Annotated in this window: 51 protein-coding genes and 1 riboswitch (2 of these 52 only partly in view); of the genes, 26 read left to right on the top strand and 25 right to left on the bottom strand. The window is 27.5% G+C overall.

The genetic code is table 11. The annotated features are described in order from the left end of the window. From I1A51_RS08085 to I1A51_RS08075, 3 genes are all read left to right on the top strand, one after another. A protein-coding gene (locus tag I1A51_RS08085) for a T9SS type A sorting domain-containing protein (RefSeq protein ID WP_196892859.1) crosses the window boundary here: on the top strand, positions 1-1,578 show its end. 1,800 nt of this gene lie to the left of the window's left edge; only the last 1,578 of its 3,378 coding nucleotides appear in the window; its start codon lies off the left edge, out of view; it ends in the stop codon at positions 1,576-1,578. Between the two features lie 14 nt (positions 1,579-1,592). Then, positions 1,593-1,658: riboswitch (Fluoride riboswitch) on the top strand. Between the two features lie 35 nt (positions 1,659-1,693). Next, complete coding sequence (locus tag I1A51_RS08080; protein WP_196892857.1) at positions 1,694-2,971, top strand: voltage-gated chloride channel family protein; 1,278 nt, start codon at positions 1,694-1,696, stop codon at positions 2,969-2,971. 77 nt (positions 2,972-3,048) lie between these two features. After that, positions 3,049-4,323, top strand: a complete 1,275-nt coding sequence (locus I1A51_RS08075; protein WP_196892855.1) for a T9SS type A sorting domain-containing protein — start codon at positions 3,049-3,051, stop codon at positions 4,321-4,323. 35 nt (positions 4,324-4,358) lie between these two features. On the opposite strand, the gene I1A51_RS08070 is transcribed toward I1A51_RS08075, so the two are convergent. Next, entirely contained in the window at positions 4,359-5,432 is a 1,074-nt protein-coding gene (locus I1A51_RS08070) for a cytochrome-c peroxidase (RefSeq protein WP_196892854.1), read from the bottom strand. A gap of 152 nt (positions 5,433-5,584) precedes the next feature. Between I1A51_RS08070 and I1A51_RS08065 the strand changes: the two genes are divergently transcribed. Together I1A51_RS08065 and I1A51_RS08060 are read left to right on the top strand one after the other, a co-directional pair. Further along, complete coding sequence (locus I1A51_RS08065; protein ID WP_196892852.1) at positions 5,585-6,574, top strand: alpha/beta hydrolase; 990 nt, start codon at positions 5,585-5,587, stop codon at positions 6,572-6,574. 81 nt (positions 6,575-6,655) lie between these two features. Beyond that, positions 6,656-7,702 carry a PDDEXK nuclease domain-containing protein gene (locus I1A51_RS08060; RefSeq protein WP_196892850.1) on the top strand — a complete coding sequence of 349 codons (1,047 nt, stop codon included), beginning with the start codon at positions 6,656-6,658 and terminating at the stop codon, positions 7,700-7,702. 50 nt (positions 7,703-7,752) lie between these two features. Here the strand turns inward: I1A51_RS08060 and I1A51_RS08055 are convergent, their stop codons facing one another. Further along, positions 7,753-8,397 carry an outer membrane beta-barrel protein gene (locus I1A51_RS08055; RefSeq protein WP_196892848.1) on the bottom strand — a complete coding sequence of 215 codons (645 nt, stop codon included), beginning with the start codon at positions 8,395-8,397 and terminating at the stop codon, positions 7,753-7,755. Positions 8,398-8,542: 145 nt separating this feature from the next. On the opposite strand from I1A51_RS08055, the gene I1A51_RS08050 reads away from it, so the two are divergent. Continuing rightward, on the top strand, positions 8,543-11,305 hold the full coding sequence (locus I1A51_RS08050; protein ID WP_196892847.1) for a DEAD/DEAH box helicase: 2,763 nt from the start codon (positions 8,543-8,545) through the stop codon (positions 11,303-11,305). A 97-nt stretch (positions 11,306-11,402) separates the two neighbouring features. Further along, positions 11,403-13,049, top strand: a complete 1,647-nt coding sequence (locus I1A51_RS08045) for a hypothetical protein (protein ID WP_196892844.1) — start codon at positions 11,403-11,405, stop codon at positions 13,047-13,049. 29 nt (positions 13,050-13,078) lie between these two features. Here the strand turns inward: I1A51_RS08045 and I1A51_RS08040 are convergent, their stop codons facing one another. The 3 genes from I1A51_RS08040 to pepT all read right to left on the bottom strand — a co-directional run bounded on the left by I1A51_RS08040 (position 13,079) and on the right by pepT (position 16,527). Beyond that, entirely contained in the window at positions 13,079-13,975 is an 897-nt protein-coding gene (locus tag I1A51_RS08040) for an alpha/beta hydrolase (protein WP_196892841.1), read from the bottom strand. A 99-nt stretch (positions 13,976-14,074) separates the two neighbouring features. After that, positions 14,075-15,280, bottom strand: a complete 1,206-nt coding sequence (gene lysA, locus I1A51_RS08035; RefSeq protein WP_196892838.1) for a diaminopimelate decarboxylase — start codon at positions 15,278-15,280, stop codon at positions 14,075-14,077. Between the two features lie 11 nt (positions 15,281-15,291). Continuing rightward, positions 15,292-16,527, bottom strand: a complete 1,236-nt coding sequence (pepT, locus tag I1A51_RS08030; RefSeq protein WP_196892836.1) for a peptidase T — start codon at positions 16,525-16,527, stop codon at positions 15,292-15,294. 460 nt (positions 16,528-16,987) lie between these two features. On the opposite strand from pepT, the gene hisD reads away from it, so the two are divergent. The 6 genes from hisD to I1A51_RS08000 all read left to right on the top strand — a co-directional run bounded on the left by hisD (position 16,988) and on the right by I1A51_RS08000 (position 23,644). Then, positions 16,988-18,277 carry a histidinol dehydrogenase gene (gene hisD, locus I1A51_RS08025; RefSeq protein WP_196892833.1) on the top strand — a complete coding sequence of 430 codons (1,290 nt, stop codon included), beginning with the start codon at positions 16,988-16,990 and terminating at the stop codon, positions 18,275-18,277. Between the two features lie 74 nt (positions 18,278-18,351). Continuing rightward, a complete protein-coding gene (locus tag I1A51_RS08020; RefSeq protein WP_196892831.1) occupies positions 18,352-18,918 on the top strand; it encodes a YceI family protein in 567 nt (188 codons plus the stop codon). Positions 18,919-19,019: 101 nt separating this feature from the next. Then, a complete protein-coding gene (locus I1A51_RS08015; protein ID WP_196892828.1) occupies positions 19,020-20,120 on the top strand; it encodes a M14 family zinc carboxypeptidase in 1,101 nt (366 codons plus the stop codon). Positions 20,121-20,205: 85 nt separating this feature from the next. Beyond that, positions 20,206-20,685: an Lrp/AsnC family transcriptional regulator gene (locus tag I1A51_RS08010; protein ID WP_196892825.1), complete on the top strand. Its 480-nt coding sequence runs from the start codon at positions 20,206-20,208 to the stop codon at positions 20,683-20,685. A gap of 153 nt (positions 20,686-20,838) precedes the next feature. Beyond that, on the top strand, positions 20,839-22,827 hold the full coding sequence (locus tag I1A51_RS08005) for an alpha-ketoacid dehydrogenase subunit alpha/beta (protein WP_196892823.1): 1,989 nt from the start codon (positions 20,839-20,841) through the stop codon (positions 22,825-22,827). A gap of 259 nt (positions 22,828-23,086) precedes the next feature. Continuing rightward, a complete protein-coding gene (locus I1A51_RS08000; RefSeq protein ID WP_196892822.1) occupies positions 23,087-23,644 on the top strand; it encodes a Crp/Fnr family transcriptional regulator in 558 nt (185 codons plus the stop codon). A 54-nt stretch (positions 23,645-23,698) separates the two neighbouring features. On the opposite strand, the gene I1A51_RS07995 is transcribed toward I1A51_RS08000, so the two are convergent. Genes I1A51_RS07995 through I1A51_RS07970 form a run of 6 tightly spaced genes read right to left on the bottom strand, consistent with a single transcriptional unit; the run spans position 23,699 to position 27,351 of the window. Next, complete coding sequence (locus tag I1A51_RS07995; RefSeq protein ID WP_196892819.1) at positions 23,699-24,556, bottom strand: DUF5777 family beta-barrel protein; 858 nt, start codon at positions 24,554-24,556, stop codon at positions 23,699-23,701. 3 nt (positions 24,557-24,559) lie between these two features. Then, the gene (locus I1A51_RS07990) at positions 24,560-24,943 is read right to left on the bottom strand and encodes a hypothetical protein (RefSeq protein WP_196892816.1); all 384 of its coding nucleotides are present in this window, start codon (positions 24,941-24,943) and stop codon (positions 24,560-24,562) included. Next, on the bottom strand, positions 24,921-25,424 hold the full coding sequence (locus I1A51_RS07985; protein WP_231373990.1) for a YceI family protein: 504 nt from the start codon (positions 25,422-25,424) through the stop codon (positions 24,921-24,923). Before I1A51_RS07985 ends, I1A51_RS07990 begins: the two co-directional genes overlap by 23 nt. A 13-nt stretch (positions 25,425-25,437) precedes the next feature. After that, on the bottom strand, positions 25,438-25,800 hold the full coding sequence (locus I1A51_RS07980) for a hypothetical protein (RefSeq protein WP_196892815.1): 363 nt from the start codon (positions 25,798-25,800) through the stop codon (positions 25,438-25,440). Between the two features lie 7 nt (positions 25,801-25,807). Continuing rightward, entirely contained in the window at positions 25,808-26,980 is a 1,173-nt protein-coding gene (locus tag I1A51_RS07975; RefSeq protein ID WP_196892812.1) for a hypothetical protein, read from the bottom strand. After that, positions 26,941-27,351, bottom strand: coding sequence for a hypothetical protein (locus I1A51_RS07970; protein ID WP_196892809.1), 411 nt, complete (start codon positions 27,349-27,351; stop codon positions 26,941-26,943). The genes I1A51_RS07975 and I1A51_RS07970 overlap by 40 nt, the downstream gene beginning before the upstream one ends. 115 nt (positions 27,352-27,466) lie before the next feature. Here I1A51_RS07970 and I1A51_RS07965 point away from each other — a divergent pair, with 115 nt between their 5' ends. Both I1A51_RS07965 and I1A51_RS07960 read left to right on the top strand, forming a co-directional pair. Beyond that, positions 27,467-28,624: an aromatic ring-hydroxylating oxygenase subunit alpha gene (locus I1A51_RS07965; protein WP_196892806.1), complete on the top strand. Its 1,158-nt coding sequence runs from the start codon at positions 27,467-27,469 to the stop codon at positions 28,622-28,624. Between the two features lie 168 nt (positions 28,625-28,792). After that, entirely contained in the window at positions 28,793-29,167 is a 375-nt protein-coding gene (locus tag I1A51_RS07960; RefSeq protein WP_196892803.1) for a hypothetical protein, read from the top strand. Positions 29,168-29,184: 17 nt separating this feature from the next. On the opposite strand, the gene I1A51_RS07955 is transcribed toward I1A51_RS07960, so the two are convergent. After that, complete coding sequence (locus tag I1A51_RS07955) at positions 29,185-29,553, bottom strand: DUF983 domain-containing protein (protein ID WP_196892800.1); 369 nt, start codon at positions 29,551-29,553, stop codon at positions 29,185-29,187. A gap of 89 nt (positions 29,554-29,642) precedes the next feature. Between I1A51_RS07955 and I1A51_RS07950 the strand changes: the two genes are divergently transcribed. The 3 genes from I1A51_RS07950 (at position 29,643) to I1A51_RS07940 (ending at position 31,795) form a co-directional block, all read left to right on the top strand. After that, positions 29,643-30,515: an AraC family transcriptional regulator gene (locus I1A51_RS07950; RefSeq protein WP_196892798.1), complete on the top strand. Its 873-nt coding sequence runs from the start codon at positions 29,643-29,645 to the stop codon at positions 30,513-30,515. A gap of 95 nt (positions 30,516-30,610) precedes the next feature. Beyond that, a complete protein-coding gene (locus I1A51_RS07945) occupies positions 30,611-31,270 on the top strand; it encodes a hypothetical protein (RefSeq protein ID WP_196892797.1) in 660 nt (219 codons plus the stop codon). Positions 31,271-31,492: 222 nt separating this feature from the next. Further along, the gene (locus tag I1A51_RS07940; RefSeq protein ID WP_196892795.1) at positions 31,493-31,795 is read left to right on the top strand and encodes a DUF3817 domain-containing protein; all 303 of its coding nucleotides are present in this window, start codon (positions 31,493-31,495) and stop codon (positions 31,793-31,795) included. A 53-nt stretch (positions 31,796-31,848) separates the two neighbouring features. On the opposite strand, the gene I1A51_RS07935 is transcribed toward I1A51_RS07940, so the two are convergent. The 3 genes from I1A51_RS07935 to I1A51_RS07925 form a co-directional block, all read right to left on the bottom strand. Next, entirely contained in the window at positions 31,849-34,299 is a 2,451-nt protein-coding gene (locus I1A51_RS07935) for a M1 family aminopeptidase (RefSeq protein WP_196892793.1), read from the bottom strand. A gap of 109 nt (positions 34,300-34,408) precedes the next feature. Continuing rightward, the gene (locus I1A51_RS07930) at positions 34,409-35,119 is read right to left on the bottom strand and encodes an SDR family oxidoreductase (RefSeq protein ID WP_196892791.1); all 711 of its coding nucleotides are present in this window, start codon (positions 35,117-35,119) and stop codon (positions 34,409-34,411) included. Positions 35,120-35,131: 12 nt separating this feature from the next. Continuing rightward, entirely contained in the window at positions 35,132-36,553 is a 1,422-nt protein-coding gene (locus I1A51_RS07925; RefSeq protein WP_196892790.1) for a hypothetical protein, read from the bottom strand. 52 nt (positions 36,554-36,605) lie between these two features. Between I1A51_RS07925 and I1A51_RS07920 the strand changes: the two genes are divergently transcribed. Then, positions 36,606-37,685, top strand: coding sequence for a DUF3810 domain-containing protein (locus I1A51_RS07920; RefSeq protein ID WP_196892788.1), 1,080 nt, complete (start codon positions 36,606-36,608; stop codon positions 37,683-37,685). A gap of 86 nt (positions 37,686-37,771) precedes the next feature. Here I1A51_RS07920 and I1A51_RS17700 read toward each other — a convergent pair whose 3' ends face one another. The 6 genes from I1A51_RS17700 to sucD all read right to left on the bottom strand — a co-directional run bounded on the left by I1A51_RS17700 (position 37,772) and on the right by sucD (position 44,029). After that, positions 37,772-37,906, bottom strand: coding sequence for a hypothetical protein (locus I1A51_RS17700; RefSeq protein ID WP_262895824.1), 135 nt, complete (start codon positions 37,904-37,906; stop codon positions 37,772-37,774). Between the two features lie 274 nt (positions 37,907-38,180). Beyond that, a complete protein-coding gene (locus tag I1A51_RS07915; RefSeq protein WP_196892786.1) occupies positions 38,181-38,756 on the bottom strand; it encodes a hypothetical protein in 576 nt (191 codons plus the stop codon). Between the two features lie 81 nt (positions 38,757-38,837). Continuing rightward, positions 38,838-39,839, bottom strand: a complete 1,002-nt coding sequence (locus I1A51_RS07910; protein ID WP_196892784.1) for a DUF3644 domain-containing protein — start codon at positions 39,837-39,839, stop codon at positions 38,838-38,840. A gap of 73 nt (positions 39,840-39,912) precedes the next feature. Then, positions 39,913-40,845 carry a 5'-nucleotidase gene (locus I1A51_RS07905; RefSeq protein WP_196892782.1) on the bottom strand — a complete coding sequence of 311 codons (933 nt, stop codon included), beginning with the start codon at positions 40,843-40,845 and terminating at the stop codon, positions 39,913-39,915. Positions 40,846-41,584: 739 nt separating this feature from the next. Beyond that, positions 41,585-43,021 (bottom strand): aminopeptidase P family protein, encoded by a 1,437-nt coding sequence (locus tag I1A51_RS07900; RefSeq protein WP_196892780.1) that lies wholly within the window; start codon positions 43,019-43,021, stop codon positions 41,585-41,587. Between the two features lie 132 nt (positions 43,022-43,153). Continuing rightward, positions 43,154-44,029: a succinate--CoA ligase subunit alpha gene (sucD, locus tag I1A51_RS07895; RefSeq protein ID WP_196892778.1), complete on the bottom strand. Its 876-nt coding sequence runs from the start codon at positions 44,027-44,029 to the stop codon at positions 43,154-43,156. Positions 44,030-44,379: 350 nt separating this feature from the next. Between sucD and I1A51_RS07890 the strand changes: the two genes are divergently transcribed. The 6 genes from I1A51_RS07890 (at position 44,380) to I1A51_RS07865 (ending at position 52,118) form a co-directional block, all read left to right on the top strand. Beyond that, positions 44,380-45,126, top strand: coding sequence for a DUF4290 domain-containing protein (locus tag I1A51_RS07890; RefSeq protein WP_196892776.1), 747 nt, complete (start codon positions 44,380-44,382; stop codon positions 45,124-45,126). Between the two features lie 11 nt (positions 45,127-45,137). Then, the gene (gene murA / locus I1A51_RS07885; RefSeq protein WP_196892774.1) at positions 45,138-46,445 is read left to right on the top strand and encodes a UDP-N-acetylglucosamine 1-carboxyvinyltransferase; all 1,308 of its coding nucleotides are present in this window, start codon (positions 45,138-45,140) and stop codon (positions 46,443-46,445) included. A gap of 134 nt (positions 46,446-46,579) precedes the next feature. Beyond that, the gene (locus I1A51_RS07880) at positions 46,580-47,119 is read left to right on the top strand and encodes a nucleotide exchange factor GrpE (RefSeq protein ID WP_196892772.1); all 540 of its coding nucleotides are present in this window, start codon (positions 46,580-46,582) and stop codon (positions 47,117-47,119) included. Between the two features lie 16 nt (positions 47,120-47,135). After that, entirely contained in the window at positions 47,136-48,266 is a 1,131-nt protein-coding gene (dnaJ, locus tag I1A51_RS07875; RefSeq protein WP_196892770.1) for a molecular chaperone DnaJ, read from the top strand. A gap of 325 nt (positions 48,267-48,591) precedes the next feature. Beyond that, the gene (gene gcvT / locus I1A51_RS07870; protein ID WP_196892768.1) at positions 48,592-49,674 is read left to right on the top strand and encodes a glycine cleavage system aminomethyltransferase GcvT; all 1,083 of its coding nucleotides are present in this window, start codon (positions 48,592-48,594) and stop codon (positions 49,672-49,674) included. Positions 49,675-49,817: 143 nt separating this feature from the next. Continuing rightward, positions 49,818-52,118, top strand: a complete 2,301-nt coding sequence (locus tag I1A51_RS07865) for a T9SS type B sorting domain-containing protein (protein WP_196892766.1) — start codon at positions 49,818-49,820, stop codon at positions 52,116-52,118. A gap of 47 nt (positions 52,119-52,165) precedes the next feature. Here I1A51_RS07865 and I1A51_RS07860 read toward each other — a convergent pair whose 3' ends face one another. The 3 genes from I1A51_RS07860 to I1A51_RS07850 all read right to left on the bottom strand — a co-directional run bounded on the left by I1A51_RS07860 (position 52,166) and on the right by I1A51_RS07850 (position 55,240). After that, entirely contained in the window at positions 52,166-52,879 is a 714-nt protein-coding gene (locus I1A51_RS07860) for a DUF3307 domain-containing protein (RefSeq protein WP_196892765.1), read from the bottom strand. Further along, entirely contained in the window at positions 52,876-53,478 is a 603-nt protein-coding gene (locus I1A51_RS07855) for a SatD family protein (RefSeq protein ID WP_196892763.1), read from the bottom strand. The genes I1A51_RS07860 and I1A51_RS07855 overlap by 4 nt, the downstream gene beginning before the upstream one ends. A gap of 115 nt (positions 53,479-53,593) precedes the next feature. Then, positions 53,594-55,240 carry a hypothetical protein gene (locus tag I1A51_RS07850; protein ID WP_196892761.1) on the bottom strand — a complete coding sequence of 549 codons (1,647 nt, stop codon included), beginning with the start codon at positions 55,238-55,240 and terminating at the stop codon, positions 53,594-53,596. Between the two features lie 158 nt (positions 55,241-55,398). Here I1A51_RS07850 and rmuC point away from each other — a divergent pair, with 158 nt between their 5' ends. After that, the gene (gene rmuC, locus I1A51_RS07845) at positions 55,399-56,745 is read left to right on the top strand and encodes a DNA recombination protein RmuC (protein ID WP_196892760.1); all 1,347 of its coding nucleotides are present in this window, start codon (positions 55,399-55,401) and stop codon (positions 56,743-56,745) included. 86 nt (positions 56,746-56,831) lie between these two features. Here the strand turns inward: rmuC and I1A51_RS07840 are convergent, their stop codons facing one another. Beyond that, positions 56,832-57,671: the 3' portion of an NPP1 family protein gene (locus I1A51_RS07840; protein WP_196892758.1), read on the bottom strand. Its footprint extends 141 nt past the window's final position; only the last 840 of its 981 coding nucleotides appear in the window; its start codon lies beyond the right edge, outside the window — the gene reads right to left on this strand; it ends in the stop codon at positions 56,832-56,834.

Here is a 57,671-nt window from a genome sequence, read left to right as displayed (position 1 = left end):
AATTCTAATGTTATTTATTTTTCTAAAACTAATTTATATAAAATAGAAAATGCATTAAGTGAAAATCCCACTTATAATCAAATTACTAAACCAGAGAATGGAACTGTAAAAGATATAGAGATAAATCCAAATGATTCTAATCACCTCTGGATTGTAATTGGTAAGAAAATTTTTGAATCTAGAGATGGCGGAAATACTTGGGAAAATGTTACAGGAACTTTGCCAAATCTATCCATAAATACTGTCGTTTATGATCATCGTAGTACAAACGATGCTCTTTATATTGGTTTAGATGTTGGTGTGTATTATATGGACGCAGATATGAATGATTGGATTCCATATAATAATGGTTTACCAAATTTAGAGGTAACAGAATTAGAAATTTACTATGATCCAAATTGTGAAGGAAAAGATATGCTTAGAGCTGCAACATATGGTAGAGGTTTGTGGGAAACTCCTTTGAAAAATCCTGGAGATAAAGCACCTGTTGCTTGCTTTGAAGTTAGTAAAACCGAAGTCTGTAAAAATGAAAGTGTTCAATTAATTGATTTATCTGCTTATGGTTCTACAAATTGGGAATGGAATATTACGCCTAATTCTTATGAATTTCTAGATGATTTTAATGAAACAAGTAAAAGTCCTTATGTTAAGTTTATAAATGAAGGAACTTATAGAGTTTCTTTAAATGTTTCTAATCCATTAGGAAATGATAGTAGTTTAAATGAAATAGAAATTACTGTTTCTGGTGATGGATATTCACTTCCTTATATGGAAGATTTTGAATCTGGTGATTTATGTCAAGCACAAGCCAATTGCCAAATGAATAGCTGTATTTTACCAAATGATTGGGTAAACGTTACTGGTGAAGATAATACAGATTGGTTAATTAATTCTGGAGAAACTATTTCAGAAATGACTGGTCCTAACATTGATGCAACACATAATACAGTTGATGGTAAGTATCTTTATATTGAAGCTTCTAATTGTACAGCAATGGAAGCTAGATTAGTTTCACCTTGCTTAGATTTTAGCACTATGGAATATATTGAAATGAGTTTTTCATATCATATGTTTGGAATTAATATGGGTGAATTACATGTAGATATTTATCATGATGGAAGATGGATTACTGATATAACATCTCCTTTAATTGGAAATCAAGGTGAAGAATGGAAAGAGAAAAAGATTAATTTAAATAAATATGCAGGAGATATAGTAAAGATTCGCTTTAGAGGAATCACAGGAAGCGGATATACTTCTGATATTGCTATTGATGATATTCGTATTTATAAAGGCGAAAGAGACGATATAAACACTGAAGAATATGAGGAGGATGAGGTTTTAGATTTCATGATTTTTCCAAATCCTAGTTTAGGAATTCTTTATATTCAAAAATCAACAGCAATTGAAATAAATGATGATATTCAACTTTTTAATACACTCGGACAATTAGTTCATTTTGTAGAAAATAAAAATATAGATAATCAAGATATAGTAAAATTAAATATACAGCATTTAAATCAAGGAATGTATATTCTAAAAATTAACGGTAATTCTTATAAATTTTTTAAAAAATGACGTATATTTGCAGAAAATATATAGGCAATGATGTCTGCCTCGAACCGTCACTTTAAGTGTCTGATGACTTCTACTTAAACTAATTTTTAAATGAAATTAAATAGAAGAAGTATATATGAAAACTACAAAATTCAATAAAAAGACATCATTAGAAATTTTACCAACAATTTACTATGTCTTAAAATGGTTACTAATTTGTACCATCATTGGAATTTTAGCAGGCTCTGCATCCGCGATATTATTAATTTCACTTAACTGGGCAACAGATTGGCGAGAAAGTCACCTTTGGATTATTAGTTTGTTGCCTATTGGTGGAATTATCATTGGTCTCATGTATTATTATCTAGGAAAAGATGTGGTAAAAGGAAATAACCAGCTTTTAGAAGAACTTCATAGTCCAAAAAAAGTGATTCCTTTTCGAATGGCTCCACTTATTTTAATTGGAACTGTAATCACACATTTTTTTGGAGGTTCAGCTGGACGAGAGGGAACAGCTGTACAAATGGGAGGAGCAATTGCGGATCAGTTTTCAAAATACTTTCGCTTAAGACCAAGAGATAGAAAAATACTTTTATACGCAGGAATTAGCGCAGGATTTGCTTCTGTGTTTGGAACTCCTTTAGCTGGAGCTGTTTTCGCTTTGGAAGTTTTAATTATTGGTAGAATAAAATACGATGCAATTCTTCCAAGTTTTCTAGCTGCTGTTCTAGCAAATTATTTTTCTCATTTTTGGCATGTTGAACACACGCATTATGAAATTCCATTTACTCCAGACATTGATTTATTAGGAGTTATCATCGCAATTTTTGCAGGAATTTTATTTGGTTTTTCTGGTAGAATCTTTTCTAAATTAGTTCATTATTGGAGCAATTTATTCAACAAAATCAAATATCCACCTCTTCGTCCTTTTTACGGGGGTATTGTCATTGCTTTAGCTGTTTATCTTATCGGAACTACCAAATATATCGGACTTGGTGTTCCTACAATTGTTGCATCTTTTACAGAACAACAGGCTTTCTATGATTTCTTCATTAAAATTCTTTTTACAACTTTTACAATTGGAGCTGGATTTAAAGGTGGTGAAGTAACTCCTTTATTTTTTATTGGAGCAACTTTAGGTAGTTTTCTTTCTTCTTTTCTCCCTTTACCAATGGCTCTTTTAGCAGGAATGGGATTCGTGGCTGTGTTTTCAGGAGCTACAAATACACCAATTGCTTGTACATTAATGGGAATCGAACTTTTCGGAATTGAAGCTGGAGTTTTTATTGGAATTGCTTGTGTTAGTGCTTATCTTTTTTCTGGGCATACAGGAATTTATAGTGCTCAAAAAATTGGAACTCCAAAAAATAAATTATTAGGAAAAGATGAAAATAAATATTTAAAAGAGCTTTAAAATTCATATTAGCTTAAAATAACGGAATAGTTTTTGATAATTTTTTAACAAAAAACAACTTAAACATTTAAATTATTATGAAAAAAATTACATTAACCATTTTATTATTGGCTAATATTGCTTGTTTTGGACAACAATTAGAATTTGAGGAAGTTTCTTTACCTGTTGAAGGAACAAACATTTTACAACATTTAGGATATTCTTCTGCTTCTTTTGGAGATATCGATAATGATGGCGATCAAGATTTAATCATGACAGGAGTAAAACCTGATTTGAGTTTAGTGACAAAATTATATAAAAATGATGGTACTGGAACTTTTACAGAAATGGAAAATCCTGCTGTTCAAAAAAATAATATTGAAGTTATATCTTTTGTTGACATAGATAATGACAATGATTTAGACTTGTTTATGTCAGGAACTTCAGATTTAAAATTCTATAGAAATAATGGTTCAGGTATTTATTCCTTAGATTCTAATTCGCAATTTAACGGTGTAATAGCTAATCAAGGCTCTTTAGATTTTGCAGATATCGATAATGATGGTGATCAAGATTTATTTATATGTGGAGCAAATAATGAAGCAACTGAAAGCATTGCAATTCTATATGAAAACGACGGAACAGGTAACTTTACTAAAATTCAAAATACTCCTTTTACACCTGTAAGTGTTTCTTCTGTTGATTTTTCAGATGTTGATAATGACGGCGATCAAGATTTAATGATTACTGGTTTTGACGATTTATATAATAGAATTTCTAATTTATATTTAAATGACGGAACAGGTAACTTTTCTGAAAATGAAAATAATGATTTTTTAAAAATTGCTTTTGGTGAAGTTGTATTTGTTGATATTGATAATGACAATGATGAAGATTTAATTCAAACAGGATCTGCTTACGGAATGGATATTTCTACAATTTATATCAATGATGGTCTTGGAAATTTTACCGAATTAGAAAACAAACCTTTTATTGGAATGTATAATTCTACGACTACTTATGCAGATATTGATAATGATGGTAATAAAGATTTATTATTTATGGGACATTTTGGAAATCTAACACCAATTACAAAGCTTTATAGAAACATATCTCAAGGATTAGATACAGATGAATTTTCTGTTTCTAATAAATTTGAAGTTTATCCAAATCCTGCAAATAATACAATAGCTATTAAAAGTTCTGAGGAAATTACTAATCTATCTATTTTTGATATTACAGGTAAAACCATTTATAATCAAAAAGAAAATATTCCTAATACAATTGATATTTCTAAATTTTCTTCAGGAACCTATTTTGTAAAATTAGATTATCTAAATTCATCCGAAATCAAACAATTAATTATAGAATAAAATATATAAAAGCCAGTTTCGAGAACTGGCTTTTTTTATTCCTCAAATGGATTTGAATACTTTGGGTTTGTAATTAAATCATAATCTGTTAATATCTTTAAAAATGCTATTAAATCCTTTTTGTCTTGATCACTTAAAATTGATCCTAAATTAGATAAACTTAAAAGTGTTGCATTTACAGTGGAAGAAGGTTTAATTCCCGTATTATAATGTTCTATAACTTCTTCTAAAGTTTCAAAACGTCCATCATGCATATAAGGTGGCGTTAATTCTATATTTCGTAAAGATGTTACTTTAAATAATCCTTTATCAGAAGCTAATTCTGTTATTTTTCCTCTTCCTAAATCTGTCATTTCTACATCTATATCTAATCCATTATTCATATAACTATCATTTTCAAAATTGGCGCCTTCATGACAATGAACACAATTTCCAAAACTCTGATTAGGTTTTAAAGGATCATACGAACGAAAATATAAAATTCGTCCTCTTTCTTCTGAAGCAGTTAAAGTTGCTTTATTTTGCAGAAATTTATCATATTTACTATTATTAGAAACAATGGAATTCATAAATTGTTCTAATGCTAAAGAAATAGATAAAGACGTAATCTCTAAATGGAAAACTTTTTTAAATCTTTCAACATAATCAGGATTTTCTTTTAACTTTAAAACAACATTTTCTAAAGTCTCATTCATTTCTAAATGATCTTGTATTGGAAGTAAAGCTTGCTCTCTTAATAAATTTGCTCTTCCATCCCAAAAGAATTTATTTTCATTCCAAGCCATATTAAAAACTGCCATTGCTTGTCTTTTTCCTGATAAATTCTTTACACCAAGCGAAAATCTATTTATATCAGAAAAAGCGTTTTCCTGAGCATGACAAGAAGCACAAGAAATCGAATTATCTTGACTTAATACTTTATCATAAAATAATCTTCTTCCTAATTCTACGCCTTCTTTTGTTAGTTTATTATCTTCTGGAATTATCGGCTTTGGTAAACCTTTATATTCTAAAATATAAGTATCATTATTAATATTTTGTGTTTTATTATCATCTTTTACACAAGAAATTAAAAGGAACAAAACTCCTAAACTTGTAATAATTCTCATATGTATTTGATTTGTTTTTTCAAAAGTAAATGGCAGTTCAAAAATTAATTTTGACTTAAATCAAAAACAAATCAAGATTTTGTATAATTGCAATGAATTTTTCAATTAACTGACAATTATCATAGAGATAATACCAATATTTTAGAACTGTTATGAAATATTTTTATTTAGCTATTTTCACATTACTTACAATTCAAACATTTTCACAATCCCATTCTTTTTACAGTAAACCTGATACGCTTGAAATAAATTCGAAAGTTTTTAATTCTAAAAGAAAAATTACAATCAGTAAACCTTTAAATTATTCGAAAATAAAAGATTCTAAACAATGTATTATTTATACCGATGGAAACGATGAAGAAATTACCGGAACAATTTTACAATCGGTAAATAATCTCTATTTATATGATGAAATTCCACAAAGTGTTTTAATAGGAATTATACATGAGGATAGAAATAAAGAATTAACCGAAAAAGAAAATCTTTCTTCTTTTATAATCGATGAGGTTCTTCCTTTAATACAAAAAGAATTAAACTTGGAAAAAAAAGCAATTTTAGTCGGACATTCTTTTGGTGGATATTTTATGACGAATTTATTTTTAGAGCAAAATGACAAATTCCATTCTTGTATTGCAATTAGTCCAGCTTTTTGGCCAAACGATAATGATATTCAACAAAAACTAGAGAATATAAATTCATTAGAAGGAAACTTTTATATCGCAATTGGAAATCGCAGATGGGATGATATTTCTATTAAAAAATATTATGATGCTTTTGTAAATGAGATGAAATCGAAAAATTTTACAAACTTTCGATTTAAAGAACAACTTTTAAAAGGTTTTAGTCATAATTCTACACCAACTGTTGGAATTCCTTTAGGATTAAATTTTTGTTTTGATTCATGGGAATGGAATTATATCGTAGAAGAACAAAATCAACGAATTAATGGTTTTCCTGATTTTTGGAGACATTATAAATTAAAAGCAGAAGCTTTGGAAAAACTTCACAAAACAAAAGAAGCAATTCAGGTTTACATTCAAGCTTTAGAGAAACTAAAATTAGATAAAGAGCTTTCTTCTAAAGAGAAAAAACAAATTAAAAAAACGATAGAAAAGCAAATTAAAACACTGAAAAAACGATAGTTTTTAATTGAAATTAAGTATAAAAATACGCTTTTAAAACATGAAAATTAGCTAAATTGAAGATTAAAGCTAAAAGACAAAATGAGTAAAATTGCCTATAATTACGAAGAATATAAAACTTGGATTCAAACTTTAAAATCTAGAGTTCAGTTTGCAAAACAAAAAGTTGCTCTTTCCGTAAATCAACAATTAATTGAACTTTATTGGGAATTAGGAAAAGAGATTACTACAAAGATGGAAAATGCAAAATGGGGAAGCGGTGTTATTGAAAAAATTTCTACCGATTTAAGAATTGCTTTTCCAGATATGAAAGGATTTTCTCGAAGAAATATTTATGCAATTAAACAATGGTATACTTTCTATTCAGAGAAATTTGCTTTTGTGCCACAGAGCGTGGCACAAATTCCGTGGGGACATCATCGTTTGATTATTTCAAAGATAAAAGATATTGATGAAGCTTTGTTCTATGTAGAAGAAACTGGGAAAAATGGCTGGACGAGAGATACTTTAGAAATTCAAATTGAAAATAATTTTATCCTTCGAAAAGGAAGTAAATCGAATAATTTTCAGAATACACTTTCTGAGGCACATTCTAAAATTGTGTCACAAGCTTTAAAAGATCCTTATAATTTCGATTTTCTTAGTTTACAAGAAGAAGCTTTAGAAAGAGAGATAGAAAATCAATTGACACAAAATATTACAGATTTTCTTTTAGAACTTGGAAAAGGGTTTGCATTTGTAGGAAGACAATATAAACTAGAAGTAAGCGAAACAGATTATTTTATCGATTTACTTTTTTATCATATTCCATTAAAATGTTATGTTGTAATTGAATTAAAAGCAGGAAGATTTAAACCAGAATATGCAGGGAAATTAAATTTTTATCTTTCTGCTGTAGATGATTTATTAAAAACAGAAAATGAAAATCCAACCATTGGTTTGTTATTGTGTAAAAAGAAAGATAAAATAGAAGCAGAATATGCTCTACGAGATATTCACAAACCAATGGGAATTAGTGAATTTAAAATAACAGAAGCAATTCCGAAAGAGATGAAGACAAAGCTTCCTTCTATAGAAGAAATCGAAAAAGAATTTTCAGATAAAGTAACTTTTGAAAAAGAATTATAAATTAAAAACCCTCGAAATTATAACTTTTCGAGGGTTTTGTTTAAAGTCTATTAAAATTCAAATCTAAATAAGAATCCTAATGTATTCATTCCAATTATTTTCTGCTTTTGATCCGTTCCATATTTACTATTGATATCAAACTTTTTAAAATCTGATTGTCCTGCATATGTTAAACCAACGCTCATTTTTTCATTTGCTTTATAAATAAAATCAATTCCTAAATTTGTTCCAAAATTCCATCCTTCATAAACATCATCTAAAGTTGTAGTAGCATATTGATATTCATCTAAAATAATTGTTTGTGCATAAACTCCATATCTTGCCATTACTTCGAAAGATTTGTTAAGTTCTACAGTAAAACTTAAGTTTAAAGGAATTTTTAATAAGGATCTTTCATGATAAAAGTTTCCATTATCATCAAATCCATTTCCACTTAAAAAGTAAGTTCCAATTCCAGAAGAAACACCAATATTTTTCATAAAATTATAATTGAAAAGTATTTCTCCAACATTTGCATCTAAATTGTAATTTCTTCCATTATCTGGATTGATTGTAGCATAACCCAAACCTCCAGTCATTGTTATACTAAATTTTTTTCTTTTATATTCTGTATTGTCAATTGATTGTACATCTTGTGCTTGTAAAATAGTTGCACAAAATAAGGTAAGTACTAAAAATAAATTACTTAGTTTCATATATTTATAAATTAAGGTTTTCGTGAGTTTGCAATTGTTAATATTATATTTTTAAAGCAATTTTTTAGTTATCAATTTTATTTTCAACAAAGATAACGTTAATTAAGAAAATATATTATATTTCGTTAAACTTGAAATTGAATATATGCAGAAAGAAAAAGAACTTAAAAACCTGATTAAATATTATAGAAATTGTTATCAATCAGATAATAGAGATAAAGTAATTATTGATTTCTTAAATGCAAAAATTGAGAATAAATATTGTATTGAAACAAAAGAAGAATTAATTAATGGAATTTCGCCAATTATTCCAATTCCTGAAAGAAAAGCAAAAGCAATTTTAAAGAAACAAGAACTTTATGATAGAGAGAAAGAATTAATTTATGCTTCTTTCTTTGTTACAGGATATTTATATAAGAATGATAAGAAAGAGAAAGTTACAGCTCCTTTGTTTTATTATAAAGCAACTATAGAAGAGAGAGATGAATTACATTTTATTTCTTTAGATATGCAGAGTAGAAAGATTAATTATTCTTTTCTTCAAATGTTAGAGGAAGACGAAGAAATAGATTATGAAGCTTTTTATAATAAACTTCCTAAATCTTATATAACCTATGAAGAGATTGGAAAAATTATAAAGCAATTAAATAAATACTTTCCTATTATTAATTGTGATGAGGTTTATTTATATCCAGAGAATTTAAAAGCTACTAAACTTAAAACTTATTTAAAAGGAATAGAACACACAAATGAAACAGATTTGTCTTTACTTCCTGCAAGTTTTTTAGGATTAATTCAAAAATCAACTTCTGCGCGTGGAATTTTAAACGAATTAGAATTAATAGCAAACTCAGAAGATTATTCAAAACCGATTCAATCTTTATTTTTAGAAGAAGAATACAAAACTTCAACATATAGAACTTTTAATAAACTGGAAATTCCTTTTGGATTAAGTAAAGCGCAAGAATCTATTATAGAAGCAGCAAAGAATTTTCCTTTTAATGTCATTTATGGCCCTCCAGGAACAGGAAAAACATATACAATAGGTGCATTGGCTTTAGAACATATGCAAAACGGAGAAAGTGTTTTAATTGCTTCTCGTACAGATGAAGCTGTAGATGTTGTTGTAGATAAAATTAGAACTCAAATTGGCTTAGAACAATGTGTAGTCCGAACAGGAAAAAAACGAAAATATAAAACGCCTTTTTCAAGATACCTGAGAAGTTTACTTTCTGTAAAAAATAGAGAGAGATATTTAAATAGAATGTTTAAACTTTCTAAGAAAGATATTGCTTATAATCATTTAGATCTTAAAAATGATATTCAAAGTTATAAAGAACTACAACAGTTTTTTCAAAATAAAATTTCTGATGAATTAGTTCATGGTTTATTTTTAAGCGAAGATAAAACTGGGATTATTTCTTATTTCAAAAAAAAGTATTTGAATTATAAATATAATAGGGAAGATTCTCTACATGAAATTTTAGAAAAAACAAATGCGATAGAAAATCAAATTAATAAAAAAGTAGATTATTTTATTCGTAAAAAACTCGTTGATCAGCTACTTAGTGTTTTAGAAACTAATTGGAATGATTTAAAAGATTTTCGAGATGCTATGAATTTTGAAAATGATACTGGAAAGGCAAATATTTATAATGAAATTGATTTTAATGCGATTTTAAAAGCTTTTCCAATTTGGGCTGTAAATATTGCAAATGTAAAAGAAGTTCTTCCTATGAAAAAAGAGCTTTTTGATTTGGTCATTATTGATGAAGCAACACAATGTGATATTGCAAGCTGTATTCCTTTATTACAAAGAGCAAAACGAGTTGTAATTGCTGGAGATACAAATCAACTTCGACATATTTCTTTTCTTTCTAAAAGCATGCAACAAATTTTACAATCTAAATATCATGTAAATCATTTTCCTGATTTGTTTTTAAATTATAGAGAAAAAAGTATTCTAGATGTTGGAATTAAATCTATCAAATCAAATAAGCAACTTTCTATGCTTGATGAACATTATAGAAGTCTTCCGTCGATTATAGAATTTAGTAATGAAAAATTTTATAATAATGATTTACGAATTATGACGAAAAAACCAGATTCTTATGAGAAAGCAATTTTTCATATAGAAGCAAATGGAATTCGAGATGCAGAAGGAGTTAATTCTATAGAGATTGAACAGCTTTTAGAAAACATTCAAGAAACTATAAATCGAGAAAAAGAAATTTTTCATTCAAAAGTTTCTACTATAGGAATTCTTTCTCCGTTTAAAAAACAATCAGATGCATTATATGAAAAAATTCATGAAACTTTTTCTTCAGATCAGATTGAACGTCATCAAATTCGTGTGGGAACGGCTTATTCATTTCAAGGAGAGGAAAGAGATGAAATGCATCTTTCTTTTGCTGTAGATTCTAATTCGCATCATTCGGCTTTTATTCATCTCAATAAAGAAGATATTTTTAATGTTGCTATTACAAGAGCAAAATCAAAACAATATATTTACACATCTATCACAAAAGAAAATCTTAAACCTGAATCACTATTTCATTTTTATCTAGATTCTATTAATTCAATTTCAAATCAATCCAATTTAGAAAATATTTACGATAAATTCTTAGATGAGGTAATTCATGAATTAAAAGAAAAAGAAGTAATTCATTTTTGGAAAGGAATTGAAATTGCAGGAATAACTTTAGATTTATTAATTAAACATAAAGACGCATATTTTGGAATTGATTTGATTGGTTATCCAGGAGAATTTGCACATGATTTAGGTTTTGAACAATATAAAATTTTAGAACGTGCTGAGGTTAAAATGACTGTTCTTTCGTATTCTTCATGGACTTTTAATAAAAACATTACAATTCAGAAATTAGAAAATTTTATTAAAAATAATTGATTTCTAAACGGTTAATATATTTCCCAGTAAAAACGTAGAATATTTCTAATTGAAATTGATATATTTTTATACTTTTGCCAAAATTTTAAAAATTAAAATGGAAAAAATTACATTATTAGTATTGCTATGTTTCCTTAGTTTTACAAGTATTTTTGCGCAAAATGATTTCGGAAATATCTCTTTTCAACATGGAGCTGAAATCGATCAAGGAAAAGATCAAATCATCAAAATTTCTGGTCAAACATCTGACAGAATTTATACACTTTCAAAAAAGAAAAAGAAATTTTTCATTAAAGTTTTTAATTCTGATAAAATGGAACTTCTTTCTACAAATGAAATAGTTCTTGATGATTTTAAAAAGTATAAAACAAAATTCCGAAGACTAGTTGTTTTAGGTGAAAATGTATATATCCTTGCAAGTTCTTTTGATAAAAAAGAAAAACAATATAATTTATTTGGATACCTAGTTTCTAAAGATGGAAAAGTTTCTGGAAACAGAATTGATTTATTCAAAACTAAGGTTACTAAAAAAAGTGAAAAAGGAAATTTCTATTTCCGTAAATCTCCAAATGGAGAAAGTATTTTAGTTTTACATGCTACTTTATTTGATAAAGAAGAAGTGATTCAATATGAAGTTAAATTATTAGGTAAAACTTTAAATGTTATTGCTTCGAATTTAAATAAAGTTCCTTTTAAAGATAGAAAAGGATTAGAATTTTCTATTCAAGATTATGATGTAAATTATAAAAATGACTTTTTCTTAGTTATTAATGAGAGTTATAGAGATCGTAAACGAAAGAAAAATATTGAAAAATTCAACTTACACTCTTATAAAGCTTCAAATAACTATAAGAAAGAAGAGGTTAATATTAATTTCACAAATAAAGAAGTAATTAATTGTGAGTTATTAGCAAATTCAAATGATGAAGTTCAATTAGTTGGTTTTTATTCAAGTGTAAGAAAAAATGGAAAAGCAAATAAAGAATTAAAAGGAATTTATTATGCTAAAATTGATGTTTCTTCAAATGAAGTTAAAAATTTAAAATTCAACGAATTTGATTTAGCAACAAAAATTAAATTAATTGGAGAAAGAAGAGCTAAAAAAGGAAAAGATGTAAAACCACTTTATAGAACACACAGTATTATTGAAAAAGAGGATGGAGGATTAATTTTATTAGCAGAATATCATTTAGTAGCAGCTACTAAAAAAAGTGGAATTGGACCAATGTCTGCACAATCTTTTATTCATAATGACAATGAAATTATTGTAACTAGCTTTAATCCTGATGGAACTGTAGCATGGGCGAATGTTGTTCCAAAAGAACAAAGAGGAGCTTATACTGCTTTTGGAATTGGTTTAGGAATGATTGCTGCTTCTGGTTCTGTAACAGTTTCTGCGGGAATTGAATTACCATTAGGTGTTGCAGGAGAAGGACCTGAATATTTAAGTGCTATTCCTGTTTATACCGACGGAAAATTAATTGTTATTTTCAATGATAATCCTAAAAATAAAGGAGTAACTGAAATAAAAGATATCAAAAGAATGACAAACTATAAAACAGCAGTTCCAACGGCATTTATTTTTGATGAAAACGGAAATGCTAAAAGAATTGATCAAGACGGTAAAGACAAAAAACAATTGACATTACGTCCTGGAATTTTCTATAAAGTTAGTCCAAAAGAATTTATCATTTATTCTTCTAAAAAGAAAAGTGACAAAATCGGTAAAATGATTTTAAAATAAAAAGAAAAGGAGCAATTAAGCTCCTTTTTTTATGCTGTAATTTTTTCAATTTCAGAATCCTTTGAAACCTTTAAAATAAACTTTAAAACTTCGTTTAAATAATTTTGTCCACCTACTTCCCAAAGGTTTACATGATTTGCATCTTTGATTTCTAAAAACTCATTTAATGGATTTTTTAATGCTTTAAAATTTGCTTTTCCATATTCAATTTTTATTCTTTTATCTTTTCCACCATGTACAACTAGAATTGGTTGATTTATATTTTTACAAGATTTATTTGGCTTAGATAAATCTGGATTAAAATCAGAAATCTTACCTGATCTATAAATTAAATATTCCGTCAAAGGATATATATCAAATCCTGTATTACGTTTAAAATAATCATGAACAATTTGCCTAAAATCAGTAAAAGTACTTTCGATAATTCCAAATTGAATCCTATCATCGATTTCCATAGTTTGTAAAGCAACCGCAGCTCCTAAAGATTTTCCCCAAATTCCAATATTATCTTTTAATTCATATTCTTTTTCTAAATAATTTAAAAGAACATGGACATCTATTTTTTCTTTTACACCAAACGTACAAAATCTACCTTGACTTTCATTATGCGCTCTTAAATCTAAAGCAACTGTATTAAATCCATTTTGATTTAAAAATTTGGAAATAAATGTAAAAATCATTTTACCAGAACGAATTCCATGTAATAAAATAATTGTTCCCTTCGCTTCTTTAGTTTTTGAAAAATGAATTTCTCCAGTAAGAATCTTATTATCAAATGAATGAAATTTAAATTTACTTTTTAATTTATGTAACAAAGCCTTTTTTTCTTCTAAATCTGAAATTCGAAGTTGTGTTATAAACCTTGGAAGAATAAATTGTATAAAAATCCCAACAACTAATATTAAAACTAAAATTATTTTAAGCATAAACTGTTTCATTTCTCTTTAATTAATTTAACAAAAAAACAGCAATTTTTAGTATTTTACAATCATAAAAAATCCCTCTTTAAAAGAAGGATTTATATTTTATATTTCAATAGAAATCTGATTTTTCAGAATATCTTCTATATTTTCTCGTTTTCGAATTAAGTAATCTTTCCCTTTGTAAATCAAAACTTCTGCTGGTCTAAATCTAGAATTATAATTAGAAGCCATCGAAAAACAATATGCTCCAGCATTGTTGAAACATAAAATATCTCCTTCTCGAATTTCATTGATTTTTCTATTTGAACCAAAAGTATCTGTTTCGCATATATATCCTACAATCGAATAATATCTTTCTTTTCCTTTTGGATTTGAAATATTCGAAATATGATGGTAAGCATCATACATCATCGGACGAATTAAATGATTAAAACCAGAATCAATTCCAGCAAAAACAGTAGAAGTTGTTTGTTTTACAACATTCACATTTGCTAAAAAATAACCAGCTTCGCTAACTAAGAATTTCCCCGGTTCAAACATTAAAGTGACATCTTTACCGTATTCTTCACAAAACTCATTAAATCTTTTAGAAAGCTCTTTTCCTAGTTCTTCAATATCCGTGGAAATATCTCCTTCTTTATAAGGAACTTTAAATCCTGAACCAAAATCGATAAATTCAATATTTGGAAATTGTTTCGCCACATCAAATAAAATTTCAGAAGCTTGTAAGAAAACACCAATATCTAAAATATCGGAACCTGTATGCATATGCACGCCGTTTATTGTCATATTTGTGTTTTCAACAACTCTTTTAATATGTGGAACCTGATAAATAGAAATTCCAAATTTAGAATCGATATGACCAACAGAAATTTTTGAATTTCCTCCAGCCATAATATGCGGATTCAGACGAATACAAACAGGAATGTTAGGGTAGTGGTGACCAAATTGTTCTAATATTGATAAATTATCAATGTTAATCTGAACACCAAGTTTTGCAACTAATTCAATTTCTTCAAGAGAAACTCCATTTGGAGTAAAAATAATATCTTCTGGTTTAAATCCAGCTTCCAAACCAAGAAGAACTTCTTGATAAGAAACTGTATCTAAACCAGAATTTAAATTTTTGAAAACTTTTAATACACTAACATTTGACAATGCCTTTGTTGCATAATTTATCTTGAGCTTTTTCACCTTAGAAAATGCTTTGGTTATGCGTTTGTATTGTTTTATGATTTTTTCGGAATCATAAACGTATAATGGACTATCGTATTTTTCTGCTAATGCTAGTAAAAGTTCTCTATTCATTTTAATAAATATTATTTGTTATATCTTTCAGCTGTAATTTGTGCGATTTCCACAATTACATCTGTTGCTTGTTGAATTGCCTCTGCTGCAACATATTCATATCTTCCATGGAAGTTGTGTCCTCCTGCAAAAATATTTGGACAAGGTAATCCTTTATAAGAAAGTTGAGATCCATCAGTTCCTCCACGAATTGCTTTAATTAAAGGTTTGATGTCTAATTTTTTCATCGCTTCCTCTGCAATATCTACAATGTGCATTACTGGCTCAATTTTCTCACGCATATTATAATATTGGTCTTTAATTTCAACCTCAATTAGATCTTTACCTAATTCTGCATTAAGATCATCTGCTACTTTTTGGAATAAAGCTTTTCTTTCTTCGAAAAGTTTCATGTCATGATCACGGATAATATATTTTAATTCCGTTTTCTCAACTTCACCATTCATCCCATGTAAATGGAAGAAACCTTCATATCCAGTAGTTTGCTCAGGAACTTCATTTGCTGGTAAAGCAGCGATGAATTTTGCAGCAATTGTCATAGAATTAATCAATTTTCCTTTTGCGTAACCTGGATGTACAATTTTACCATTAATAGTAACTTTTGCTCCAGCTGCATTAAAGTTTTCATATTCTAATTCTCCAACTTGACTTCCATCCATTGTATAAGCCCATTCTGCATCGAATTTCTCAACGTCAAACATATGTGCTCCTTTTCCAACTTCTTCATCAGGTGTAAAACAGATTCTGATTTTTCCGTGTTTGATTTCTGGATTTTGAATTAAATATTCCATCGCAGAAACAATTTCCGTAACACCAGCTTTGTCATCAGCTCCTAATAAAGTTGTTCCATCTGTTGTAATTAAAGTTTGACCTTTATATAATAATAAGTCTTCAAAATAATCCGGTGATAAAACGATATTCTCTTCTTCATTTAAAACAATATCTTTACCATCATAGTTTGGGTGAAGTTGTGGTTTTACATTAGTTCCTGTAAAATCTGGACTTGTATCAATATGTGCTACAAAACCAATTGTTGGAACTTCATAATCCACATTAGATGGAAGTGTTGCCATGATATAACAGTTTTCATCAAGCGTCACATCTTCCATTCCAATTTCTTTTAATTCTTCCACTAACATATGAGCTAAGTCGAATTGCTTTTGCGTACTTGGAAACTCTGGATTATTTGGGTCTGACTGCGTGTCAACCTTCACGTATTTTATAAATCTGTCAATAATATGTTGCATGTTCTTTTAATTTTTCCCAAAATTAGAAATTCAGTCTCAAATAACAATAAAGCTTTTCAAAAAAAACAAATTGTTATTAATTGTTATTTACTATATTTTTTATTGAAAATAGAAAAGTAGAGGACAAAGATTTAGAAGTTGAAATTAAATAAATAGAAGTATTTGATTTATGTAAATTATAAAACATTCTTCATAATTTTATCACAAATTATAGTTTTTTACAAATCGTGTAAATTTTCTTTAACTCTAATGTTAAATAAATGCGGACTATTTTATATATTATAATAAATTATTGTTAGGTTTCCAAATTTTTTAAAGATTTTTTTTGTAGTTCTTATTTTTTTACTAAGTTTGTAAAAATCCCTTACAAACCCTATTTTACCATTTAGGTTAACCCCGATAATTACTGTATTGTAACGCTTTCAAAAATTTATTAACTAATAATAAATCAAAAAGAATCATGGTTACAATTAATAATCCTTCATTTGGACAATGGGAAGAAATTGCGAAGCGCCCATTAATTGCTTTTCATAAAATAGAAAAAATTGTTCATCAAGTTTTTGATGAAGTCAATAAGGATGGAGATGTAGCTATTCGTAAGTTTACTAAACTATTTGATAAAGCAGATATTGCTGAGTTTAAGGTAAGCGCAGAAGAAATTAGTGAATCAATCGAATTAATAAGTGACGAATTGAAATCCGCAATTCTTTTCGCAAAAAATAATATTAGAAAGTTTCATGTAAATCAACTTTTAGAAAAAGATGTGATTGAAACTTCTAAAGGAATTCATTGTTGGCAAGAGCCAAGACCAATTGAAAAAGTTGGATTTTACATTCCTAATCAAAAAGCACCATTATTTTCAACAATTTTAATGTTGGGAATTCCTGCTATTGAAGCTGGTTGTGAAGACATTGTTTTATGTACACCACCAGATGAAAATGGAAAAATTCATCCGGCTATTTTATTCACTGCTCATTTAGTAGGAATCACAAATATCTATAAAGTTGGAGGAGTACAAGCAATTGCTGCAATGTCATTAGGAACAGAAAGTATTGAGAAAGTACATAAAATATTTGGACCAGGAAATCAATATGTAGCTGCAGCTAAACAATTTGCTTCTTCTATAGGAACAGCAATAGATATGCCTACTGGACCATCAGAATTACTTGTTGTTGCTGATGAAAGTGCAAGAGCTAATTTTGTTGCATCAGATTTACTTTCACAATTGGAACATGGAGAGGATAGTCAAGTAATTTGTATTTCGAATAGTTTACAAAAATTAGATGAAATTAGAGTAGAAATTGATAATCAACTAAAAAATACTGAACGAAAAGAGATAATAAAAAAATCGTTGAAAAATTCTAAACTGATCTATTTTAGTCAGATTAAAGACGAAATAAATTTCATTAATTATTATGCACCTGAACATATTATCTTAAATGTACAAAATGAAGATATTTATGTAAATCATATCACAAATGCAGGAACTGTTTTCTTAGGAGAATATACTCCTGAAAGTGCAGGTGATTATGCTACGGGAACAAATCATACTTTACCTACAAACGGTTTTGCTAAAATGTATAGTGGTATAAGTGTCGATTCTTTTATTAAGAAGATTACATTCCAAAAAATTAGTAAAGAAGGTTTAAGAAATATTGGTCCAGTGATAGAATTGATGGCAGAAGCGGAAGGTTTAAAGGCTCATAAACATGCAGTTGCAGTGAGATTAAATACATTATTTGAAGAATAATAAAAAATATTTTCCATGGTAAATATTTTTTATCTACATTTGCAAGTAGATAAACATTATAAAATAGAAAAAACATGAAGAACATTTTTAAAACTCTTGTATTTGCTTTAGTAGCTTTAGTTACTTTAAATATAAATGCTCAGACAAAAGAAATCAAAACTTCAAAAAGTAGTTTACAGTGGGTTGGTCATAAAGTAACTGGTAAACATGAAGGAAATATTGATTTAAAATCTGGAAACTTAATTTTTGATAACTCAAAATTAGTAGGAGGAAAGTTTAGAATTAATATGGAATCTATCACTTGTACAGATATGCAAGGAGAATATGGTGACAAATTAGTTGCTCACTTAAAAGATGGAGATTTCTTCGCAACAAATACTTTTAAAAATGCTGATTTTGTAATCACTGAAGTAAAAGTTATTGATGCTAAAAATTACCAAGTAACTGGAGATTTAACTATTAAAGGTATTACAAAACCTAATACTTTTAAAATGACTGTTTCTAATAATTCTGCAATGGCAAACATTAAAGTTGATAGAACAAAATATGGTATCAAATACAAGTCTAAAAGTTTCTTTGATAACTTAGGAGATAAATTTATTTATGATGAATTTGATGTAAATGTGAATTTAAAGTTCTAATTCATTATTTAACAAAATATATTATTTCATACAAAAAGAGATTGTTTTTAACAGTCTCTTTTTTTTTATAATTACCTTTGTATTATATATGAAATGATATCATGAATTGGAATATAGAAAAATTAGAATCGAATTACGATCAATATTATAAAGAAAAATCAATTAGTGGATTATATATTAGACAATCTGATATTTTGCCATTAATTAAAAATTTATCTCCAAAATTTGAAATTGAAAAAATAGGGGAATCTTTCGAAAAAAGAGAAATTTATAAAATTAAAATTGGAACAGGAAAAAAGAAAATTTTAATTTGGTCTCAAATGCATGGTAATGAAAGTACAGGAACTAAAGCTTTATTTGATTTTTTTCATTTTTTAGAAAACCCTAATGGATTTGAAAAAGAAAGAGATTTAATTTTAGAAAACTGTGAAATTTCCATAATTCCAATGTTAAACCCAGATGGAGCAGAAGTTTATACTAGAGTAAATAGACAAAATATTGATTTAAATAGAGATGCTGTTAATTTAAAAGGTGTTGAAAGTAAAATACTTCGAAAAGAATTAGAGGATTTCAATCCGAAATTTTGTTTTAATCTTCATGATCAAAGAACTATTTTTAATGTCGAAGGAACTGAAAATCCTGCAACAATTTCATTTCTTGCTCCTTCAATTAATGAAGAAAGAACTTTAACAGATGGAAGAAAAGAAACAATGAGTGTCATTTCAAAAATGAATCAATTTCTTCAAAAATTAATTCCAAATCAAGTTGGAAGATATACCGATGAATTTTATCCAACAGCAACCGGAGATAATTTTCAGAAGCTTGGTCATAATACAATTTTGATTGAAGCTGGACATTTTCCAGAAGATTACGAAAGAGAAAAAACTCGAAAATACAATTTTTACAGTCTTTTAATCGGTTGTTTTGATATAGCAAATTCAAAAATATTCAATAATTATGAAGAATATTTTTCAATTCCTAATAATGATGATAGATTTGTGGATATAATTTATGAAAATGCTAAATTAGAAGATGATAATTGTGATATTATTAAAAATATTGGTATTATTTTTAAATATGAAATAAAAAATAGTGAATTAATTAAATATTCAACAATTGTAAAATCCTCAGAAATCAGCTCAAAATTAGCTCATAAAAGGGTAAACATGGAAGGAAAAATTCTTTTTTTAACAAAAAAATGAATTATTTGTAATTTTTTTAGCGTTTATTCTCTAATTTTTTAATTAAATTTGTGGTGACATTATATTATAATATTAATAATTCATTATGAAGAAGTATATTTTAGATGAAATCGATCACCAAATTCTTGACATATTGATTGAGAATGCGAGAACTCCATTTACTGACATTGCAAAAAAGTTAGTTGTATCAGCTGGTACAATTCACGTTCGTGTTAAAAAAATGGAAGAGGAAGGAATTATTATGGGATCTACATTGACTCTAGATTATGAGAAAATGGGATATTCATTTATCGCCCACATTGGTGTTTTTATTGACAAAACATCAAAATCTAAAGAAGTTATCGCTGCTTTAAGAAAAATTCCTAACGTAACAATTGCTTATATTACAGCAGGAAAGTATAACATTTTCTGTAAAATTAGAGCAAAAGATACAAATCATGCAAAAAATATCATTTTCCAAATAGATGATATTGATGGAGTTATCAGAACAGAAACAATGATTTCTTTAGAAGAAAGTATCAATGACAAAAAGAGATTAATGCACTCTATTTTTAGAGAAATTTAATTTTAAACAGTAATACTTTCTACAAAATTCAATAAAAAAACCTTATCAAATTTGATAGGGTTTTTTTATTTTTATATAATAATTTGCATATTTTTGAAATTAGTTAAATATTTAAAATTAATTAGGAAATTAACCAAAAACGAACACAATTAAATGAAATATAATCGTCAAAATATATCAGATGATTTATTAATATCACTATATAAATCCCTTTTAAAACCGAGATTAATAGAAGAAAAAATGCTAATTCTTCTGAGACAAGGTAAAATTTCTAAATGGTTTTCTGGAATTGGACAAGAAGCTATCTCTGTTGGTGTAGCTTCTAGTTTACATAATGATGAGTATATACTTCCAATGCATAGAAATCTTGGAGTATTTACTACGAGAAATATTCCTTTACATCGATTGTTTTCACAATGGCAAGGAAAGAAAAATGGATTTACTAAAGGAAGAGATCGTTCATTTCATTTCGGAACTCAAGAATATAAAATTGTTGGAATGATTTCTCATCTAGGTCCACAACTTGGAATTGCTGATGGAATTGCATTAGGAAATTTATTGAAAAAAAATAATAATGTAACTGCGGTATTTTCTGGTGAAGGAGGAACGAGTGAAGGTGATTTTCATGAAGCTTTAAATGTTGCATCAGTTTGGAATTTACCAGTTTTATTCTGTATTGAAAATAATGGTTATGGTCTTTCAACACCAACATCTCAACAATTTAATTGTGAAAATATTGCTGATAAAGGAATTGGTTATGGAATGGAAAGCCATATTATTGATGGAAATAATATTCTAGAAGTTTATACAAAAGTATCCGAGCTGGTTGAAAGTTTAAGAAAAAATCCAAGACCTATTTTATTGGAATTTAAAACTTTCAGAATGCGTGGACATGAAGAGGCTAGTGGTACTAAATATGTACCAAAAAAGTTAATGGAAGAATGGGCTAAAAAAGATCCAATTGAAAATTATCTAAAGTTTTTATTAGAAGAGAATGTAATTTCTGAAGAACAAAATGAAGAGTTCAAAAAAGAAATAAAAAAGGAAATAAATGAAAATTTAGAAATTGCTTTTTCTGAAGAACAAATCGAAGGTAACTTAGAAGATGAATTAAATGATGTCTATAAAGAATTTGATTATTCTACAATTGAAGTAAATCCAAAAAATGATAAAAAATCTAAAATTCGATTTGTTGATGCAGTTTCAAAATCTTTAGAGCAATCTATGGAAAAACATGATGACTTAGTTATTATGGGACAAGATATTGCTGATTACGGAGGCGTGTTTAAAATAACCGAAGGTTTTTTAGATAAATTTGGAACAGAAAGAGTAAGAAATACTCCAATTTGTGAATCTTCTATAGTAGAAGCTTCTTACGGATTATCTGTAAATGGAATGAAAGCTGTGATGGAAATGCAGTTTTCAGATTTTGTTACTTCTGGTTTTAATCCAATTGTAAATTTATTAGCAAAATCAAATTATAGATGGGGACAAAATGCAGATGTGGTTTTAAGAATGCCATGTGGAGCTGGTGTTGGAGCTGGACCTTTTCATTCTCAAACAAATGAAGCTTGGTTCACAAAAACTCCTGGATTAAAAGTAGTTTATCCAGCATTTCCATATGATGCAAAAGGCTTATTATCAACAGCTATTGAAGATCCAAATCCAGTTTTATTTTTTGAACATAAAGCTTTATATCGTTCAGTTTATCAAGAAATTCCTGATGAATATTATACAATTCCTTTTGGAAAAGCTGTAAAATTAAAAGAAGGTAATGATTTAACAATTATTACATATGGATCAGGTGTTCATTGGGCTTTAGAAACTAATTCTATTAAACATAATGTTTTATCTGTAGATTTAATAGATTTAAGAACTTTACAACCATTAGATGTAGAAACGATTTATGAATCTGTCAAAAAAACAGGAAAAGTTATTATTCTTCAAGAGGATACAGGTTTTGGTGGAATAGGTTCTGATTTGTCAGCAATGATTACAGAAAATTGTTTTGAATTTTTAGATGCTCCAGTAAAAAGAGTTTCAAGCTTAGAAACACCAATTCCTTTTACATCTAATTTAGAAAAACAATATTTAGCGAAAAATAGATTTGAAGAGGAGTTAAACAATCTTTTAAACTATTAATAAAACTGATATAAATAATGATTATTATATAGTTTTTATTTATAGAAAAAAAACAGAGTAGTTGAATTTGACCTAGATTTAAATTAATTTAGCTAGGTCAAATTCATATAAAACGAAAAATACTAAAAAAAAGGAAAATAGGGTATTATTAGAATTTGACTATAAAGCCATAAAATTCTATTTAACATAATATATATTATAGAACATAATATTTTACTAGTTTATTTAAAGTACTTAAAAACCGAATTCAATTTTAACTATGAATATAATCGATTATATAAATTCTTATATAAAATTATCTCCAGATATTGAAAGAGAGATTTTAGATAAATGTAAAATTCAAAAATTTAATAAAGGTTCAGTTATTCATAAAGAAGGTTTAATTGCAAATCGACTTTTTTTCTTACATTCCGGAATGGCTCGAACTTATTTTTATAAAAAAGGAAAAGATATCACATATTGGATTTATCCAGAAAATACTTTTTTTACAGCATGGACAAGTTATTTTAAACAAATTCCTGCTACTGAATATATTGAAATAATTGAAAATTCTGAAGTTTACTCTTTAACTCATGATGAATGGGAATCACTTTTTAAAAATTATCCTGAGTTAGAAACTTTTATGAGAAAATTAATTCAAGATCTTTTTGGTTCATTAGATGATTTTTATAAGGGATATTATATAATGACTGCAAAAGAAAAATATGATTTATTATTAAAATATTTTCCAGATTTTGTATTAAAAACAAATCTTGGTTATATAGCATCAATGTTAGGAATTTCACAAGAAACATTAAGCCGAATTCGAGCAAAATAAAAAGCCAGATTTATAAATCTGGCTTTAAAAACTATATACCTATATATCAAACGATTAGAAAACTCTAACAATATTAAATCCAAAAAATATATCACCATCTTCCCAATTTCCTTCAGCATTTGAAATAAATCCAGGTTCATTAGTTGATTGTGCATTTGTAAATAATAATTGAAAAATATGACCTCCTGTTTCAATATCAATTCCAATAGTTAAAGGATTTTTATAAATTGATTTTTCGTGTCTACTAAAATTATAAACATAGTCAATATTAAAAGACATTCTTTTACTCAGTCTTATTCTACCCCCAGCTCCCAATGCAAATTGATCATGTTTTTGAAATGGTTCATAAACGAGATTCTGTCTAATAATCGTCGGAGCTAATTCTAAAGAAATGTAATTATTTAATCTATTTGAAATTAAAATTTGATTTGCAAAACTTAAACGATCTTTAAAATCAAGTAATGGATATCTTTCTTTTTTTAATTCAGAGTTAATATTAATTGTACTATAGTAAACAATATTAAATGGAAATTTTTCATTTTGTTTTAATAATCTAAATTTCAATGATCCAGCATATGTTTTCCTTACTGATTCACGACTAATTCCAATTTGGAAATTTTCTAAAAATCCGTAAACTAACTCTATTTTAGTATTAGCATTATCAAAACCAAAAAAAGTTTCAAAACCATCTTCTAAACTTCCAAATCTATGAGATACATATAAATAGAAATCTCTTTTGGAAGCTATTTTTGTTGATTGTAAATTTCCAATTTTCATAGCTTTGAAAGCTGGATAGTAAAATTTATCTTTTTCTTCTTGTAATGTTTCTGATTCTAGTTCATCTAATAAATCAGATTGTGCATTTAATTTTATTATATATAAAAATAAAATCAATAATATTCTATATTTCATTTTTTATTTATTTAAAATAATTGCTTTGTCAACTTTTAATTCTTCTAATAATTCATCATATCCCACTACTCTACCTTTTATTCTGATTTTTTCATCAATTGATAAAAAGTTTGTGTTTTGATTTGAATCTAGTAAAAAGAAAATTTGATTATTTAATATGATACTATTTGTAGTTTTCTCAGTTAATTTTCCTTCTATATCAATAATTTTATTTTCCCAATAATTGTTTTGATTTATTTTAAAATCTTCATAAGTACCAAAATAATCTGGATTCAAATTTTCAATATTTTGATGTTCTTTATATACATGTCGGAATAAAAACAATATAGAACCTAATATTATGATAAATAGAATAGAAAAAACCTTATGTTTTAGATTGAAGTTCATAATTAAAGTTTATTTTAATCTTTTCTGATATCTTTTTTCTTACAATAGATGGGATTTTTATATTAAAATCTGATGGTTTTACTTCAAAAAAACCTTTTATTTTTATTGTATTCCCTTTAATAAATTCAATTTCTGTTATTACTTCTTTAGAAATTCCTTTAATATTTAAATTTCCTTTAATGAAATATTTATCTTTTTTATTAATAATTTTTCCACTAAATTTTGCTTTTGGAAATTTATCTGAATCCATATAATTTTCATTAAAATGTTCTTCCATCAAAGCAATTTCAAAATGAAAAGATTTTAAAAAAAGTAAAATTGCAATCTCATTTGTATTACTTTTAAATAATACAGTTGTGTTATTATTTACTGCTTCTACTGGTTCGAATGTTTCTACGGAAGCTTTAAATTCTGTTATCCCATTTTTGGTCAAATATTTATTTTGTGAATATGATTTTAAAATCAAAAAAAACATACTCATTATTATTAAAATTTTATTCTTTAATATATCCATCTTCTTTCCATTTTTGCATTAAATCTCTTTTTGTTTTACTCATCAATCCATCTGGAGGCATTGGATTCGTAACATCATTTATTCTATCTAACATATTACCATTTTCTGTAGAATATCTAACATTTTCATAGTTTGACAAATCTAATCCTTGACTTGGTGCTGCTCCACTATGACATGTTATACAGTTATTAAACATAATATTCTCAATATCAGTATTGTATTTTACTTCTCTATCAATAATAATATTATTTGTTTCATTTTCATCAATTATTGCTTTTGTACAACTCTGAAGAATTATTGTTCCAAAAAACAAGATGAATAATTTTTTAAAAACTTTTTTCATTTATTATTTAATTTTGAACTGTAATGTTTGTTATTGTAACTTCTTCATTTGACTCTGGTAAAACATTAATTTCTTTACTAGAATTAACCAAATCACCAGAACTTATAAATCCATCATTATTTACATCAATAATAGCAGTTATATAATAAGTGCCTGGATGTAAATAGGTAAATAAGAAACTTTCTTCCTTATTTGATAATTCAGGAAATTGAGTTATTGAATTAAAATTATCAGAATTAAAATATCCATTTTCATCAGTTAATGGAAAATATGAAAGATTTAAAAATATTTTATAATCTTGATATTGAGACTCTCTATCAATATTAACTTTCAGATAACTTAAATAGGTATGATAATCAATTGTAAATGGATCTCCAGATTCATTAGCCAAATCAGATAAATTATAATTTATATTTTCCGTATATGATAAATAGGTTGCAGATTTTACAGTGCCATCTTCTGAAGTAGCAAAATATTGAGGTAAATTATTTTCATCATAATTCCACTCAATTACATCTTGAGGAAATTGATTTTCTAGTGCAGCATGATCAGCTAATTCACTTGTACTTCTCTCTCCCTTGAAAGTCATGTGTCTAGTAGCAAGTCTATTTCCAAGTTTACTTGTATAAGCATTAAAATTCAATTTATTATTCTGAAATTTTAATTCCATATACATAATTTTCTTTCCTCCTTTAGCATCAACAAATCTATAATAATCACCATCAATATTATTTACACTATCCAAAACAAAATAACTAGTTCTATAAATTCCACTTAGAACTCCTCCATTTCTCGCCATTAATGTTTTTTTACCTTTATATTGAGTGATAAAAAATGAAGTCAATAAATTTCCCATACTTCCACCTTCAAAAATCCCATGAATATGTGAAGGAGAAATAGGTCTGTAATCAAATGAAAACCAATCATAAATATCATTAATAACTTTATTTTCTCCAATCCAATGTCCTTTCATATTTTCTAAAAAAATTATTCCTAAATCTGTATCTTCAATGGAAACAGGAATAATTTCTTTATTCGGTTCTGGTTGTGTTACATCAGGATTATCTTGTTGAACTAAATTTTTTATTTCATCTTCACAACTGATAAACATTGGAATTAAAAATATTGGAATCCAATATTTTATTTTAAACCATAATTTTTTGTAATGTCTTTCACCCATAATTCATTGTTTATTTTATTATTTATTAATTCACTTACTATAATTGTATCATTATGTTTAATAGATAGTTTTATTTTATGTTCTTTTGTTAAATTAGTTTCACCTGAATACATATCAATTAACTCATATTCATCATTTTTAACAAGATTTTTATATTTATAAATTAATGTACTAGATGATGAGTCTATTTTTGTTGTTCCATCAAAATATTCAAGTACTTTTACATTATATTTATCATTACATTTTTCAATTTCATATATTGCTTCATGAAAATTATCCTTCACATTCCATACTCCTAAATATTTATCACTAGAATTTTTACATGAAAAATTTAAAAGTGTAATAAAAATTACTATCTTATATAATCTCATAATTCATCTTTATCTATGAAGCAAAGCTCTTCAAAGAATAGCTATTATTTTTTGACATAAATCAAAAAATAATGAAGACATCAATTTTAAATTCGTATCATTAAATATTTCTATTATGGATTTGTTATCAAAAGAAGCATATATTTCAAAAGATTGGTTTGATATAGAAATGAAATACATTTTTAATAATTCTTGGCAATTTTTATGTTTTGAAGAAGATTTAAAAAATGGAGAAAATAAAATATTTCAAATTGGAAATAATAATTTTATTGTTTTAAAAGAAGATAATGAATTCAGAGCTTTCCATAATTTATGTCGACATCGAGGAGTTCAAGCTTTAAGAGTTTTAGGTGAAAATAAAAAAGTTATAAATTGCCCATATCATAATTGGACTTACAATCTTAATGGAGATTTAATCACAATTCCAAATGAAAAAAAAGAATTTCCAAATATTGAAAAATGTAAATTACATTTAAAAAAAGCTTCAATAGGTAAATTAAAAGGGATGATTTTTATTCATCCTGATTCTATAGTGGATTCTTTTAATAATTTTATTCAAGATTTATTACCATTTTTAGGTGAACATAACCCAAGTGAATTAATAGAATATCAAGAAAAAAAAAGTGAACCAATTTATACTGAAATAATAAATACCAATTGGAAAATTATTGTAGAAAATTATATTGACCATTATCATTTAAGTCACTTACATCAAAATACTTTAAATATGTATGATCATAAAAATGCAAAATTTGGTTGGGCAGGATTTCATTATTGGTTTTTCGAACCTTTATCAAAAAAGTATTTAGAAAATATTGAAGAAAATTCTCCTTATGTTTTAATTAATCATATTTCAAAAGAAAGATTAGGAGCTTATGTTCCTTGGATTTTTCCAAATTTAGGTTTATCCGAATCTGAAAGTACCTGGAGTATTTTTCACCTCACTCCTATTTCACCTTCTAAAACAAAAATTACAGTTCGAACAAAAATTATGAATGTTTCAAATAAAGAACACCGAAAGCAATATTCAAAATCATATTATTCTAATTTCTGGAAAAAATATGATATAAAAAGTAAAAGTGATAATCCATTGGAAAGTAATGATTTTATGAAAGAAGATATTTATATATGTGAACAACAGCAAAAAGCGATGTATTCAGATTATTTTTCAATTGGAGCTTATGCAGAAAAAGGTGAATTTGCTATTAAAAAATTTCAAAATAACATTTTAAAATGGATTGAAATTCAGAAAAATAAAGAATTATTAAAATAGTCATTATCTTTATTTAACATAAAATATTAATTTATAGAGGTTTATTTACTTATAAATTGATTAACAAATTTTCATTTTTTTGTTTATAAATAAGTTTAAATAATTTCGATAAAATGTAAACCGTTTAGTATTTTTGTAAAATAAATATTAAACCAAATTTTACTAATCGTGGAAAACTATAAATTTATACAAATTGTTAATAATTTAAAGAAAAGAATTGAAGCTGGAGAATTTGAAATTCCTTCAATTATAGAAGAGTTACAGAAAGCAAGACCATGTGCTATTGATGAAAAAAATCCTAGATTAGTAAAAGTAATTCGTTTAACATACGAACATTTAGAAAAATATGATGGATTTTTTATCTCAATTCCTGAAGACTCTTTTGATGATGAAGTTGAAAATGAAGAAAATGAGATTACAGAAAATCAAATTGATAGTTTAACATATTTATTATCATTAATGTTAAACCCTCTTCATAAAAGAAATGCATTAGAAATTAAAGATTATATTGATGCTTTCAATGAATATGCTGAAAATCATTAATAAAAAAAGGCTGTCTTTTAATTAGACAGCCTTTTTTTGGGTTTAAAAATATAAGCCCAAATCACCCTTGATATTCTATAATTAATTACAGTCATTGATAATAAGACAATTGCGATAATTATCATTATTCGATAATCTAATTTTTGAGTAAAGAAAAAACTACTTATCACATATGTCGCGATTCCCTCTGCAACTGACACAGCGTAACTTATATACATTGCTCCGTAAAAAAATCCAGGTTCTTTTTCGAATTTATGGTTACAACTAGGACAATTTTCATACATCTGAGGAAATTTAAATTTTAAAAGTCCACCTCGTTCTTTAAACATTTTTCCCTCTTGACAGTTAGGACAAACACCTTTTGCTATGTTTATGATATCAGACATTGATTATTTTTTTTCAAAATTCAGGTTTTTTTGTAAAATATAATTTACTTTTATACTCATATTTTAGGACAAAAAAGACATTCTTTAAAATGGAGAAATTACCCATATTTTCTATTCAACAATTTAATTGCAGAAAATTCAATAGTGACTTCTATATCAATGATTTAGGTTCACATTTGACAGATCATGATTTTATAAGTCGGCCACATAAACACAATTTTTATTTAACTGTTTTATTTACAAATGGAACAGGAACTCATGAAATTGATTTTAAAAAATATGAAGTAAAAAAAGGTTCCATATTTTTTCTGAGTCCAGGTCAAATTCACCATTGGAATTTATCTCATGATATTGATGGTTATATATTTTTTCATTCTAAAGATTTCTACAATCTATATTTTAATAATAAAAAAATAGAAGATTTTCCTTTTTACAATTCTTTTATTCATAAGCCTTCCTATTCTATTTCTGAAGAACAAATTGACTTTTTTTTAAGATATATTAATGAAATACAAAGTGAATATTCTAATACTTATAAAGATAAACATGTAATTATTGATTTATTAGATATTCTTTATGTTAAATTGAATCGAGTTATAAGTCCTGAAATTGAAAATACTTATTCTAATAATTCTTATTTACATCAGATACAGAAATTAGAAAAAATCATTGATGAAAATTATATAGAACATAAAAATCCTAGTTTTTACGCAGATAAAATGTTCACTTCTTTGAAACATTTAAATCGAATTTGTAAAGAAACAATTGGAATAACATTGACTAATTTTATAATGGATCGTGTAATTTTGGAAGCAAAACGACTACTAATTCATACAGATATTCCAATTTCTGAAACAGCAACAAAATTGGGATATGATGATTATTCCTATTTTTCTAGAGTTTTTAAAAAATATGAGAAAATCACACCTAAAATGTTTAAAACTAAATATTTTGAAAAGTAAAATGGAATAAGTTTTGTTGCAATTTTATAGTAATTTTAATAAAGTTTGTTCTTCAAAAATAATTAGTTAATTTAGATTTAAAATTTACATATTAAATGAAAAAAATATTAACCATTCTTTTTTTATGTTTTATGATTAAAGGTTATTCCCAAAAATTTCCTTTAGTCAAAAGTCCTGTGGATTCTTTAGATACTGGAAAAAAATCAACGAGTTTTTACATAAAAGCAGAAAATGAAGATAAAAAAGTTGCACCTTCTACTCCATTCAAAGCTCCGCAATTCGAGAAAAATATTGATGAAAATACAATTTCTGATTATACGGTAGAAAAATCAGATAAAAATTTCATGAATCAATATGAAAGAGATAATAGAGGTGTAAAAACTATAAATTATTTCCAAGGAGAAGAATACGGAACAAAGAAAACAAAACAATATTTAGGAAAATATACTGTAAACACCAAAAGAGTTTCTATTGTATTTAGAGATTTTGGTTTGGTTGATGGAGATCAGATTAAAGTATTTTTAAATGACAATCCGAAATCACAACATGTAAATTTAAAAGGACATTTGATAAGTTTAATTCTTGAATTAGAAGAAGGGCATAACAAAATAAATATTCAAGCATTGAATCAAGGTCGACTTGGACCAAATACAGCAGAGATGAGAGTTTATGATGAAAATGGATTCTTAATTACTACGAAAAGTTGGGCTTTATTAAATAAGGAAGTTGCAACGATGGTTATTCACAAAAATTAGAAACGTATATAAACAAAACACAGCTATCATTGATAGCTGTGTGTCTTTCTGTGATAAGAAAGAAAATCAACCCCCGTTGATAATTATTTCTAAAACAAAAGTACAAATCGGTTTTTATGATGCTGTTAATATTTTAATAAAATTTAAAATTTAAAATGTTAATATTTTATTAAACCTTATTTTTACAAATTGAATTAGAAAACACTAACACACACGAATATCATGTTAAAAGAATTAAAAATATTCAGAAGTATCAGTATCATGGAAGGGTTTTCAGCAATAATTTTATTTTTTATTGCGATGCCAATTAAATATATCATGGGACATGAAGAACCTGTTAAATATGTAGGTTGGATTCATGGTCTTTTATTTTCAATATATGTGATTGTTGCATTATATATTGGATATAAAGTGAAATGGGATTTTAAAACATTATTTTATGTAATGGCAGCGTCTATCTTTCCTTTTGGAACTTTTGTAATGGATAAAAAGATTTTAATTCCAATTATTCAAAAAAATATGTAATAAAAAAATCCCAAGATTAAAGTCTTGGGATTTTTTTATCTATTATTTTATTTTTAATTATCTAAGATTCTTTCGATTCCTTTATTGATAATTTTGATATTTTCTTCTTTCGCAGAATTACTAGAATCATTTTGGAATTGATTCATTTGACGTAATAATTGAATAGAAATTCTATCCATTCCATATTGTCTGTATCTGTTTCCAACTGAAACTAATTTATTCACCAAATTAGTAATTGCTTCTGTATTGTTACTAGAAGAAATCCAATCAAAAGCATTTTTATATAATAATTGTGTCTGTTGTTCTTGTGTAAAGAACATTCCTTCTAATACATGATTCGCTATAAAAGGCATTTCAGATTCTGTTTTTTCTGAAATAAAAATATGAGCTAAAGCATCTGCTAACAATTCTTTTTCATCTTTTGAAAAAGAAGAAGCTCTTTTTAATACAGCATCTTTATCAATTTGGTATAAAGAACGAATTGAACTTTTTTGAATTGCATTAGATTCACTATCCATTCCTTTTCTAAAAATTGAAGCATATTTAATATCAACTAATTTTCCTAAAACCTCAATAGCTTCTGCTTGTACTAATGTTTTCGGATCATTTTTAGCTAAAGTTTCAATTTTTCTAATCGCATTTTTCTTAGCCCATTTATTAAATAAGTCAATATGTTCTAAAGCAAGAATTCGCAATCCATAATATTTATCATCTAAAGCTTTTACTAAAGTATTGAAAGCTTCTTTGTTTTCTTGATGTTTTGCAATTTCAATAATTGCTTCTCTCCTATCTAAATATTTTGGAGCATTGTTGTATTGGAAAATATAATTGTCTAAAGATTTACTTACATCATTAATTTCTGCTAATAAAACTCTTTTTGCTCCAACATTAATTAAATTAGGTCTTTTTGTAAATCCAAATTTAAATGATTTTGATTGCTCATCTACCCAAACATCATGAGAAACTTTATGTCCATTCTCATAAATATCAATTGTTAAAGGAAATTCAAAAACTTTTCCAGTTTGGTTTACATTTACAGTTACATAATTACTTAATTGATCATATTCATAAGAAACTTCCATTTTAATATTTGAATTTCCGAAATACCATTGATTAAAGAACCAATTTAAATCTCTTCCACTTACAGCTTCTAATGCAATACGTAATTGATGTGCTTCTCCAGTTCCGAATTTATTATCTTCTAAATATTTATTTAATCCAGCAAAGAAAGCTTCATCACCTAGATAATCTCTTAACATATGTAAGATAGCTCCACCTTTATTATAACTTACAGCATCAAACATATCTTCTCTTTTGTCATAATAAAAACGAACTAAATCCTTTTCATTATTACTTCCCAATAAGTAACCTTGCGTATCTGTATATAAATGATCATCTGCTTTATCTCTTCCATATTTATACTCATACCATAAATATTCACTATAATTTGCAAATGATTCGTTTACTGTTAAATTACTCCAACTTGCACAAGTTACATAATCTCCAAACCAATGATGAAATAATTCGTGAGCAATTGTTGCTTCCCAAGTATTTTCATCTACTAATTGACTATGTGTTTGATAAGCTCCTTCTCCATGAATAACTGCTGTTGTATTTTCCATTGCTCCACTTACGTAATCACGTCCTACTAATTGGTGATATTTTACCCAAGGATAACGAACTCCTGTAAGTTTAGAAAAGAAAGTCATCATTTCAGGAGTATGACCAAATATTTCTTTTGCATATGGCTCATATTTTTTCTCTACATAATAATCAACAGCTAAATTTTCCCATTTATCTTTTACAATACTAAATTCTCCAACTCCCATAAAAAATAAATATGGTGCATGAAATTGATCCATTTTCCAATAATCAGTTCTAGTATTATTTCCATTATCTTTTTGTTCTAATAATAGTCCATTTGATAAAGTAACATATTGACTAGGAACCGTCATGTAAATTTCTTGTGTAGTTTTTTGATTTGGAGCATCAATTGTAGGGAACCAACAACTACTAGATTCTGTTTCTCCTTGTGTCCAAATTTGTGTAGGTTTTTCAGGATCTTCATCTTTAGGATCGATAAAATATAATCCTTTTGCATCCGTAATCGCAGCACTTCCTTCTTGTTTTACTTCTTCCGGACGTGCTGTATATTTAATATAAACAGTATATTCGTCTCCTTTTTTATACGTTTTACCTAAATCAATTGTAAGTTTATCATTCTCATAATTGTAACCTAAAGTCTTTCCATTCATAGTAACTTGATGAATCAACATCGCTTTCGCATCTAATGTTACTTTAGAAATATCATAAAAATGTGGCGTTAAAGTCAGCCAAGCTTCTCCATTCATTTGGCTTTTTTCAAAATTAAAGTCAACATTTAGTTTTGTATGTACTAAATCATTGATTTTAGTTCTTTCTGCTCTGTAGTTTTTAAAATTTGTCTGTTGTGCTTGCATCAATGAAAACACTGATAAACACAACAATAACATAATTTTCCTCATGATTATACTATTTATATTATTTAACTCAAATATAGATTAACTTTTATCTTTATTAAAAAACAAAAGACTTATTTTAACGAAATTTTAATTTTTTATAAAATTGCTGAGGTTATGCATTGCCAAAAGGACGAATCATAATCTCATTAATCGCAATATTTTCATCTTGATTAATTGCAAAATAAATTGCATCTGCTATAGAATCTGGATTTAAACCATTTTCAAAACTCGATTTTAAATTCTTTTGAATCTCTTTATTATTTAAATGATCTTTAAATTCTGTATTCACATAACCAGGAGAAATTTTTGTAACACGAACTTTTCCACGTAATTCTTTCTCTAATCCAGTTGTAAACGCTCGCGCCGCAAATTTTGATGCACAATAAACAGCAGAACCAGCATAAACTTCATGTGCTGCAATGGAATCAATCGTAACAATGTGACCTTTATTTTTAATTAGTTGAGGTAACAATAAATTCGTTACATTCATTACTCCTTTTACATTTACATCAATCATCGTATTCCAATCTTCTAATTTTGCTTCTTCGACTGGACCTAAAATTCCAATCCCTGCGTTGTTTACTAAAATGTCTATTTTTCCAAATCTTTCAATCCCTTTTTCAATTGCATTTTGAATAGATTCTACATTTGTTACATCTCCATATAATCCTAAAAAATGATTCGAATAATGATTATTTAGTTCTTCCAACCTTTCTTGTCTTCTTGCAATTCCTACAACATTATAGCCTTTACGAATCATTTTCATACATAGAGCAAATCCAATTCCTGAAGAAGCTCCTGTAATAAATATTGTCTTGTTCATATCTCCAATTATTTAGTTCTCAAAAAATATTTTATTCTTTAAAATTTCTTTTATGAAAGGAAAAGTAACACCGACGAAAAACTGCACTCGTCTTTGTCTAAATTCTACAGTTGTGGGAACACTCACATCTGATAAATTTGCTCCTTCTGGTAAATCAAACGGATTCAAAATATTTTGGTTTGAAAAAGCATAATTTACCCCAAAAGAAATATCTCCCCATTTTGGATTAAAATCAAAACCACCTCCAATTTTATATAAATTCGATTTGTAAAAAGAAACTGGTGTTGTTTTTCCTGCAATTGTAACAGAATTCCCTCCAGTTTGTGCTGAATAATCTGTCGAAAAACTCATATATGCTGTTAACTTTTCATTAAATTTATATTCATAACCAATTCCGAAATTGATGACACTTTTTGCTTCTTCTTCGTATCGGACGGTTATTGGATTTTCTGTTGTTTGTCCAACAAAATGGACAGATTCCATCAAATTATATTTTTGAATTGGCGCAAACCATTCAAAAGCCAAATGAATTTTACTTTTATCAATAAAAATTCCTGCTCCAGCTCCAACAGAAAATGGTGAATGTGTTTTTGCTTTTATATTACTTTCTACCACATACTCAAATAAGTCTTTATCTGTGACAGTTCCAAAATCATCTGTTATAATATTTTCATAAAAAATATTTCCATCACCTGTAATATGAATTTTCGGAACAGTAACTGTCATTCCTAATGCTAAAGAATTATTTTGAAAAGCAACTCCAAGTTTTGGAACTACTCCATAATTATCATAAGAATAATTATTATTTCTTTCTAAAAGCGCAACATTTGTAGAATCTTGAAGTGAAATAATTTGGAAACCTAAAGCATTTGATTGTTTTCTTGTGCTTACAAATACCGAAGCTCCAACACTTAATTTTTCACTTAATTTATGTGACCAAGAAACTCCATACCATCGTTCTTTGGCTAATTGTGTAAATAATCTTCTTTCTGTTCTAAAAATATTTCCTGAAGTAGATTCTCTTCGATCGAATAAATCAAAATCCGATTTTTGTCTTAAAAGAAAAGAATATGCGAAAGTGTGATTTTTTAATCCTTTTATTTTAAATAAACCTGCAACCAAATTTGGACTTGCACCTGTACTTCCATTTCGAACTCGAATTTCTCCATAACCTGGTTCATTAATAAATGAATTATTAATTTCATATGCTTTTGTACTAATTGTTAATGCAGTTTTTTTACTAAAAACAATTCTCGCTGGATTATAATATACAGCTCCTAAATCTTCCACACTTCCTGTTACTACACCGTTTAGTAAAACAGATTGACTACCAAAATTATCAGACCAATAATTCCCACTTTGAGAAAATACCATTACATTTGAAAACAAAAAACAGATTAATAGTATTTTTGCAAATTCATTAATTCCTTTCATAAAATCATTCTTTTTATTTTGTATTTTAATATAACATTTTGAAAACAAAACTATGAAATATAAAAAACGTCATATCATATTATCTATATTTTTAGTAATTCAAATACTATTACTTAAGTTACTAAAAAACAAGACATTATTTATAGAAAATGATTATTCAAAATCAATTTATTTACATATTTCTAAAATTTTAAGATCTATTTTTGGTTGGATTCCTTTTTCTTTTGGTGATATTGTCTATACTGTTTTAGTAATTTATTTAATTGTATTAGTATATAAGCTGTTTTATCGAAAGTTAAAATTCTTTAAAATTTATTTTCTTAAAATTTTCGCTACTATTTCTGTAGTATTTTTTATTTTTAATATTTTTTGGGGATTAAATTATTATAGACTTCCACTTTATAAGCAATTAGGTTTTTCTGATAAAAGTTATACTGATGAAGAATTGATGACAGTTACAATTAAATTGATTGAACGAACAAATCAATTACAAGAAGAAATTACAAACTCAAAACACAAACCCGTAGAAATCCCTCACTCTATTGAAGATGTGTTTTTAAGAACGAAATCTGGTTTTGAAAATATTCATACAAAATTTGATTTTCCGGAATATACACCTCCTTCGATTAAGACATCGATGTATAGTACAATTTTAAGTTATATGGGATTTTCTGGCTATTTAAATCCACTAACAAATGAAGCACAAGTAAATTATAATATTCCGATGGTTTCGATGCCTTCAACGTCTTCTCATGAAATTGCACATCAATTAGGCTATGCAGCAGAAAATGAAGCAAATTTTATTAGCTTTTTAGCTTGTACACATAGTAATGATAAATATTTTCAGTTTTCAGGTTATTATATGGCGATGCGTTATTGTATTTCCAATTTGTATAAAAATGATCGAGAAGCTTATGAGAAAATTAGAGAAAATTTAAATGAAGGAGTTGTGCAAAACATGAAAATTCATCGAGAGATTAATCAAAAATATGATAATGATGTTTTGGAGCCATTTATTAAAGATATTTACAATACTTATTTAAAAGCAAACAATCAAAAAGATGGAATTCGAACATATTCTTATATGGTAAAAACTTTAATAAATTATCATGAAATGAATCCGAATTTTTGAGAAATTTCGTGAATAAAAAAATCCATTTGTATGAATGGATTTTTTGGTGGAATTATTTTTTATTAATTATTTCAATTATTCTTTTTTTAAAGAATACTAGCTTTTTTTAGTTTTCTTATCTCCGCAATTAATTTTGGAATGTCTTGTTTTGCATTTGCAATAAAATCTTGATTATTGTCGAAAAGTGGATTCTGAATGTAGATATCTTCTCCACCAGTCATTATGAAGCTATCTCCACTTGTATGATCTCTTCCTTAAATCATTGATTTCCAAGATCCTTTAGTCGTATTATTACATCTATCTTCTATTTCTTGTAATTCTTTTTCAGTCATTTATTTCTATTGTTTTTTCTTCAACTCTATTGTAAACGAACCTATTATTTATTTGATTAAATTTCTGTTAATTGATATACAATTTACAAGTTGAATAATAATAAACTTTGAGTTTTACTTTTACTCGCATTATGTATAATAGCCTGTGAAAGCAAACGTAGAGTTATTTTTTGTTATATTTTTGGTCAAATGTTTTCTTTATCCATTCATCTAAATCAAAACTAATAGTCTCTTCTCCTTTTTTGTTTTTTAGTTTACTCCATTCTTGTCTAATCTCACTCATTTTATCAGATAGATTTTCCTGTTTTTTTAGATTTCCATTTTCAAATGTAAATTCGAAAACAGTTTCATATTTCCAAGCAGGATGAAATCCCATATGAACATATAAATCTCGAATAAAATCTTTTCCAATTAAAATGGAGCCTGTAAAATCAATTTTTAAATTAATATTTTCGTAAGTTTTATTAAATCTTCCTTTATTTCGTTTGGGTTTTACTCCGTTTATTATAGGTCCAAGCGGGTTTTCATTGATATTGGAATCATTTACATTTAAATTCTTAGCTACTAATTCATTGTTTTCTATAGAAAATGTCCTATAAAAACCTCGCCAACAAGCTGTACTTGCAGACTTTGTAAATATTTCATAATCTCCAGGATGAAAACAAATTTCTTCCGTGAATCCTGTCAAAGAGTAAAATTGATTATTATAAATAAACTGATCTGATATTTGTGCTGTCATGTGTGTTTATTAACGGTGAATGATTGCCAACTGTAGTCCTGCCGTTAGATGGCTATGGAGTATTATCTAGTGTTACCCTAATTATTCTTCTTTAAGCTTGTAATACTTATTCAATTCAGTAAATACTTCTGTACTATAAAAGTCTTGTCCAGTACCTGATTTATTTACCACATCTAAATAGCGTTTTCGTCTCAAATTAGGATTTTCTTTTATGCCTTTCATTATCCTGTTGAATTTTGGATTTTGTTTAAAGTCTGAATACATTTCTCTCGCTTTTTGAGTTATATCATTGTATTTCAAAGTATATATAGTTTTAAACAATGAATCTTCTTCTATTCTGATTTTCTTTGCAGATTCTTCATCAGTAATATTAACTGGTTGATTTATTGCATTAACCGCCAGTTTTGCTTTAGAATGATCTTTTGTTATTCCCGCAATAATATCAGCATTAGAAATCCTTGATTCATTTACAGCAGCAATTTTAAAAGAAGAAAAAATAGAGTCTTTTATTCCAGCATCATTTAGAAGCTCAGTTGAGGAGACAATACTTTTAATGAATGCTTGAATTGATTTAGATGATTGGCTAATTGCTGATTCATCAGATAAAAAATCTACAGGTGATATAAATGGCTTGAATCCTAAAGGAAGTAACATTAAATGAGTCTCTTGAGAAAGATCAGTATTAAAATTTCCTTTCAAAAAATCATTATAGTTTAATATCGATTTATGTAAGACTGAGTAAAGTACAGCATCTAAATTTTCTTTATAGAAATGTATAATATGGCATCTGAATTCATATAACTTTTTAAGATTTTCTTCAATATGCATAAATTCTTTTCCAATATTTTGACTAACATAAGATAAACATTCCTCAAAAGTTTTGGTGGTACCATCTTTTTTTATGAGTTTGAATTCGTCCAAATTTTCATTAATAAATGCTTTAAGAATTAACTCCCAACCATTAATACATAAAACAGTACAGATTTCATATCTATAGCTAAAAATTGGTTTATTATGGAGTTCAATACAACCAATAATTGCTGATTTTGAATTCTCAATTAATGCTTCTGAAATTGGTTTCATTTATTGTTTTTTATGGGTAACGTTTAGAATAAAATGCGTTTTAATACATTTTTATATAGTATTATAGCCAATTTTATTTTTTCTTTTCAATTGTGTTCATTTTTGAATCAGAACTATATGGTACTTTACCTGAAGGCACTACCTTACTTGTGGCATTGAGGTGTGTCTCTTGATCATCAAAAAATATATGTGCACCAAATGCTTTTAATACTTTATCCTTAGAAAGGCCACCTAAAAAATGAGCTTCATCAACATAAACTCTCCATTTTCTTAAAGTCTTTATTACTCTCATATGAGAAGGAGCATTTCTTGCTGTAACAATTGATAATCTCAAAGGAGTTAATTCAATTGTTGTAGGTAAATGCTCTTGAATCTTAGAGAGTTTTATTAAAAGCTTAGCAAAAGGTCCTTCCTTTAAAGGCTCGTCTACATGTTCTGATTCAAACTTATGAAATGCGTCTATGCCTTCAGTTTTGTATCTGTACTCAGAGTCTTCCGAAAATAAAACCGCATCTGCATCAAAAGCGATTTTAACTCGATTGTCGCTTGGATCAAATTCAGTTGGTGGGTCATAAATTGTAGCAGCTGCGCAAGCTCTAGAATCTATTACTGTTTGTACATCTTTAACGTCTTTTGAAAGAAACAAATCCACATCATAAGCGTCTATATAAGGTGAAAGTGGTTCACCTCCTGAAAGTGCTACTCTGGTAATATCTAGTTTGTGCTCATTAATTGAATTTAGCATTCTTACTCCTGTTTCTGGGCTATTTCTAGACATTACAACCACTTCGACTATTCTCTTGTCAGCTTGATTATTTAATTCTAGTAAACTTTTAACGAGGATAAATGCAGTTCCTGGTTTTAGTGAGTCGTTTTCTTTTTCTTGTTGATATTTTCTGTATCCTTCTATTCCTTCTTTTTCGAATACTGAATTCTCTTCTTCCAAGTCAAATAATGCTCTTGAAGAAACACCTATTACTAATATATCTGAAAAGTCTACTGGCATATTTTTTTTGATTTTATTGGCTAAAATTTATGCACAAACGGAACTCCGTTTATTTCTTTACTAGAAGTTTGTTAAAAAAAAGAACATTCACAGTATTACACACTCAAATGTAAAAGATTTTATATTATAATACAAAAATTACTTTGGAATTTCAAATTTTCTTTTTCAAAATATAGATTTTCTAAAACACATATTTACACTACACAATACATAGTAACTTCTCTCCTAACCTCAACAAATTCAAAGCAATTAAGTTTAAAAATTACGAATATCATAATTCATTCTCGAAAGTCATTAGATACAATATAATTTTAAGCTTATTATTTTAATAATTATTCAAAAAACAATCTAAATCAAACTTGAAATAAGAAGAAATTACTTTATAAATGAATAAATTCGTGTTTTAAAATCTGATTTCGGTTTTTTCATGATATTTATGCTACATAATTTAAAGCAACTTCTCCTCTACTTTCATAAAAACTCATATAAAATTGAATTATATAATAAGTAAGAGCAATAGATTAACATTTCAAATTTTCAAATTAAATTTTCGCTACACTTTTAGTAGAAATTGATTTATAAACAAAAAGAGTTAGATATAGTTTCAGATAGAAATATAGAACCTCATCAGAAATAGCATCTTTTTCATAACCATTTTAAAAAATAAATTCTTATAAGAACTAATAAATAAAGTTCCTATAAGAATTCGATAAATATTTTTTATAAGAAATTTTTCTGTTTATTTTGTTTGAAGTTCTGGAAGTTTAAAATCGTCTAAAGGACTTTTTTCACTCATAAGTTTCTCAATGTCTTCCGACTTTCTTGGAGCCATTTCAGAAAGATTAATTGGTTCTCCATCAGTAATCAAAATATCATCTTCAATACGAACAGCAATTCCCCACCATTTTTCATCACAAGGACTTCCTTCAGGAATATAAATTCCAGGTTCAACAGTAATCACCATATTTTTCTCAAGATTTCCATAACCTCCTCTATCATGAACATCTAAACCAAGATGATGAGAAGTTCCGTGTGGTAAATAATCATGTTTAGCAGAAGGAGAAGAAATAATTCCAAGTTTCGCTAAACCTTTATTAATAACTTCTCTGGCAGCAAAATTTGGAGCAAAAAAACTTTTACCAGCTTTTGCTTCTGCAATTCCAGCAGATTGAGCTTCATAAACAATATCATAAATAGCTTTTTGTTCTGGAGTAAATTTTCCATTTACAGGAATTGTTCTAGTAACATCCGCAGTATAACCATGATATTCCGCACCAAGATCCATTAGAATTAATTCTCCATCCATTTTTGTTTTATTATTCGCTATATAATGTAAAACACAACCATTATGTCCAGCTCCAACAATAGAAGGATAACCTTCATATTCCGAACCATATTTTTTATAAATAAATTCATGAATTCCTTGCACTTCTCTTTCTGTCATATTTGGATGAATTGCTTTCATAACTTCAATTTGACCGATTGCAGAAATTTCAATTGCTTTTTTAAGTAAACGTAGCTCTTCTTTTTGTTTAATTCCTCTAAGATCGTCCATAATTCGATTTAAAGAATAAATATCAATTCCAGAATGAAGTTTTACACCATCATTATCTAAATTTTTAGACATTAATTGCTTTTTAAAACTCTCAATTAATTTATATAAATCTGCATCTTTATCTCTATGATTTCTATAATCATTTTCAAAATCGAAAAACATTACTTTATCAAATTTCTTAAAGTCTATAGCGCCATTTATAAATTGTGTCCCAGTTGTGGCATAATTAAAACCTAACTCATTTTTCGCACCATTTACACCAAGCATTGGTCCATTCCATTTCTCATAATGTGTATTTTTTTTCTCTACAAATAAAATTTCATCTTCTCCATTTTTTTGTGTTTCTGAAAAAATAACTAAAACAGCATTTGGCTCTTTATGTCCAGTTAAATAATAAAAGTCTGGATTTTGATGATATACATAATCAACATCATTAGAACGATTTCTTATAGGATTTGCAAAGAAAACAGCAACGCTATTCTTTGGTAATTTTTTTCTTACAGCTTCTCTTCTTTCTTTGTGAAATTCTTTACTTAAATAATCTTTATCAAAATTTCTATTCTGACTAAAAGAAGAAGTAAAAATTAAAAGACACAAAGAAAGTACATGAATGATTTTCATAAAATTATTTTTTAAATATTGAAACAAATATAAATAACTTAAACTTTGTCGCATTTATTCCAACAAAAAAGATGCCTCAAAATAAACATTTCAAGGCATCTTAATTTATAAAGTTTTAAATCTATTCTCAGATTATTTTCCTAAAACCTCAGCAACTTTCTCTCCAATTTTAGCAGGAGAACTTACAACGTGAATTCCGTTAGCAGCTAAGATTTCCATTTTAGCTTGTGCAGTATCATCTTTTCCTCCAACGATTGCACCAGCGTGTCCCATTGTTCTACCAGCAGGAGCAGTTTGCCCAGCGATAAATCCAACAACAGGTTTTCTGTTTCCGTCAGCTTTAATCCATTCAGCAGCTTCTGCTTCTAATTGTCCACCGATTTCACCGATCATTACAATACATTCTGTTTCATCATCGTTCATTAATAACTCTACAGCTTCTTTAGTAGTAGTTCCAATAATTGGATCTCCACCAATTCCGATTGCAGTAGTTACACCAAATCCTTGTTTTACAACTTGATCAGCAGCTTCGTAAGTTAAAGTTCCAGATTTAGATACGATTCCAACGTTTCCTTTTTTGAAAATAAATCCTGGCATAATTCCAACTTTAGCTTCTTCTGGAGTAATAACTCCTGGACAGTTAGGACCAACTAATCTACAATCTTTATCTGCGATATATTCTTTTACTTTAGTCATATCTGCAACAGGAATTCCTTCTGTAATACAGATAATCACTTTAATTCCTGCATCTGCAGATTCCATAATAGCATCTGCTGCAAATGCTGGTGGTACAAAAATAATAGAAGTATCAGCTCCTACTTGATTTACTGCATCTAGTACAGTATTAAATACTGGTTTGTCTAAGTGTGTTTGTCCACCTTTTCCTGGAGTAACACCACCAACGATATTCGTTCCGTATTCTATCATTTGAGAAGCGTGGAAAGTTCCTTCACTTCCTGTAAATCCTTGTACAATGATTTTCGAATCTTTATTTACTAAGACGCTCATTTATGTTATAATTATTTATTGTGTCAATATTTTGTTTTCGAACCTACGCAAAAGTAAGTAGAAAATTTAAACTTTCTAAAAATTTTCTTAGTTTCTTTATGATTAAGCAAAACTATATTTTTTGCGTTTAAAAGTAAAGTTTTTGTGATGAAAAAAGCGTTATGAAATTTTAAAAAAAATCTAAAAAATAATTTGTTTAAAATTAATATTAACAAATAGAAAAGAAAACGTTTTATAAAAAAGAAAGCGCTAGAAATGTTTTGGTACTATGATTGTTTAGAAAATAAAAAATCGTAATTTGCAAAACGTATCTTTTAGAAGAAAATAACACCTAAAATACTGAGACAGAAATGGAACTAGAATATAATTCAGAAAGAAAGCCTTTAATCATTCCAGAATATGGGCGTCATATACAAAAATTAGTAAATCATTGTAAATCCCTTGAAGATAGAGATGAGCGTAATAAGATGGCAAAAGCGATTATTGATGTGATGGGGAATCTACAACCGCATTTAAGAGATGTTCCAGATTTTCAACATAAACTTTGGGATCAATTATTCATCATGGCAAAATTCGATTTGGATGTTGATTCACCTTATGAAAAACCATCTAGAGAAGAATTAACACAAAAGCCAGATAAATTACCTTATCCTAAATCTGCTTCAAAATATCGTTTTTATGGACATAATATTCAAACGATGATTGATGTTGCTTTAACTTGGGAAGATGGGGAACAAAAAGATGCATTGATTTATACAATTGCAAACCATATGAAGAAATGTTTCTTGAATTGGAATAAAGATGTTGTAAAAGATGATGTAATATTTAAACATTTATATGAGCTTTCTAAAGGAGGAATTGATTTAAGAGAATCGGATGAAGTTCTATCAGATTCTAAAACTTTAATTAAAACTAAATCTGTAAAAACTCCGAAGAAAAGCCCTAATAGTGTAAGTTACGGATCAAATACTTCAAACTCAAGGGACAATAACAATAATAATAATCGAAATAACAATCGATCAAATTATAGCAATAATAACCAACACCAAAGAAGAAATAATAACAATAAAACAAACTATCAAAGAACTAAAAAATAGTATTAAATTACATGGCTACATTTAAAATAGAAGGAGGACATAAATTAAGAGGAAGCATTACACCACAAGGTGCAAAAAATGAAGCATTACAGATTCTATGTGCAGTTTTGCTAACAGATGAAAAAGTAATTATAGAAAATGTTCCAAATATTAGAGACGTTAATAAGCTTATCTATATTTTAGAACAATTAGGAGTTAAAAAAGAACAATTATCTCCAGATTCGTATAGCTTCCAAGCAGATGATTTAAATTTAGCCTACTTAGAATCCGAACAATTCAAAAAAGATGGAAGTTCTCTTAGAGGATCTATCATGATTGTTGGGCCTTTATTAGCTCGTTTTGGAAAAGGATATATTCCAAGACCAGGAGGAGATAAAATTGGAAGAAGAAGATTAGATACACACTTTGAAGGTTTCATTAAACTTGGAGCCAAATTCAGATATAACAGAGAAGAATATTTTTATGGTGTAGAAGCAGAAGAACTTCACGGAGTTGATATGCTTTTAGATGAAGCTTCTGTAACTGGGACAGCAAATATTATTATGGCAGCTGTTTTAGCTAAAGGAACAACCACAATATATAATGCAGCTTGTGAACCATATATTCAACAACTTTGTAAAATGTTAAACAGAATGGGAGCAAAAATTTCAGGAATTGCTTCTAACCTATTAACAATTGAAGGTGTTGAAAAATTAGGAGGTTGTACACATAGAATTCTTCCAGATATGATTGAAATTGGAAGTTGGATTGGTATGGCTGCAATGACAAAATCGGAATTAACGATTAAGAATGTTAGTTGGAAAGATTTAGGAGTAATTCCTACTATTTTCTCTAAACTTGGAATCAAATTAGAGAAAGTAAATGATGATATTTTTATTCCAGAACAAGAATCTTATGAAGTTCAAAACTTTATGGATGGTTCTATCTTAACTGTTTCTGATGCTCCTTGGCCAGGATTTACACCAGATTTATTAAGTATCATTTTAGTGGTTGCAACACAAGCAAAAGGAAGTGTATTAATTCACCAAAAAATGTTTGAAAGTAGATTATTCTTCGTAGATAAATTAATCGATATGGGAGCAAAAGTAATTCTTTGTGATCCACATAGAGCAACTGTAATCGGAATGAATCACGAATCTACTTTAAAAGCTACAACAATGACTTCTCCAGATATCCGTGCTGGAATTTCACTTCTTATTGCAGCACTTTCTGCAAAAGGAACAAGTACGATTCATAATATTGAACAAATAGACAGAGGATATCAATATATTGATGAAAGACTTCGTGCAATTGGAGCTAAAATCGAAAGAATAGATTAGTAAAAAATACATTTTGTCTTAATAATGTCATAAACGCTCACTTTTGTGGGCGTTATTTCTGACAGGATGTCACAAAAACATTAATGGCAATGAATTTGTTAAGCAAAATCAAAAATTATTATAATAAACATCTTATGAGCAAGAATAAAACAGACGATAAAGATTTAGAGAATAAAAAAGTGAACAATGCAGAGGATACTTCTAAAGAAAATACAGAAGCAAAAGATCCTATTGCTGAGCTTGAAGAGCAAGTGAAACAAGAAAAAGAAAAATTCTTACGTCTTTTTGCTGAGTTTGAAAATTATAAAAAAAGAACTGCAAAGGAAAGATTAGATTTATTTAAAACTGCCAACCAAGAATTAATGACAGTTTTACTGCCAATTTTAGATGATTTTGATAGAGGTTTGGCAGAAATCAAAAAAGCGGAAGATGATTCTTTATTCCAAGGAATGAAATTAATCTCTGACAAATTACACAATACATTAACTCAAAAAGGTTTATTAGCTATTGAAGTTAAAGTTGGTGATACATTTGATGCTGAAGAACACGAAGCAATTACACAAATTCCTGCACCATCAGAAGATTTAAAAGGAAAAATCATTGATGTTGTAGAACAAGGATATAAACTTGGAGACAAAACAATTCGTTTCCCTAAAGTAGTTATCGGACACTAATACCCCACACAAAGTCATGAAACAGGATTATTACGAAATACTTGGAGTTACAAAAAGTGCTACAACTGTTGAGATAAAAAAAGCTTATAGAAAAATGGCTATTAAATATCACCCAGATAAAAATCCAGGTGATAAAGAAGCTGAAGAAAAGTTTAAACAAGCAGCGGAGGCTTATGAAATTCTAAGTGACGAGAATAAAAAAGCTCGTTATGATCAGTTTGGACATGCTGCCTTTGAAGGTGGAGCTGGTGGCGGATTCCACGGAGCTGGTGGAATGAATATGGATGATATCTTTAGCCAATTTGGAGATATCTTCGGAAGCGCCTTTGGTGGAGGTTTCGGAGGTGGATTTGGTGGCGGAAGTCGTGGTCCAAGAAGAACTAAAGGTTCGAATCTTCGAATCCGTGTTAAACTTACTTTAGAAGACATCGCAAAAGGTGTTGAAAAGAAAGTAAAAGTAAAACGTAAAGTTCAAGCAGAAGGTGTTCGTTATTCTACATGTTCTACATGTAATGGAACTGGACAAGTAATGAAAGTGACAAACACTATTCTAGGAAGAATGCAAACTGCATCTGCTTGTCCTACTTGTCACGGAAGTGGACAAACTCTTAATAATAGACCAAATGGTGCTGATGCTGATGGTTTGATTATGAAAGAGGAAATGGTTTCTATCAAAATTCCAGCTGGAGTTACAGAAGGGATTCAACTTAAAGTAGGTGGAAAAGGAAATGAAGCTCCTGGAGATCATTCTATTCCTGGAGATTTACTTGTTGTAATAGAAGAAGTAGCTCATGAAACTTTAAAACGTGAAGGAAACAATTTACATTATGATTTATATGTAAGTTTTTCTGAAGCAGCTTTAGGAGCTTCTAAAGAAATAGAAACTGTAACAGGTAAAGTAAAAATTCCTGTAAAACAAGGAACACAATCTGGAAAGATTTTACGCTTAAGAGGAAAAGGATTACCAAGTATTGAAGGATATGGAACAGGAGATTTACTTGTTCATGTGAATGTTTGGACACCTCAACACTTAAACAAAGAACAAAAAGCATTTTTTGAAAAAATGTCTGAGGACACAAATTTTGTCCCAAAACCTTCTAAATCAGAGAAATCATTCTTTGAAAAGGTAAAAGACATGTTTTCTTAATAAAAATATTTGAAAAAAGTCTTGCATATATAAAAGTTACCACATATATTTGCATTGTTATTAGACACATACTAATAATGACTTTTTCTTTTTCATAGCAATTTTTCCCACTCAATCTCAGAGTGGGTTTTTGTTTTTTATATAGTTTCTATTCCATTTTTATAAAAAATTTATCTTTAAAAACATACATTTTAAAGAACTTGTTTTCCACACTTTTTTCTCCTTAAATTCCTTATAAATTCTAAGAAAAATTAAACATATTTTAAATACATTTTTCCTGATTTTTTCAATACTTTAGCAGAAATTTATTTTTAAACAAAAAGAAATGAAAAATACTGCATTATCACATATACATGAAGCACTTGGAGCGAAAATGGTTCCTTTTGCTGGATATAATATGCCTGTACAATATGAAGGTGTAAACATCGAACACGAAACGGTACGTGAAGGAGTTGGTGTATTTGATGTGTCTCACATGGGAGAGTTTTTCTTAAAAGGAGAAAACGCTTTGGCTTTAATTCAAAAAGTTACTACAAATGACGCTTCTAAATTAGTTGTAGGAAAAGCGCAGTATAGTTGTATGCCTAATAATGAAGGAGGAATTGTTGATGATTTATTAATTTATAAAGTAGGCGAAGAAGAATACATGTTAGTAGTAAATGCCTCTAACATTGAAAAAGATTGGAATTGGATTTCACAACACAATGATTTAGGTGTTGAAATGGAAAATAAATCGGATGAATATTCTTTATTAGCTGTACAAGGACCAAAAGCTGCTGAGGCTTTACAATCTTTAACAGAAGTTGATTTAATCAACATGAAATATTACACATTTGATTCTGGAAAATTTGCAGGAATTGATAATGTAATTTTATCTGCTACAGGTTATACAGGATCTGGAGGTTTTGAAATTTATTTCAAAAATGAAGATGCTGAAGAAATTTGGAATGCTGTGTTTGAAGCAGGAAAAGATTTTGGAATTAAACCAATTGGTTTAGCTGCTCGTGATACACTTCGTTTAGAAATGGGATTCTGTTTATATGGAAATGATATTGATGATACTACATCTCCTATCGAAGCTGGATTAGGTTGGATTACAAAATTTACAAAAGACTTCGTAAATGCGGAAGCTATTAAAGCGCAAAAAGAAAACGGAGTTTCTCGTAAATTAGTTGCTTTTGAATTAAAAGACAAAGGAATTCCTCGTCAAGGGTATGATATCGTGGATGTAGAAGGAAATAAAATTGGTCATGTAACTTCTGGAACGATGAGTCCTTCTATGAAGAAAGCTATCGGTTTAGGGTATGTTCCAACTGAATTAGCAAAAACAGGAAGCGAAATTTTAATCCAAGTTCGTAAAAAAGCTTTAAAAGCTGAAGTTGTAAAACTTCCTTTCTATAAGAAATAGTTTTTTTAAAATAAATACTAAAAGCCTAAAATATATTCTATAATTATTTTAGGCTTTTTTTGTGATATATATTAAATTACATTAACTGTATTGCTGCTTTTCAAATATACTGCTATATTTGGCTCATTATAAACAAATCAATAATGAACAAAAAAAAACTTATTCTACTCCTATTTTTTATCTCTTTTTCAATAAATGCTCAAAACTCAAATAATGTAAACATTTGGTATTTTGGTGAAAAATCTGGAATAGATTTTAACAGTGGTCAAGCAGTTGCAATCGACAACGGATCATTACATGCAAAAGAAGGTAGTGCTTCTATATGTGATGCTGATGGAAATCTTTTATTTTATACAGATGGAATCAGAGTTTACAATAAAAATCATGATTTCATGGAAAATGGTATAAATTTATTTGGACATCCTTCTAGTACAACTTCTGCCATTATAATTCCTAAACCTTCTTCTGAAAACCTTTATTATATCTTTACTTGTGATGCCCTTGAAGACCAAGGTGAAAATGGCTTAAATTACTCTATTGTCGATTTATCTTTAAATAATGGTCTTGGAGCAATTACGGAAAAAAATGTTTTACTTCACAAACCAGCAACGGAAAAACTTACTGCAATTTATGATGAATCTACAGATTCTTTCTGGGTTGTTAATCAAGAGCTAGAAACTGAAAAAACAATATGTTATAAAGTTACATCTGAAGGAGTTTCTGAAACTCCGGTTATTAATAATCTAGAATTAATTTCAGGAAATCATAATGTTGGGCAGATGAAATTCTCTCCTAATGGAAAAAAAATTGCAATGAATATTTTTGGAAGTCGAGTTTTACTTTATGATTTTAACATAGAAACAGGAATTATATCCAATCCGATTATTGTTAGAAATAACAACGAAGAATATTATGGCTTAGAATTCTCTCCAGATAGTAAAATGCTTTATGTATCGATTTTCAGCCCAGCAAGATTAATTCAATTTGATATTAGCGAACATAATGCAGCTCTAATACAGGATTCACAATATTTTTTACCTTATGCATATGAAACCATTGGATTAATTCAACTTGCTCCAGATCGAAAAATCTATTGTGTAGTTCCTGATACAGATATACTTTCTGTGATAAATTCACCTAATGAATCTGGGGAACTTTGTGAATTTGAAAGTAATGGATTTCAATTATTAAATCCAAATATTTTAGGATTACCAACTTATATTCAATCGACTTTAAAACTTCCTTTATTAGAAGTTACCGATTTATGTTTAGGAAGTGAAACTCTATTTCAAATTCCAGAATTTGATGGAGTAATTGAAAATATTCATTGGGATTTTGGTGATGGAACCTCATCTACAGAAATTAATGCGACACATATCTATCAAGAACCTGGAAAATATACAGTAACAGCAACTTTTGAAACTACTGAAAGTGAAGATTTCATTAAAACAATTGAAATAGAAATTTATGAACAAGCTTTAATTTCAGAAATCTTACCTTTTGTAATGTGTAATAAAGGAACTGTTTTTATCGGGGAATCTTCTTCTTTTGATATTGAATTGAATAATCAAAAATTAGAAGATTTTAATTATTCTTTTTATGAAACAGAAGAAGATGCTCTTTTAGGTGAAAATAAATTGGATGCTACTTTTTATTTTTCTACATCAGATAAAGAATATATTTATGCACGAATAGAACATAAAAAAAACTTTAAATGTTTCACAATTGAAAAAATCCCATTTCATTATGCTGAAGAAATTGATTTTACAATTGAAGATCAATTAATTTGTGAAGAATTTGAAGAAATTTATCTTGAAGCACCTCAAGGTTTTGATCATTATTTATGGTCTGATGGAAAAACAACGTATTATAACACATTTAATCAAGTTGGAGAATATTCTTTAACTATTTGGAATGATGGTGAAATTACTTGTGAAGTAACGAAGAATTTTACTATAAATTATGCGCCAAAAGCAGTTGTAAAAAATATTGAAATTAAAGAATGGTCTTACGATAAAAATGTAATTAAAGTTAATTTAGAAAATGAAGAAAATGGATTTTTTGAATATTCTCTAGATAATTACAACTTTCAAACTGAAAATATTTTTAAAAATTTAAAATATGGAAATTACACAATCTTTATCAAAAATGAAAATAATTGCATTATTGAAAAAGAAGTTGTTTTATTAGATTATCCAAAGTATTTTTCTCCTAATAATGATGGAATTCACGATTACTGGAATATTCATAACGTAGAAAATTCAAAAAAATCTAAGATTTATATTTTTGATCGCTTTGGAAAAATTATCACTGAAGTTTACACAAGAGGAAAAGGTTGGAACGGAAAGAAAAATGGCTTAAATCTTCCTGCTTCTGATTATTGGTTTTTATTTATCAAAGAAAACGGTGAAGAATATCGGGGTCATTTTACTTTAAAAAGATAAACGTATCAAAAGAGAGGTTGTTTTAATTTTAACCTCTCTCCTATTTTTTATAATAATTTCAATACATATTCATAAATAATCCCGACAAGAATCGCAATTCCAAAACTTAAAAGCGTTCCTATTAAAATATATTCTGTTAGCTTTCGATCTCTTGCTTCTGATAAATCACCAAAACGAAAAACAGATTTTGCTGTAATTAAAAAACCAATAGCTGTCCAGTGATTTGTAATAATAAAACAAAATACAAACAAACGTTCAAGCATTCCGATATATTTTCCTGCATCTTCTAAAGAACCATTTTCTTCCATTGTTTCTGGTTTCCATTTTGAAATTATTACTTTCATAATTATAGATGCAACTGTTGTTACTAATAAAACAGCAATCAAAAATAACAGCACTTTTGGATTTGAAATTAATTTATCCAAAACAGGAATTTTATCATACATTAAAGTTACCTGAATTAAAACTAAAATGTGCAAAAACTGATCGATAAAAAAATACAATCGATTATTTTTCTTTTTTACATAATAAATTTTAAAAACATCAATAAAAAAATGCGATAAAAGAATAATTAAAATCCCCAACCAATATGAAAAATTAAACTGTAAGATTAGCAATAAAAAAATTGCATGAATTCCCATATGAAAATAAAGATAACGTGATTTTATCTTGTTATTTTCTTTGTCTAAAACCCATTTTGTTGGTTGTAATAAAAAATCTCCGATTAAATGGGAGAAAAGCAATTTTAGAAATAATATCATATTCGATCTAATTTTTCTTTAAACATTTTTTCAATTTTAGAAACCTCATCAAAACACGAACGTTTTAGCGTTTCACTAATCGTGCTTTGTGTTTTATTTAATAAAGACGCCAATTGAATTTGATTATAATTCGGATATTCAATTACACTTTTCACCAAAGTTGCTTCAATTACTGTCCAATGATCCATTCGTAAAAGTCCTAATTCTAAATACAAATTCATTTCTTTATCAAAAAATTCTTCATCTGATTTTAGCAACAATGTTCTTTTTTTCAAACACTCAAAAGCTTCCCCAGAAAATATAAATGCACTTCCGTTGGATTGAGATACTTTTTCTTCATGAAAACTCTCATCGCCAATTCCAATTCCCATTCGAACATCCATTCCTTTTACTTGTTTCATCGCAGCTTTTAAATGAAAAGCAACTTTCAAAACCTCTTTAGGATTATTTATACGCAATTGAAAACTGTCTCCTCTAAAAATCTCCCAGTTCGTATATTCTCTACCATACTTTGATAAAGTTTCTTTAAGAATATATAACCACTTTTCTGGAGAATGATTTCTTGAATTTATAATGTCTCCCGTGATGACACTTACCATATTTTCACCTTTTTACTGTGAATTTACCACTATTTTTTTAAAGGATAAAATTAGAATAAAGTTATTTTATCGTATTTTTAACCGATATTAAATATTATCGTATAAATAAAGGATATTATTTTTCTTTTTTTCCAAAGATGAAAAAAGTGTTTTTAATTCCAGATTCTGCTGTTTTCCAAACAAAATTCCCTAGCCCTTTATAAGGAACTCTATCAAATTTCATAGGAACTTTTTTAATCTTTCCTTCTTTATCAGGATTATTCTTATCGACAATCAGATTACCAAAAAATGATTTCAAATCATTCTCACCTCCATTTTTCTTTTTATGAAAAACAAAATCGGCATTTTTATATTCTAAAACCATTTCTCCAGCAGAAGATTCAGGTGTTGCAATTGCCATAAGAGAAACTTTTTCCAAACTTCCTTTTTTGAAAGAAATTCCAGTTGCTGGAAAAAGAGCTTTATTGAAATCGGTTAAAGGAGCTTTTGACATCGATCCATTAAAATGAAATGTTGGAGAAAAATAATTCATTTTAATATTTAAATGAAGCGTAGAACTTCCCATAAATTTCCCTTTAAATTTCAATTCTAAAGGATTTTTATTTCGATAATAATTAGAAGCAATATTTTTTACAACAATTTCTCCTTCCTTAAAAGTAACTTTCAAATTTTCATCTGCATTTTTTAGCTTTTCTCTATATAACAAATCAACATGATTTAAAACAAGATCATTCACTTTTATAGGTGTTTTAAGCGAATTTAAAAGTTGATTAGGAAATAAAGGTCTTTTCTTGTAATTCCAAGGTTTTGTTTTATTTTTTAGAATAGAAGCTTTGACATTTTTAAGCATTAAAGAATCCATTACAATTTCATCAAATTTTAAGGTATGAATCAAATCAAAATTAGTTGCTTCCAAATCCATTTCCTCCAAAGAAAAAACATCTTTTGTGTATTTATATGTTTCACTAAGTTGTAGCAAATTCAAATTGGTAGGTTTATAAATTACAGAATGAACTTTTAAATTTTTCTGAAATAAATCATATTTCATTTCGTGGAAAGAAAAATCGTATAAATCATTAAAAGCTGTCATTGTAAATTTTGGAATCTCAATACAAGTTTCAGTACTTTTTAAAACTAATTTCCCTTCTTTTTCTTTAGCAAAAGAAACATCATGAATTAAAATATCAAAAGGTGAAATTTTTGTTTTATTTGATTTAGAATCTTCTGCTTTTTCAACAGTGATATCATTCTCTAAAAAAAGAATATGATCAATAGTTAATCCATGTAAACCTTTTACATTTAAAGCAATTTCTTTAATAGATTCCTCATGAGAATATCGTTCGATGTTTTTAAAATGTTTTATTTTAATTTTGGGATGTTCAATACGAATTGCAGAAGTTTTGGCTATTTTATTTTTAAAATAATTATACATTTCAAAACCTCTAATTTCTAGTTTTGGAATTTCTACATAATATGCCACAGATTTGTTTACTTTTCCTTCTTTTAAAAGTGAAATATAAGAATCTGTAGGAATAACTTTAATTTCTTTCAAAGTAACTTTTCGATTGATAAAACTCAAATTGATTTTCTCAAAAGAAACTTGGTAACTTGAGGTTTTATTAAAAACTTCTACTTTTTTTTGAAGAAAATCTTGTAATTCTTTCTCTAGAAAAATGCTAGAAATATAACTTAAAAATAGAAGTAAAATAACAACGATAAAAGTCGCTTTAAACAACTTATTTAAAAAAGTAGAAGATGCCATAATAAGAAAATTTCAATTCTAATTAATTTAAAGTTAAGCAAATAATTAGAACTCTTTTTAATTTAAAAAAGAAAAAACTGAAATTCAAAAAAGAAATTCATTTCATATTCACATAAAGTCTAGTATCTTAGCAATTATTTCAAATACTTCAAAAAAGAATGCAACAGATAATTATTTCTATTTTAAGTTTCGTAATAGGCGGATTAATTGCTTGGCTTTATATTAAGTTACAAGCTTCCAAAAATTCTAATTCATCCAAGGAAGATTTACAACAAAAAGAAAATGAGATATCGCACCTCAACAATCTTTTAGAATCTGTCAAATTAGAGAAAAGTCAACAAAATGCAGAATTAAAAGAAGAAATTGAGCATTTAAGAAATGAAAAAGAAGATGTTCTTATAGAATATACCAGAAGAAATTCAGAAAATAATTCTTTAAAAGAAAAACTAAAAGAGCAAAAAAATGAAATTTTCAATCTTCAAGAAAAGTTTTCTATAGAATTTGAAAATTTAGCAAATAAAATTTTAGAAGAAAAATCAGAAAAATTCACAAAGCAAAATCACACACATTTACAGCAATTATTAAATCCATTACAAGAAAAAATTCAACATTTTGAAAAGAAAGTAGAAGAAACGCATAAAGATAGTATTGATCGTCATGCAGCTTTGCGAGAGCAAATTTTTGGTTTAGAAAAGCTGAATTTACAGATGAGTAAAGATGCTTTAAACTTAACAAAAGCATTAAAAGGAGATTCTAAAATGCAAGGAAATTGGGGTGAAATTATCTTAGAAAGAGTTTTAGAAAAGTCTGGTTTAGAAAAAGGACGAGAATTTGAAATGGAGAAAAGTTTTAGTGTGAATTATGACAATAGAACTAGACTTCGTCCAGATGTAATTATACATCTTCCTGAAAATAGAAAGATGATTATAGATTCAAAAGTTTCTTTAACTGCTTATGAAAAATACATCAATTGTGAAGAAGAAACATTGAAACCAACTTTATTAAAAGAGCATATTACTTCCATTAATAGACATGTGATGCAATTAAGTCAAAAACGATATGAAGATTTATATCAAATTGAATCTCCCGATTTTGTATTGCTATTTATTCCAATTGAACCAGCATTTGCTGTCGCTTCAAAAATGGATCCGAATTTATATAATAATGCTTTTTCAAAAAATATTGTGATTGTAACACCTTCTACTTTACTAGCTACTTTAAGAACGATTAATTCTATTTGGCAAAATGAAAAGCAAAAGAAAAATGCAATTCAAATTGCTCAACAAGCTGGAGCAATGTATGATAAATTTGAAGGATTAATTCAGAATTTAATTAAAATTGGAAAAAGATTAGATGATGCAAAATCTGAATATTCTGGAGCGATGAATAAATTATGTGAAGGAAAAGGAAATATTGTTGTAAGCATGGAAAAACTTAAAGATATGGGAGCAAAAGCAAAAAAATCACTTCCAGAATCTATAGTTGACAGAAGTTTACCAAATTAAACTATTTTTGCTACATAATTTGTATAACATTATAGAAAAAGCTGTTCCAAATCAGAACAGCTTTTATATATTAGGTCAATTGAATTCTAAATATCAATTAATTTTCCTTGAAAGTCTGATTTAAAACAACCATTCGTTGTACAAACTTGAAAAGTTTTAAAACCGTTGCAAGCACTGATTTCATTAAAGTTTCTGTTTCGCCATAAAGGATTTGTTCCAATTCCTCCCCAACCATAATTATATCCCATCCAAGAATATTCTGTACTATTACAATCTAATTCCACCATATTATCAGAAATCAACCATGTATCTAAATATTGTTTTTTATTTCCAGGATTTCTCCAATCTTCCCAATAACAACAAGTTCCAGTTCCGCCATCGTCATGATACGAACCATGATTTCTTTTTCCAACATAAACAATTGGGTGTAATTTATTTCCATCTGTAAAACTAGTATGATTCGATTTTCTTGTGTACCATCCAGAATGTTGAAAGAATGTTATACTTCTTATCTTTCCATTATTATTAATTGTTCCATCGTCATTTATAGCATTATCAACTTGAACAATCACATTTTCCCAATCAAAATCATGCGCTCCAGAAACGCCATCACATTTTTGTTGGTCATAATAAGTCCACCAATAATTAATAATAATTCGATTTTCTTTACTTGGAATTTTAGTTAAGATAAAATAGGTATCTGCATTTGATTTTACAAAATTAAAATCTGTGTTTTCTTTTGGTCTTCCTCTATAGTTTAATTTTCCATTGCAAGTTGCGCCATTACAAAGTTCTACAATTTGACTTGCTTTTACAGGAAAAGAACTTGCAACTTGATCAAATCGAAGTTGAGGTGCATAACGTAAAGCTAAAATTTGACGAATTTCAGGATCAATCTCATCAGGAATATAATTTGGACAATTATC

Origin of the sequence: Aureivirga marina (assembly GCF_015767265.1) — a bacterium.
In the GTDB taxonomy this organism is placed as follows: Bacteria; Bacteroidota; Bacteroidia; order Flavobacteriales; family Flavobacteriaceae; genus Aureivirga; species Aureivirga marina.
The sequence above is the reverse complement of the archived record's forward strand: the minus strand, read 5'-3'. Positions and strand labels throughout refer to the sequence as shown.

Excerpts from the sequence above, each read along its gene's own strand:
- I1A51_RS07935 (WP_196892793.1), bottom strand. The coding sequence starts at position 34,299 with ATGAGGAAAATTATGTTATTGTTGTGTTTATCAGTGTTTTCATTGATG.
- I1A51_RS07890 (WP_196892776.1), top strand. The coding sequence starts at position 44,380 with ATGGAACTAGAATATAATTCAGAAAGAAAGCCTTTAATCATTCCAGAA.
- I1A51_RS07945 (WP_196892797.1), top strand. The coding sequence starts at position 30,611 with ATGAAAAAAATATTAACCATTCTTTTTTTATGTTTTATGATTAAAGGT.
- I1A51_RS08050 (WP_196892847.1), top strand. The coding sequence starts at position 8,543 with ATGCAGAAAGAAAAAGAACTTAAAAACCTGATTAAATATTATAGAAAT.
- I1A51_RS08070 (WP_196892854.1), bottom strand. The coding sequence starts at position 5,432 with ATGAGAATTATTACAAGTTTAGGAGTTTTGTTCCTTTTAATTTCTTGT.
- I1A51_RS08060 (WP_196892850.1), top strand. The coding sequence starts at position 6,656 with ATGAGTAAAATTGCCTATAATTACGAAGAATATAAAACTTGGATTCAA.
- rmuC (WP_196892760.1), top strand. The coding sequence starts at position 55,399 with ATGCAACAGATAATTATTTCTATTTTAAGTTTCGTAATAGGCGGATTA.
- I1A51_RS07955 (WP_196892800.1), bottom strand. The coding sequence starts at position 29,553 with ATGTCTGATATCATAAACATAGCAAAAGGTGTTTGTCCTAACTGTCAA.
- I1A51_RS07900 (WP_196892780.1), bottom strand. The coding sequence starts at position 43,021 with ATGAAAATCATTCATGTACTTTCTTTGTGTCTTTTAATTTTTACTTCT.
- lysA (WP_196892838.1), bottom strand. The coding sequence starts at position 15,280 with ATGAATAGAGAACTTTTACTAGCATTAGCAGAAAAATACGATAGTCCA.
- sucD (WP_196892778.1), bottom strand. The coding sequence starts at position 44,029 with ATGAGCGTCTTAGTAAATAAAGATTCGAAAATCATTGTACAAGGATTT.
- dnaJ (WP_196892770.1), top strand. The coding sequence starts at position 47,136 with ATGAAACAGGATTATTACGAAATACTTGGAGTTACAAAAAGTGCTACA.
- I1A51_RS08065 (WP_196892852.1), top strand. The coding sequence starts at position 5,585 with ATGAAATATTTTTATTTAGCTATTTTCACATTACTTACAATTCAAACA.
- I1A51_RS08010 (WP_196892825.1), top strand. The coding sequence starts at position 20,206 with ATGAAGAAGTATATTTTAGATGAAATCGATCACCAAATTCTTGACATA.
- I1A51_RS07910 (WP_196892784.1), bottom strand. The coding sequence starts at position 39,839 with ATGAAACCAATTTCAGAAGCATTAATTGAGAATTCAAAATCAGCAATT.
- I1A51_RS07860 (WP_196892765.1), bottom strand. The coding sequence starts at position 52,879 with ATGATATTATTTCTAAAATTGCTTTTCTCCCATTTAATCGGAGATTTT.
- I1A51_RS08000 (WP_196892822.1), top strand. The coding sequence starts at position 23,087 with ATGAATATAATCGATTATATAAATTCTTATATAAAATTATCTCCAGAT.
- I1A51_RS07965 (WP_196892806.1), top strand. The coding sequence starts at position 27,467 with ATGGATTTGTTATCAAAAGAAGCATATATTTCAAAAGATTGGTTTGAT.
- I1A51_RS08045 (WP_196892844.1), top strand. The coding sequence starts at position 11,403 with ATGGAAAAAATTACATTATTAGTATTGCTATGTTTCCTTAGTTTTACA.
- I1A51_RS07985 (WP_231373990.1), bottom strand. The coding sequence starts at position 25,424 with ATGAGTATGTTTTTTTTGATTTTAAAATCATATTCACAAAATAAATAT.
- I1A51_RS07925 (WP_196892790.1), bottom strand. The coding sequence starts at position 36,553 with ATGAAAGGAATTAATGAATTTGCAAAAATACTATTAATCTGTTTTTTG.
- I1A51_RS08080 (WP_196892857.1), top strand. The coding sequence starts at position 1,694 with ATGAAAACTACAAAATTCAATAAAAAGACATCATTAGAAATTTTACCA.
- I1A51_RS07905 (WP_196892782.1), bottom strand. The coding sequence starts at position 40,845 with ATGCCAGTAGACTTTTCAGATATATTAGTAATAGGTGTTTCTTCAAGA.
- I1A51_RS07940 (WP_196892795.1), top strand. The coding sequence starts at position 31,493 with ATGTTAAAAGAATTAAAAATATTCAGAAGTATCAGTATCATGGAAGGG.
- I1A51_RS07920 (WP_196892788.1), top strand. The coding sequence starts at position 36,606 with ATGAAATATAAAAAACGTCATATCATATTATCTATATTTTTAGTAATT.
- I1A51_RS08055 (WP_196892848.1), bottom strand. The coding sequence starts at position 8,397 with ATGAAACTAAGTAATTTATTTTTAGTACTTACCTTATTTTGTGCAACT.
- I1A51_RS07880 (WP_196892772.1), top strand. The coding sequence starts at position 46,580 with ATGAGCAAGAATAAAACAGACGATAAAGATTTAGAGAATAAAAAAGTG.
- I1A51_RS07850 (WP_196892761.1), bottom strand. The coding sequence starts at position 55,240 with ATGGCATCTTCTACTTTTTTAAATAAGTTGTTTAAAGCGACTTTTATC.
- I1A51_RS08005 (WP_196892823.1), top strand. The coding sequence starts at position 20,839 with ATGAAATATAATCGTCAAAATATATCAGATGATTTATTAATATCACTA.
- I1A51_RS17700 (WP_262895824.1), bottom strand. The coding sequence starts at position 37,906 with ATGACTGGTGGAGAAGATATCTACATTCAGAATCCACTTTTCGACAAT.
- I1A51_RS07855 (WP_196892763.1), bottom strand. The coding sequence starts at position 53,478 with ATGGTAAGTGTCATCACGGGAGACATTATAAATTCAAGAAATCATTCT.
- I1A51_RS07915 (WP_196892786.1), bottom strand. The coding sequence starts at position 38,756 with ATGACAGCACAAATATCAGATCAGTTTATTTATAATAATCAATTTTAC.
- I1A51_RS07980 (WP_196892815.1), bottom strand. The coding sequence starts at position 25,800 with ATGAAAAAAGTTTTTAAAAAATTATTCATCTTGTTTTTTGGAACAATA.
- gcvT (WP_196892768.1), top strand. The coding sequence starts at position 48,592 with ATGAAAAATACTGCATTATCACATATACATGAAGCACTTGGAGCGAAA.
- I1A51_RS07975 (WP_196892812.1), bottom strand. The coding sequence starts at position 26,980 with ATGGGTGAAAGACATTACAAAAAATTATGGTTTAAAATAAAATATTGG.
- pepT (WP_196892836.1), bottom strand. The coding sequence starts at position 16,527 with ATGCAACATATTATTGACAGATTTATAAAATACGTGAAGGTTGACACG.
- I1A51_RS07950 (WP_196892798.1), top strand. The coding sequence starts at position 29,643 with ATGGAGAAATTACCCATATTTTCTATTCAACAATTTAATTGCAGAAAA.
- I1A51_RS08015 (WP_196892828.1), top strand. The coding sequence starts at position 19,020 with ATGAATTGGAATATAGAAAAATTAGAATCGAATTACGATCAATATTAT.
- I1A51_RS07970 (WP_196892809.1), bottom strand. The coding sequence starts at position 27,351 with ATGAGATTATATAAGATAGTAATTTTTATTACACTTTTAAATTTTTCA.
- I1A51_RS08020 (WP_196892831.1), top strand. The coding sequence starts at position 18,352 with ATGAAGAACATTTTTAAAACTCTTGTATTTGCTTTAGTAGCTTTAGTT.
- I1A51_RS07990 (WP_196892816.1), bottom strand. The coding sequence starts at position 24,943 with ATGAACTTCAATCTAAAACATAAGGTTTTTTCTATTCTATTTATCATA.
- I1A51_RS07930 (WP_196892791.1), bottom strand. The coding sequence starts at position 35,119 with ATGAACAAGACAATATTTATTACAGGAGCTTCTTCAGGAATTGGATTT.
- hisD (WP_196892833.1), top strand. The coding sequence starts at position 16,988 with ATGGTTACAATTAATAATCCTTCATTTGGACAATGGGAAGAAATTGCG.
- I1A51_RS08040 (WP_196892841.1), bottom strand. The coding sequence starts at position 13,975 with ATGCTTAAAATAATTTTAGTTTTAATATTAGTTGTTGGGATTTTTATA.
- I1A51_RS07865 (WP_196892766.1), top strand. The coding sequence starts at position 49,818 with ATGAACAAAAAAAAACTTATTCTACTCCTATTTTTTATCTCTTTTTCA.
- I1A51_RS08075 (WP_196892855.1), top strand. The coding sequence starts at position 3,049 with ATGAAAAAAATTACATTAACCATTTTATTATTGGCTAATATTGCTTGT.
- I1A51_RS07995 (WP_196892819.1), bottom strand. The coding sequence starts at position 24,556 with ATGAAATATAGAATATTATTGATTTTATTTTTATATATAATAAAATTA.
- murA (WP_196892774.1), top strand. The coding sequence starts at position 45,138 with ATGGCTACATTTAAAATAGAAGGAGGACATAAATTAAGAGGAAGCATT.